The 57,671-nt window shown below is 57.2% G+C and carries 48 protein-coding genes and 1 riboswitch (1 of these 49 running past the window's edge); of the genes, 25 read left to right on the top strand and 23 right to left on the bottom strand.

Annotation, left to right across the window (positions count from 1 at the left end):
• Window positions 1–593: the 3' portion of a cytochrome b/b6 domain-containing protein gene (locus tag ACESMK_RS04045; protein WP_372995529.1), read on the top strand. The gene continues 100 nt to the left of window position 1, outside the view; the window shows 593 of its 693 coding nt (coding positions 101–693); the start codon falls outside the window, past its left edge; it ends in the stop codon at window positions 591–593.
• Between the two features lie 12 nt (window positions 594–605).
• Here the strand turns inward: ACESMK_RS04045 and ACESMK_RS04040 are convergent, their stop codons facing one another.
• Window positions 606–1,070, bottom strand: a complete 465-nt coding sequence (locus ACESMK_RS04040; protein WP_372995527.1) for a c-type cytochrome — start codon at window positions 1,068–1,070, stop codon at window positions 606–608.
• A 211-nt stretch (window positions 1,071–1,281) separates the two neighbouring features.
• Window positions 1,282–1,374: riboswitch (glycine riboswitch) on the top strand.
• A gap of 163 nt (window positions 1,375–1,537) precedes the next feature.
• On the opposite strand from ACESMK_RS04040, the gene ACESMK_RS04035 reads away from it, so the two are divergent.
• Window positions 1,538–2,752, top strand: coding sequence for a D-amino acid dehydrogenase (locus ACESMK_RS04035; RefSeq protein ID WP_372995525.1), 1,215 nt, complete (start codon window positions 1,538–1,540; stop codon window positions 2,750–2,752).
• On the opposite strand, the gene ACESMK_RS04030 is transcribed toward ACESMK_RS04035, so the two are convergent.
• The 6 genes from ACESMK_RS04030 to ACESMK_RS04005 all read right to left on the bottom strand — a co-directional run bounded on the left by ACESMK_RS04030 (window position 2,753) and on the right by ACESMK_RS04005 (window position 11,595).
• Window positions 2,753–5,308 carry an EAL domain-containing protein gene (locus ACESMK_RS04030; RefSeq protein ID WP_372995523.1) on the bottom strand — a complete coding sequence of 852 codons (2,556 nt, stop codon included), beginning with the start codon at window positions 5,306–5,308 and terminating at the stop codon, window positions 2,753–2,755. It abuts the gene before it with no gap.
• Between the two features lie 62 nt (window positions 5,309–5,370).
• Complete coding sequence (locus tag ACESMK_RS04025) at window positions 5,371–6,930, bottom strand: FGGY-family carbohydrate kinase (RefSeq protein ID WP_372995521.1); 1,560 nt, start codon at window positions 6,928–6,930, stop codon at window positions 5,371–5,373.
• Window positions 6,920–8,518: a glycerol-3-phosphate dehydrogenase/oxidase gene (locus ACESMK_RS04020; RefSeq protein ID WP_372995519.1), complete on the bottom strand. Its 1,599-nt coding sequence runs from the start codon at window positions 8,516–8,518 to the stop codon at window positions 6,920–6,922. Before ACESMK_RS04020 ends, ACESMK_RS04025 begins: the two co-directional genes overlap by 11 nt.
• A complete protein-coding gene (locus tag ACESMK_RS04015) occupies window positions 8,515–10,149 on the bottom strand; it encodes an FAD-binding oxidoreductase (protein ID WP_372995517.1) in 1,635 nt (544 codons plus the stop codon). The genes ACESMK_RS04020 and ACESMK_RS04015 overlap by 4 nt, the downstream gene beginning before the upstream one ends.
• A 124-nt stretch (window positions 10,150–10,273) precedes the next feature.
• A complete protein-coding gene (locus tag ACESMK_RS04010) occupies window positions 10,274–10,936 on the bottom strand; it encodes a transglutaminase-like cysteine peptidase (protein ID WP_372995515.1) in 663 nt (220 codons plus the stop codon).
• A gap of 8 nt (window positions 10,937–10,944) precedes the next feature.
• Window positions 10,945–11,595, bottom strand: a complete 651-nt coding sequence (locus ACESMK_RS04005; protein WP_372995513.1) for a type II secretion system protein N — start codon at window positions 11,593–11,595, stop codon at window positions 10,945–10,947.
• Between the two features lie 166 nt (window positions 11,596–11,761).
• Between ACESMK_RS04005 and gspE the strand changes: the two genes are divergently transcribed.
• The 11 genes from gspE (at window position 11,762) to gorA (ending at window position 21,650) form a co-directional block, all read left to right on the top strand.
• Window positions 11,762–13,270 carry a type II secretion system ATPase GspE gene (gene gspE / locus ACESMK_RS04000; protein ID WP_372995511.1) on the top strand — a complete coding sequence of 503 codons (1,509 nt, stop codon included), beginning with the start codon at window positions 11,762–11,764 and terminating at the stop codon, window positions 13,268–13,270.
• 3 nt (window positions 13,271–13,273) lie between these two features.
• Complete coding sequence (gene gspF / locus ACESMK_RS03995; RefSeq protein WP_372995509.1) at window positions 13,274–14,485, top strand: type II secretion system inner membrane protein GspF; 1,212 nt, start codon at window positions 13,274–13,276, stop codon at window positions 14,483–14,485.
• A gap of 68 nt (window positions 14,486–14,553) precedes the next feature.
• Window positions 14,554–15,006, top strand: coding sequence for a type II secretion system major pseudopilin GspG (gene gspG, locus ACESMK_RS03990; RefSeq protein WP_372996051.1), 453 nt, complete (start codon window positions 14,554–14,556; stop codon window positions 15,004–15,006).
• A 6-nt stretch (window positions 15,007–15,012) separates the two neighbouring features.
• Window positions 15,013–15,543, top strand: a complete 531-nt coding sequence (gspH, locus tag ACESMK_RS03985) for a type II secretion system minor pseudopilin GspH (RefSeq protein WP_372995507.1) — start codon at window positions 15,013–15,015, stop codon at window positions 15,541–15,543.
• Window positions 15,540–15,914 carry a type II secretion system minor pseudopilin GspI gene (gspI, locus tag ACESMK_RS03980; protein ID WP_372995505.1) on the top strand — a complete coding sequence of 125 codons (375 nt, stop codon included), beginning with the start codon at window positions 15,540–15,542 and terminating at the stop codon, window positions 15,912–15,914. The genes gspH and gspI overlap by 4 nt, the downstream gene beginning before the upstream one ends.
• Window positions 15,914–16,687 (top strand): type II secretion system minor pseudopilin GspJ, encoded by a 774-nt coding sequence (gene gspJ, locus ACESMK_RS03975; protein ID WP_372995503.1) that lies wholly within the window; start codon window positions 15,914–15,916, stop codon window positions 16,685–16,687. Before gspI ends, gspJ begins: the two co-directional genes overlap by 1 nt.
• Window position 16,688: 1 nt before the next feature.
• Window positions 16,689–17,693 carry a type II secretion system minor pseudopilin GspK gene (gene gspK, locus ACESMK_RS03970; protein WP_372995501.1) on the top strand — a complete coding sequence of 335 codons (1,005 nt, stop codon included), beginning with the start codon at window positions 16,689–16,691 and terminating at the stop codon, window positions 17,691–17,693.
• Between the two features lie 2 nt (window positions 17,694–17,695).
• On the top strand, window positions 17,696–19,000 hold the full coding sequence (gene gspL / locus ACESMK_RS03965; RefSeq protein WP_372995499.1) for a type II secretion system protein GspL: 1,305 nt from the start codon (window positions 17,696–17,698) through the stop codon (window positions 18,998–19,000).
• A 4-nt stretch (window positions 19,001–19,004) separates the two neighbouring features.
• A complete protein-coding gene (gene gspM, locus ACESMK_RS03960) occupies window positions 19,005–19,535 on the top strand; it encodes a type II secretion system protein GspM (RefSeq protein WP_372995497.1) in 531 nt (176 codons plus the stop codon).
• A gap of 56 nt (window positions 19,536–19,591) precedes the next feature.
• The gene (locus tag ACESMK_RS03955; protein WP_372995495.1) at window positions 19,592–20,263 is read left to right on the top strand and encodes a GNAT family N-acetyltransferase; all 672 of its coding nucleotides are present in this window, start codon (window positions 19,592–19,594) and stop codon (window positions 20,261–20,263) included.
• A gap of 25 nt (window positions 20,264–20,288) precedes the next feature.
• Window positions 20,289–21,650 carry a glutathione-disulfide reductase gene (gene gorA / locus ACESMK_RS03950; RefSeq protein WP_372995493.1) on the top strand — a complete coding sequence of 454 codons (1,362 nt, stop codon included), beginning with the start codon at window positions 20,289–20,291 and terminating at the stop codon, window positions 21,648–21,650.
• Window positions 21,651–21,687: 37 nt separating this feature from the next.
• On the opposite strand, the gene ACESMK_RS03945 is transcribed toward gorA, so the two are convergent.
• From ACESMK_RS03945 to ACESMK_RS03935, 3 genes are all read right to left on the bottom strand, one after another.
• Complete coding sequence (locus tag ACESMK_RS03945; RefSeq protein ID WP_372995491.1) at window positions 21,688–23,637, bottom strand: ATP-binding protein; 1,950 nt, start codon at window positions 23,635–23,637, stop codon at window positions 21,688–21,690.
• The gene (locus tag ACESMK_RS03940) at window positions 23,630–24,505 is read right to left on the bottom strand and encodes an ABC transporter substrate-binding protein (protein ID WP_372995489.1); all 876 of its coding nucleotides are present in this window, start codon (window positions 24,503–24,505) and stop codon (window positions 23,630–23,632) included. Before ACESMK_RS03940 ends, ACESMK_RS03945 begins: the two co-directional genes overlap by 8 nt.
• Window positions 24,506–24,639: 134 nt before the next feature.
• Window positions 24,640–26,790, bottom strand: a complete 2,151-nt coding sequence (locus ACESMK_RS03935) for a TonB-dependent receptor plug domain-containing protein (RefSeq protein ID WP_372995487.1) — start codon at window positions 26,788–26,790, stop codon at window positions 24,640–24,642.
• Between the two features lie 131 nt (window positions 26,791–26,921).
• On the opposite strand from ACESMK_RS03935, the gene ACESMK_RS03930 reads away from it, so the two are divergent.
• Window positions 26,922–27,566, top strand: a complete 645-nt coding sequence (locus tag ACESMK_RS03930; protein WP_372995485.1) for a J domain-containing protein — start codon at window positions 26,922–26,924, stop codon at window positions 27,564–27,566.
• A gap of 10 nt (window positions 27,567–27,576) precedes the next feature.
• Here ACESMK_RS03930 and ACESMK_RS03925 read toward each other — a convergent pair whose 3' ends face one another.
• The 4 genes from ACESMK_RS03925 to ACESMK_RS03910 form a co-directional block, all read right to left on the bottom strand.
• Window positions 27,577–28,572 carry a bile acid:sodium symporter family protein gene (locus ACESMK_RS03925; RefSeq protein ID WP_372995483.1) on the bottom strand — a complete coding sequence of 332 codons (996 nt, stop codon included), beginning with the start codon at window positions 28,570–28,572 and terminating at the stop codon, window positions 27,577–27,579.
• Between the two features lie 3 nt (window positions 28,573–28,575).
• Entirely contained in the window at window positions 28,576–29,253 is a 678-nt protein-coding gene (locus ACESMK_RS03920) for a FadR/GntR family transcriptional regulator (RefSeq protein WP_372995481.1), read from the bottom strand.
• Window positions 29,254–29,334: 81 nt separating this feature from the next.
• Complete coding sequence (locus ACESMK_RS03915) at window positions 29,335–30,825, bottom strand: flavin-containing monooxygenase (protein WP_372995479.1); 1,491 nt, start codon at window positions 30,823–30,825, stop codon at window positions 29,335–29,337.
• 91 nt (window positions 30,826–30,916) lie between these two features.
• The gene (locus ACESMK_RS03910) at window positions 30,917–31,828 is read right to left on the bottom strand and encodes a LysR family transcriptional regulator (RefSeq protein WP_372996049.1); all 912 of its coding nucleotides are present in this window, start codon (window positions 31,826–31,828) and stop codon (window positions 30,917–30,919) included.
• 100 nt (window positions 31,829–31,928) lie between these two features.
• On the opposite strand from ACESMK_RS03910, the gene ACESMK_RS03905 reads away from it, so the two are divergent.
• Both ACESMK_RS03905 and ACESMK_RS03900 read left to right on the top strand, forming a co-directional pair.
• On the top strand, window positions 31,929–33,548 hold the full coding sequence (locus ACESMK_RS03905; protein WP_372995477.1) for an NADH-quinone oxidoreductase subunit L: 1,620 nt from the start codon (window positions 31,929–31,931) through the stop codon (window positions 33,546–33,548).
• Entirely contained in the window at window positions 33,545–36,001 is a 2,457-nt protein-coding gene (locus ACESMK_RS03900) for a YbcC family protein (RefSeq protein WP_372995475.1), read from the top strand. Before ACESMK_RS03905 ends, ACESMK_RS03900 begins: the two co-directional genes overlap by 4 nt.
• Window positions 36,002–36,039: 38 nt before the next feature.
• Here ACESMK_RS03900 and ACESMK_RS03895 read toward each other — a convergent pair whose 3' ends face one another.
• Window positions 36,040–36,312, bottom strand: coding sequence for a YebG family protein (locus ACESMK_RS03895; protein ID WP_008171158.1), 273 nt, complete (start codon window positions 36,310–36,312; stop codon window positions 36,040–36,042).
• Between the two features lie 149 nt (window positions 36,313–36,461).
• Window positions 36,462–37,430 (bottom strand): beta-ketoacyl-ACP synthase III, encoded by a 969-nt coding sequence (locus tag ACESMK_RS03890; protein ID WP_372995473.1) that lies wholly within the window; start codon window positions 37,428–37,430, stop codon window positions 36,462–36,464.
• A gap of 167 nt (window positions 37,431–37,597) precedes the next feature.
• On the opposite strand from ACESMK_RS03890, the gene ACESMK_RS03885 reads away from it, so the two are divergent.
• From ACESMK_RS03885 to ACESMK_RS03875, 3 genes are all read left to right on the top strand, one after another.
• On the top strand, window positions 37,598–37,849 hold the full coding sequence (locus tag ACESMK_RS03885) for a YdcH family protein (RefSeq protein ID WP_372995471.1): 252 nt from the start codon (window positions 37,598–37,600) through the stop codon (window positions 37,847–37,849).
• A 170-nt stretch (window positions 37,850–38,019) separates the two neighbouring features.
• Window positions 38,020–38,172, top strand: a complete 153-nt coding sequence (locus tag ACESMK_RS03880) for a hypothetical protein (RefSeq protein ID WP_372995469.1) — start codon at window positions 38,020–38,022, stop codon at window positions 38,170–38,172.
• A gap of 231 nt (window positions 38,173–38,403) precedes the next feature.
• Complete coding sequence (locus ACESMK_RS03875) at window positions 38,404–38,658, top strand: hypothetical protein (protein ID WP_372995467.1); 255 nt, start codon at window positions 38,404–38,406, stop codon at window positions 38,656–38,658.
• A 3-nt stretch (window positions 38,659–38,661) separates the two neighbouring features.
• Here ACESMK_RS03875 and ACESMK_RS03870 read toward each other — a convergent pair whose 3' ends face one another.
• The 6 genes from ACESMK_RS03870 to ACESMK_RS03845 form a co-directional block, all read right to left on the bottom strand.
• Window positions 38,662–39,540, bottom strand: a complete 879-nt coding sequence (locus tag ACESMK_RS03870; protein ID WP_372995465.1) for a peptidoglycan-binding domain-containing protein — start codon at window positions 39,538–39,540, stop codon at window positions 38,662–38,664.
• Window positions 39,541–39,659: 119 nt separating this feature from the next.
• Window positions 39,660–41,663: a methyl-accepting chemotaxis protein gene (locus ACESMK_RS03865; RefSeq protein WP_372995463.1), complete on the bottom strand. Its 2,004-nt coding sequence runs from the start codon at window positions 41,661–41,663 to the stop codon at window positions 39,660–39,662.
• A 78-nt stretch (window positions 41,664–41,741) separates the two neighbouring features.
• Window positions 41,742–43,580 (bottom strand): protein kinase domain-containing protein, encoded by a 1,839-nt coding sequence (locus tag ACESMK_RS03860; protein ID WP_372995461.1) that lies wholly within the window; start codon window positions 43,578–43,580, stop codon window positions 41,742–41,744.
• Between the two features lie 8 nt (window positions 43,581–43,588).
• Window positions 43,589–45,187, bottom strand: a complete 1,599-nt coding sequence (locus ACESMK_RS03855; RefSeq protein ID WP_372995459.1) for a dihydrolipoyllysine-residue acetyltransferase — start codon at window positions 45,185–45,187, stop codon at window positions 43,589–43,591.
• Between the two features lie 26 nt (window positions 45,188–45,213).
• Window positions 45,214–46,191, bottom strand: a complete 978-nt coding sequence (locus tag ACESMK_RS03850) for an alpha-ketoacid dehydrogenase subunit beta (RefSeq protein WP_372995457.1) — start codon at window positions 46,189–46,191, stop codon at window positions 45,214–45,216.
• 1 nt (window position 46,192) lies between these two features.
• Window positions 46,193–47,377 carry a thiamine pyrophosphate-dependent dehydrogenase E1 component subunit alpha gene (locus ACESMK_RS03845; protein ID WP_372995455.1) on the bottom strand — a complete coding sequence of 395 codons (1,185 nt, stop codon included), beginning with the start codon at window positions 47,375–47,377 and terminating at the stop codon, window positions 46,193–46,195.
• A 277-nt stretch (window positions 47,378–47,654) separates the two neighbouring features.
• On the opposite strand from ACESMK_RS03845, the gene ACESMK_RS03840 reads away from it, so the two are divergent.
• From ACESMK_RS03840 to ACESMK_RS03820, 5 genes are all read left to right on the top strand, one after another.
• A complete protein-coding gene (locus tag ACESMK_RS03840) occupies window positions 47,655–49,124 on the top strand; it encodes a malate:quinone oxidoreductase (RefSeq protein ID WP_372995453.1) in 1,470 nt (489 codons plus the stop codon).
• Window positions 49,125–49,153: 29 nt separating this feature from the next.
• Window positions 49,154–50,890: an isocitrate/isopropylmalate family dehydrogenase gene (locus ACESMK_RS03835; RefSeq protein ID WP_372995451.1), complete on the top strand. Its 1,737-nt coding sequence runs from the start codon at window positions 49,154–49,156 to the stop codon at window positions 50,888–50,890.
• Window positions 50,891–50,945: 55 nt separating this feature from the next.
• Window positions 50,946–51,356, top strand: coding sequence for an ACT domain-containing protein (locus tag ACESMK_RS03830; RefSeq protein WP_372988162.1), 411 nt, complete (start codon window positions 50,946–50,948; stop codon window positions 51,354–51,356).
• Window positions 51,357–52,108: 752 nt separating this feature from the next.
• Window positions 52,109–53,419 (top strand): serine hydrolase domain-containing protein, encoded by a 1,311-nt coding sequence (locus ACESMK_RS03825; protein WP_372988163.1) that lies wholly within the window; start codon window positions 52,109–52,111, stop codon window positions 53,417–53,419.
• 324 nt (window positions 53,420–53,743) lie between these two features.
• Window positions 53,744–55,714 (top strand): hypothetical protein, encoded by a 1,971-nt coding sequence (locus ACESMK_RS03820; RefSeq protein ID WP_372995449.1) that lies wholly within the window; start codon window positions 53,744–53,746, stop codon window positions 55,712–55,714.
• A 189-nt stretch (window positions 55,715–55,903) separates the two neighbouring features.
• On the opposite strand, the gene zapE is transcribed toward ACESMK_RS03820, so the two are convergent.
• Window positions 55,904–57,373, bottom strand: coding sequence for a cell division protein ZapE (gene zapE, locus ACESMK_RS03815; protein WP_372995447.1), 1,470 nt, complete (start codon window positions 57,371–57,373; stop codon window positions 55,904–55,906).
• Window positions 57,374–57,474: 101 nt separating this feature from the next.
• Between zapE and ACESMK_RS03810 the strand changes: the two genes are divergently transcribed.
• The coding region (locus tag ACESMK_RS03810) for an MBL fold metallo-hydrolase RNA specificity domain-containing protein (RefSeq protein ID WP_372995445.1) at window positions 57,475–57,671 on the top strand (197 nt) is incomplete at its 3' end.

Raw genomic sequence — 57,671 nt, 5'->3', positions numbered from 1 at the left:
ACTGGATGGTCTGGCACGAGCGGTTCGGGCTTGCAACGGTCGGGTTGCTCGGTTTTCGCCTGACTTGGGGATTTATTGGCTCAACCTATGCCCGGTTCTCGGTTTTTGTACCGGGCCCGAGAGCGCTGAAATCCTACATACAGGGCCAATGGCAGGGCATCGGGCACAATCCACTGGGCGCTCTGTCTGTTTTGGCGATGATCGGTCTGTTCGGGTTCCAGGCGGTCACGGGGTTATTTGCGAATGATGAGGTTTCTTTTAACGGACCCCTCTATCCCCTGATTTCATCGGATCTGAGCGATACCCTCAGCGGCTGGCACAGACGGTCTGAATGGTACCTTTATGGCTTGATTGTCCTGCACATCGGGGCAGTGATGTTCTACACGCTGGCGCGAAAGAACAATCTGATCAAGCCGATGGTTACGGGGAAAGTGTCAACCAGCGACCATCGTGGCAAAAGCGCGGAAGGGGGTGGGATCGGAGCCTTCGTTCTAGCGCTCTGTCTCAGTGCTGTTTTGGTTGCGTTTGCCAGCGGCGAGTTGATTCCCCCGCCGCCGGCGCCTGAGGCTGCACCTCAGGATCTTGGTTGGTAATCGCTGGCTGGATCAGTCTGCGCGGAAGTTATCATGGCAGGCCTTGCAGCTCTTGCCGACCGCCGCAAACTGCTGGGCGATGGCTGCTTTGTCTCCGCTGGCCGCAACTTCCTGCAGTTTGTTCGCTTCACGAACGAAGTTACCGCCGACTTCCCGTGCTTTTTCAGGCTGCTCGAAGAATTCGGGCTTCAAACGGGTATCCTCAGCCTTGTCCATTGCAGAGTCGGGGCTGTAAAGGGCGCCAAGGCCTGAGTTTGCTGCCGCGGCGATGGCGTTGGCTGCCGCTACGATTTGTTGCGGGTTGAACTCCACTTCCTCGTCTACTGCCTGTGCCTTGATCTTACCCATATTCCAGGACATGAACTGATACGCCGCCTGGCGCGCCTCGATCTGATCTTCTACGCTCATCTGGGCGACACTGGTGCCGGCGAACGCCAAGCCGATAATTGTGGTGGCCAGAATTCCTGTCTTCTTCATTTGTCATCCCTCATCGTCTTCGGTTAATCAATCCTATCTCAAAATAGCATAACCAAATTTCATTTAAATATAGCCATTGATTGGGTTGATGGACCAAAATCGCTGGTCTCTTTTGTTCCCTGATCCTGCCGGGGCTGTGCAGCGGCCTGGTTCCATGCCCCCCGGTTATTTGCTATGTTTATTTCCGTTGATTGGCGTTTATTACCAATCAGACATGTCTGCGGGAGAGACTGAATCGCTTGCGATCAGCGCCGAAGGAGCAACTGCCCCGGAAACTCTCAGGCAAAAGGACCGCTGACATGAATACTTTCCGAAGAGCTGTCGACAATCGCGTCAGTCGGCACACCGAAGGAGCAAGCGACCGGTTTTTCTGAACCGGCCCGTGAATCTCTCAGGTCCCGTGACGGAAGGGGTGCTTTCTGCCATTTCGAGCAGAGAGGAAACCCTGGGCGCTCACGGAGACTGGAATGAAGCGAATCGCTGTAATCGGCGGTGGTATCACTGGTATTACCACGGCCTACACCCTTGCCAAGCGCGGGCTTGACGTCACGGTTTACGAGAAACATCGCTATGCGGCGATGGAAACCTCCTTCGCCAACGGTGGCCAGCTATCGGCCTCGAATGCGGAAGTCTGGAACAATTGGCAAACCGTCATGAAGGGCATCAAATGGATGTCCCGCCGGGACGCCCCTTTGCTGGTCAATCCCAAGCCTTCCTGGCACAAGCTGAGCTGGTTCGCCGAATTCATCGCCGCCATTCCCCAGTACGAGCAAAACACCACGGAAACCGCCCGTCTGGCCATTGCTGCCCGTGACCATCTGTTCGCCTGGGCACAGGAAGAGGGCATTGATTTCGATCTCAAGAAGCAGGGGATCCTGCATATCTATCGGGACAAGGCCGGGTTTGATCACGCTGCCAAAGTGTCACGCCTGCTGGCTGCCGGTGGCCTGGAGCGCCGTTCGGTTACCCCGGAGGAAATGAAATCCATCGAGCCCACGCTGGCCGGCACCTACTACGGGGGCTTTTTCACCGAGAGCGATTCCACCGGTGATATTCACAAGTTCACCAACGGGCTTGCCGATGCCATCCTGCGGCTTGGCGTTAAAACCTGCTACGGCCACACGGTGACCGAGCTGAGCGCCGATGCGCGTAATGCCTGGGTTACCGCTCACGACGGCACCGAGCAATCCCGGGATACCTTCGATGGTGTGGTGATCTGTGCCGGTGTTGGCAGTCGCGGGCTCGCGAAAAAGCTGGGCGACCGGGTGAACATCTATCCGGTGAAGGGCTATTCCATTACCGTTGAGTTGGACGACGAAGCCTCACAGAAAGCGGCACCAACGGTCAGTCTGCTGGATGATGCCACCAAGATCGTCACCAGTCGCTTGGGCGATGGTCGTTTCCGGGTTGCCGGTACCGCCGAGTTCAGCGGTTACAACCGCGATATCAAGGATGACCGGATCCGGCCTTTGACCCGCTGGGTCGAGCAGTGTTTCCCCGGTGTCTGTACGCGCAAGGTTGTTCCCTGGGCCGGATTACGACCCATGCTGCCCAACATGATGCCAAGGGTAGGGCCCGGGCGTTTGCCAACGGTGTTCTACAACACCGGTCACGGGCACCTTGGCTGGACGCTCTCGGCGATTACTGCCGAGCTGGTGGCAGAAAAAGTCTGCGGCCAGTAATCAGTCTGGTTCCTGGAGAACTTCCCCTTTGATAAAGGCTGTGAAGTTCTCCGGGCTCATCGGTTTTCCGAAGTAGTAGCCTTGCACTTCATCGCAGGACAGGCGGTCGAGGTGCTCGGTTTGTTGTCGGGTTTCCACACCTTCGGCAATGACTTTAATGCCCAGGCTGTGGGCCAGTCTGATGATGGCAAGCACCAGAGACGCGCTGCCTTTGTCGGTTTCCATGTCACGAATGAAGGACTGATCGATTTTCAGTTTGTCCATCGCGAAACGGTTTAGGTACGAGAGACTGGAGTAGCCGGTACCGAAATCATCAATCGCGAGTTTTATGCCCTGGTCCTTCAGAAGCTGAACCGTCTCCACAACGCGTGCCTCGTCACCCACCAGCACGGATTCGGTGAGTTCAAGTTCAAGCAAAGACGGTGGCAGCCCTGTTTCATCAAGTATTGCCGCAACCTTCGGGCAGAGGTCTTCACGCTGGAACTGGATGGCCGAGAGGTTGACGGCAATCGTGATTGGCGTGCTGGAAACCTCCAGCCAGGTCCTTGCCTGTTTGCAGGCTTCCCGGATGACCCATTCCCCGATCTCCACGATCAGTCCACTTTCTTCTGCGATCGGAATAAACCTTGCCGGCGATACGTTTCCAAGCCTGGGGTGATTCCACCGGATCAGGGCTTCCGCACCGATAACCGTCCGGGTCGCGAGCTCCAGTTGCGGCTGGTAATGAATGTGCAGCTCGTTCCGCAGGAGTGCTCCCCGGAGCTCCATCAGCAAGTGCTGACGTTCAACGGCCTTTTCCTGCATGGAAATGTCGAAAAGACGGAACGTATTCCGACCGTCGGATTTGGCCACATACATGGCCGTGTCGGCGTTTCGGAAGAGAGTCGGAAAATCAGTTCCATCCTCGGGGGCTACCGAGATGCCCATGGAAACCGTGGTTTTTAGCTGATGCTCACCAACCTCAAAGGGCTCGGAGAACTGCTGGTGTATGGTCTCAGCTTCATCCCGGACCGAATGCTGCCCGGGATCAATCTCCACGAGCAGGAAGAACTCGTCACCACTGGACCTGCCCACCAGTCTGGAATTTCCGGCCATGGCCTGAAGGCGTTGCCCGATCTGTTTCAGCATCTCGTCGCCGACCAGGTGTCCGAGTGAGTCATTGATGTCTTTGAAATTGTCGAGGTCCAGATAGATCAGGAGGAAATGCCTGCCATCGGCTGAGCTGCCGTTCAGGCGTTTTCTGGCAACTTCCTCGAAGTGGCTCCGATTGAATAACCCGGTGAGCGGGTCGTAATGGGCAAGGTATTCGATTCTGGCGAGATCGGCGTTTCGTTCGGTGACGTCAGTCGCGATAGCACCGCTACCGGTGATGTCGCCCTGTTCGTTGAGTAGCGGGAAATGAACCGTTTCAAAGAGGTGCCTGCGAACCCCCGTGTCGACTTCCTCGGTCACCGTTACCGGGCGTTTTTCCCGGCATGCCTGCTCCGCATTGTTGTCCAGGGTCCGGGCAATGTGTTCAGGGAAAAGGTCGAAAACGGTATGGCCAAGTATCCGGGCCGAATTGCGTTTGAGTAAACGCTCGAAGGCCGGGTTCACAAGGGTGTACCGACGGTCATTATCGAGCAGAAAGATGACCGCCGGGGAATGGTCGACAAAGGTATTCTTGAGGCTTTCGCTTTCCAGCAGGCGTGCGCTTTTTTCCTCGAGTAACCGGTCTAACGCCAATTTCTGGGTTTGCAGGTCCCGGAACAGCAGATTGAAAGGATCCACAAGTCCGGTTACCAGCACCGCCCGGTAGATCAGGTACGCAGAGAGGAACAAAAGGTAGTGGCCCAGCTCATTGCTGAACCCATAGACGCTGACATATTGCGTGAAGGCGACGGAACACAGGGCATTGAAGAGCAGGGAAGCAAGCAGTAACCGAAGTACTCGAGGGTCGAAATGGTCGGATTTACGATAGATGAGCCCGGCTGAGAACAGCAGGCAGGAAATGACCACGTATTCGGATGCTATCTTGAAGCGGGTAAGCCCTTCACCCTCAATGAAGGCGTCCGGGAAGGAGCCTGTGAAGATAGCGGCAATCAGCAATGCTGTCGCGGAGCTGAAGAAGGCGAACACTGCAAACAGATTGATCTGCCGGCCTATGGAAAACGCCGCCAGGAGGAACGCCGTACCTTCCAGGTATCGGAATGAAACCCAGAGCTGTGTCGGAAGGTTCGCATTATCTGCCGGGAAGATGCCCATGCCCTTGTAGCTCAGGGTATGCAAGAGTTCCAGGCCGGCAATGAAAATGGCTGCGGTTCCGATGACTCCGAGGAAATTGTTCGTTGCCCAGTGGCGGGTATGCCAGGCCAGGGCAAAGATCCCGACCAGGACCACGATCCGGAGCATTTCGGCGAGGGAATGAAAGAGCAGAAAGTTCTCGCCGGCAATGAGGTTGAGCACACCAAGCGTCAGAACGATGCCTAACAGTTGGGGTGCAGCGACCAATGTTCCGGCGCCGGTGCTTTTATCGGCCAGAGAGTCGGATGTCGGGCTGTTGGGGATAGATCTCATGGCTATTTGTATAGCACAATCTTCTATGTAGCGACTATATACAGCCTGGAATTTGACATTGGTCAAGCGGGGTAGCCGGTAATCTCCCGAATCTTCCGATACAGCGGTTGCAGCTGGGGGTACATCCTCAGGTAAACCTCAGAGTAGAGCCGCTGGTAAAGGGCCCGGGTTTCTTCGTTGGGATGGAAAACGTCGCCAACCCGGGTCATGTTTGCCACGGCTGTGTCAAAGTCCGGGTGAAGGCCAAGACCCACTGCAGCGTCGATGGCAGCACCCAGCCCGGAGGTCTCGTACGTGTGGGGCCGTTCGGCCGGCAGTCCGAACACATCGGCGGTCAGTTGCATGGCGGCATCACTCTGGGAGCCGCCACCGGCAACCCGGAGCCTTCTGATTCTCACGCCGCTGCGCTTTTCTATTTTTTCTTTTCCCTCACGCAGCGCGTACGCCAGCCCTTCAAGAATGGCCCGGTAGATGTGCGACCGGGTGTGTACATCTCCGAACCCGATGATAGAGCCCTTTGCTTCTGGTCCCGGCTGGCGTACGCCCGGCGACCAGTAGGGTTGCAGCATCAGGCCCATGGAGCCCGGCGGCACGGCTTTTACCAACTCATCGAACAGCATTTCAGGTTCGATACCGCGCTGTTCGGCGATTTTCTGTTCCCGCAGGCCAAATTCGCGTTTGAACCAGCTCACCATCCAGAAGCCCCGGTAGATCATGACCTCCGTGGAATAATGGCCTGGCAGCGCCGAGGGGTAGGGTGGCATGAACCGGATTGGCTCAACGTATCGTTGGCTCGTGGTGTTGATGGTGGCGGTGGTACCGTAGCTCATGCAACCGATGTCCGGTGTCAGTCCGCCGGAGCCGAGAATCTCGCAGGCCTTGTCAGAGGCCGCAGCGATCACGGGCAGGCTTTGAGGCAGGCCCAGATGCCGGCAGGCTTCGTCGGTCAGATGACCCAGGGTTTCCCCGGGTGCCACCAGCTCCGGAAGCATGGCGGGTTTGACCGGCATGGTCTGCCACTTGAAATCCCTCGGGCCGGCCCAGGCGTGTTTTTTATAGTCGAAGGGCAAATAACCGACCTGGCTGCCCGTGGAGTCCTTGAACTCACCGGTCAGTCGGTAATTGAGGTAACCGGAGAGCAGAACGAAATGCCGGGTTCTGGCCCAGATCTCGGGTTGGTTCTGGGCGATCCAGTTGGCCTGGGTTTTCTCGCGGAACCGGTTGATAGTGTCCTCAAGCCGCGCCAGCTTGAACAGCCATCCCCATGGTCCTTTGACCGGCCCCTCAACCCTGGCATGGCGCTGGTCTAGCCAGATGATGGCCGGTCGCAGAGGCTGGCCGTTTTCATCCAGGTTTATGACAGTGCCCCGCTGGGTGGTAACCGTGACGCCTGCAACCAGGTCCGGTGTTGCCGTGGTGGAACCCCAAAGCAATTTGCAGGCTTCGCCCAGCTGTGTCCAGAAGTAGTCCGGATGCTGTTCGGCCCAGCCCGGTTCCCTGGAAAAATAGGGGTCGATATCCTGCTTGCCTTTACCCACCAGGTTGCCCCGGGTATCGAAGAGCAGGGCACGGACACTCTGGGTGCCGTTGTCGATGGCCAGGATCAGTGGCTCAGTTGCCATCCGAGGCCTCCCTGGCCGGTAGTGAATAGGCGCTGCGGTAGATTCCGAGGTAACGGGTTTCTTCCTGTTCCCACCGCTGGTCGTCCCAGCCAAGCAAGGGCTGGCAATGCTGCCGGATCCCGGGCAGCAGGGCCCTGGCTCCCTCCGGCAGAGTCAGGCCAAGCCGGGTGCGTCGCAGCAGAAGGTCGTCGAGATGCACCACATCTTCCTTCTGGCAGGCCCAGCAGAGTTCGGCCCAGAGCAGGTCGGTGGCCGAACCTGGCGTCACCGGCTCCATGGGGCCTGATGCGATCACCTTGTCCAGCTCCGGGCCATGGAACCCTTGCAGTCTTCGCCAGGTCTGGTGGCTAACCCCTGTCGGTCGTTTCAATGCTCCGATTGGCTGAAAAACCGGCTCGGCCCCGGGCCGGAGAAGGTTCTCTGCCCGGGTGCCGAGGCCTCTGGCCAGGGCTTCCCTGGCGATTACCCTGAACGTGGTGAGTTTGCCGCCGGCAATACTGATCAGCCCCCGGTCTGCACGTAGTTCGTGTTCCCGGTTCTCTTTGGAAGGTGCCTTGCCCGTTCCGTCCGTCACCACCGGTCGAACGCCGGCCCAGGTTGAGAGAATATCGCCATGGGAGATGCCGTTGCCGGGAAACAGCCGTGAGGCAATTTCAAGCAGGTAGGACGTTTCGGCTTCAGAGATCACAGGTTCCTGATCAAGGCTTCCGTGATGATCAAGATCGGTGGTGCCCAGCACCGTTGTTCCCAGCCAGGGAAACGCAAAAACCGGGCGACCGTCCTCCGGGTGGAACAGCGAGACCGAACAGGACACCGGCAGGCAGGACCAGGGCAACACCAGGTGGCTTCCCCTCAGGGGCCGGATGTTCATGGTGTTATCGGACTGGTCCCCCGATTGCAGCCGATCGGCCCAGGCTCCGGTGGCATTGATGACCAGCGGCGCGAAGACTTCAATGGGCGTGTCGCTTTCTTCTGGCTGCACCAGCAATCCGGAGACCTGACCGGCGGTGCGTTTTATCTCAAGCGCAGGGGTGTAGTTCAGGCACAGGGCGCCGTCCCGGCGAGCTTCCGCAATCAGGCGCAGAACCAGCCGTGAGTCGTCCGTTACCGCGTCGGTAAAGCCACTGGCGCCGGACAGGTTTTCAGCGGTCAGGCCGGGCACCCAGAGCATGGCCTCGCTTGGGCTCAAAAAATGCCGGCTGTGGTTGCGGGCAATGAAATCGTAGACCCGGAGCAAGGTCTGGAACAGCCGGGGGCCCGGAAACTGGCCTTTGAAATGGGGCATGATAAAACGCAGTGGGTCGATCAGCCCCGGCGCCTCGGCCATCAGGCGTTGCCGTTCACGAACGGCGTCCCGGGTCAGGCCATAGTGACCACTGCCCAGGTACCGCAGGCCGCCGTGAACCATTTTTGAGGAGCGGCTGGACGTGCCCCAGGAAAAATCTTTCTGTTCAACCAGAAGCGTGCGAAGACCGCTTCCTGCGGCCTCCCTGGCAACGCCAGCGCCAGTGATGCCGCCTCCGACGACCACTACATCGAATTCGGTGCTGCCGGTGCCCAGGGCGTCAAGGATTTCCGAGCGGTTCATGTCTGGCCTCCTTCGCACCTCTGCTCCTGTTCGATCAGCGTGCCGGGATTCAGGATGGCGTTCGGGTCAAAGGTGTTGCACAGGGATCTGATGGCGAGCATGCCCAGTTCCCCTTTCTCGACGGGCAAATAGGGCGCGTGGTCTTTGCCAACCCCGTGCTGGTGGCTGATGGTGCCGCGGTTGTTCACGATCAATTCGGATGTGCTGGTCTTGAGCCTTTGCCAGCGGGCGAGGGTCTCGTCATAGCTGTCCCCCACACGGAACACATAGGTGGTATAGATGCTGCAGCCCTGGCTGTAGAAGTGGGACAGGTGAGTGAAGACATGGGTGTTCTCCTGCTGGTCTTTCAGACCCTCACGAAGATTGGCCTCAATCAGCCCAAGCAGATTGTCGACGTTGTCCCAGTCGGTAGCGGTTTCCAGGGTGTCGACAGCATAGCCCATCTGCCAGAGGGCCTCTCGAAGGTAGGGCATGGTAAACCGCTTGGCCGCCCATTTGTCTCCCAGCCGGGTGCCAGTGTAGACCCCGTTGTGGCTCTTGCAGATGCTGCGGGCTTCTCTCAGGGCGTTTCTGGTCTGCCGCCGGCTTCCGGTAACGCCGAAGGTCATCATGCATTTGCCTTCACCCGCGCCCCGAAGCGAGAGGAAACGCTCGAGAATGCCTATGAGCGCGGGATGGCCTGCCAGCGCGAGTTGTGTTTCGGTCTCGATGGCGTTGCTCAACCGGAGCATGGACAACTGGGTGCGGTTCTGAACCAGCAAACGGCTGGCGGTGTGGGCACTGTCCCAGTCCGGGAAGAACACCACGTGAAAGCTTTCATGCTCTGGAAGGGGGGTCACACGCACCTTTACCTCGGTAATCAGGCCGATGCGACCCTCGGAACCGAGAATTATCTCGCGGATATCCGGGCCAGCGCTGGAAGCGGGAATCGTTGGCAGGTTGAGGGTGCCCTGAAGGGTTTCAACGCGGCCACCGGCAAAGAGCTGTTCAATGCGGCCATAGCGTAAAGACTGTTGTCCGCTGGAACGGGATGCCACCCAGCCTCCAATGGTGGAAAGCTCGAAGGACTGCGGGAAATGCCCGAGGGTATAGCCGTGGGCGCGAAGCTGGGATTCCACCAGGGGACCGGGTGTGCCGGCTCCGAAAGTGGCAATCTGGCTGTCCGGGTCCAGATCCAGCAGGCGATTCATTCTGCCCATATCCACGGTCAGCACGGGCTCGCCGGTATCCACGGGATTGATATGGCCGGCGACGCTGGTGCCGCCGCCGTAGGGGATCAGTTTGATATCGTGCTCCGCTGCCCAGCAAAGCAGTGTTCGGACATCGTCACTGTCAGAGGGAGAGGCAACGCCGTCCGGAAATACACCAAACTCGCCACTGCGCATGGCCAGCCAGTCAGCCAGGCTCTGGCCACGGGCATGCCGAACACGGGCTTCCGGGCTGGTGTCCATCAGGGCTGCCAGCTCTGCTGGCGGGTTCAGGCGCGTTTCCGGAACTTTGGCGCAGACCGATTCGAGGGTGGCGTCGGTTAACGGCTGGCCGTTACCGATTCGGGATGCCAGAAAATCCTGGCCCTGTTCCGGCATTGCCAGATTGAATCCTTCGTCGCCCCAGCCGTTCCAGCGTCGCATATCGTGAGTTCTCCAGATTGAATCGAATGTCGCGCATTCTAGCGGGTCTGTGCCTTTGGCTGTTGTCGGTTAGCGCCAGGGTCGCTGTCATTTGCCGCCAGCGGGCGTCCTTGGAGGTGCGGTGTCAGGGCCGAAGGGATTCGGTCAGCCGGCTGTTCAGGTCCTGCCAGCGGGACAGTTTGCCTGCTTCGCCGATTCTGGTCCGCTCCCCGCCGGACTGATTGAGCCAGAGGCCTTCACCGTTAAAGCTGTAAACCGGTTCAAGATCAGTGCGTTGAGAAGCAGGCTTAATCTCGTTTATAAGGTTGTCGAGAATCAGCGGATCCGCGTCCGGTTCCGGATACCAGGCCAACACCATGTGGGCCTGATTCAGCTCCAGGGCTTTGACATAGACGATACGCAGCTGTTCGTCGGGTACCCCCATGGATTTCAGGGTCAGGTATTTGGCGATGGAGAAATCCTCGCAATCGCCTCCGTTGGTGGTGAGCAGTTCCACCGGTGTGGCCCAGTAGTCCTCTTCGCCCCAATGGCGGATATCACTGACAAAATTGACCCGATTGAAGAACGAGTTGACCAGCCGGAGTTGCCGGTCAACGGGTGCGTTCGACGCGAGCGCGTGAAGGCGTTGCCAGTTTTCCAGGCGTTGGTGGGCTTCGCTGCCGAACTCTTCCTGGACGTAGTTCATCAGCCGGGAGCCCAGTTCAAACGCCCCGACAACAGAAACGAGAAGTAGTAGCGCAGGCAGCAGGCTGGAACGGCGGCGGATGTGGAGAGCGGCCGTTTCCATGGGGCGCCTCAGTTATTATTCCGTAGGCGTTCCCTGAGCTGCTCAAGGCGCCGGCGGATTTCCTCCCGACGCTGCTCATCGCTGGTGGCGGTGGCTGGCGCTCTTGAGGGCGATGTAGACGAAGCCGGCTGTGCGGCAGGGGCCGGTTCATCCTCCTCGTCAGCGGTGAAGGAGATACCGCTGCGGTCTTCCGATTCGGGGAAATAGAGGTTTTCGAGTTTTCCGGAGCGTTCGATAATCACCCGATTCGGGTGCACCGAACGCAAGGAAGCGTTACCGGGCAGTTCATCACCCACCAGATAGGCTTCGGTCTTGCTTTTGTCGTCTTCAATCAGCGCACTCCCCGGAAACTCCCCATCGGCGGCGAGAACGCCCCGAAGAAACAGCCTGAGGTTGGTTTCGGGCAGGTTTTCGGTATCGATCTCCACGGGCTCGCTGTCTGCAGAGGCGGCCCCGAACAGATCGAGGGATGACAGGTTCACGTCGGGTTGCTCCATGGAGGCCATCGATTCGGAGGCCAGTGGCTGGACCGTGCCATAATGACCTTGCTGGCTTTCCATCTGCCAGAAACGGTAACCCTGCCAGGCCGTCACGGCCACCATGGCAGCCCCTGCCAGAAGCGCAAGGATCAGGGGGAGCCGTTCATTGTGTAGGAGCATTGATCATCCTGAATGCAAGTTTGTGGGCCGCGAAAAAGCTCACAGGTTATCAGACTGCAACGTTTTATTGGCAGTATAGTGTATAGAGTTATTCAGCGGGTCCATATCCTGTGGTAGCCTTTCTGAATTGATTGAATCAAAAAGGGTTTCACGAACGAGGACGACCTTGACCACAGACACTGAACTTCAGCCGCAGGATGCTCCGCTGGGCCGTCTTCCCTTTACTTTTGCCAAGCGCAACGGAGTAATCCTGACCCGTTCGGACGCTGGCGAGCCGGTCATTCTGGTTCGGCCCGGTGCGTCTCACTCGGCGCTGGCTGAAGCCAACCGAATCAGTGGTGGGCGAGCCCGTTTTGCCACCATTGATCCGGACCGGTTCGATCAGGCCCTGAATTCTGCCTACCAGAACGACTCCGCCGAAGCCATGCAGATGGTGGAAGGTATCGGTGACGACATGGATCTGGCCTCGCTGGCGGATTCTGTGCCCGAAACCGAGGACCTGCTCGAGCAGGAAGATGACGCTCCAATCATTCGTCTGATCAACGCGATCCTGACCGAGGCGGTAAAAACCAGTGCCTCGGATGTTCACATTGAGACCTATGAAAAGCGGCTGGTGGTTCGTTTCCGGGTGGATGGTGTGCTGCGGGAAGTGGTTGAGCCAAAGCGGGCGCTGGCCCCGTTGCTGGTGTCACGGATCAAGGTTATGGCCAAGCTGGATATCGCCGAGAAACGGGTTCCCCAGGACGGCCGGATTGCGCTGCGGGTTGCCGGGCGCGAGGTGGATATCCGGGTGTCTACCATGCCGTCTTCGAGCGGCGAGCGGGTGGTGTTGCGTTTGCTGGACAAGCAGGCCGGCGCCATTCGCCTGGAATCCCTGGGAATGGCGGGGCGGGACCTGAAAGTCCTTCGCAAGCTGATTTACCGGCCCTACGGAATTCTGCTGGTGACCGGCCCGACCGGTTCCGGTAAGTCCACCACGCTGTATGCCTCCCTGCAGGAAATCAATGACCGAAGCCGGAACATTCTGACGGTTGAGGACCCCATCGAATACAACCTGCCTGGGATTGGCCAGACCCAGGTCAACACCAAAGTGGACATGACCTTTGCCCGGGGCCTTCGTGCCATTCTGCGTCAGGATCCCGACGTTGTGATGATCGGTGAGATCCGTGACCTGGAAACGGCAGAGATCGCGGTACAGGCGAGCTTGACAGGCCACCTTGTGCTTTCCACGTTGCACACCAATACCGCGGTGGGTGCCATCACCCGGCTTATGGATATGGGTATCGAGCCGTTCCTGATTTCTTCAAGCCTGGTGGGTATTGTTGCCCAGCGCCTCGTGCGCGTTCTGTGCAAGGAATGCCGCGAACCTTACACGCCTACGGAAGAGCATTGCGAGTTCCTGCAGCAGGATCCTGCCAATCCGCCGACCATTTACCGGGCCACAGGCTGCACCCATTGCAACCAGCTCGGCTATCGCGGGCGTATTGGCATCTACGAGGTGGTGGAGATCTCCGAGGAAATCAGTTCGCTGATTCACAAACGGGCCGGCGAGCTGGACCTGGAAAAGGTCGCCCGCCAGCACGGCCCGAGCATTCACGCAGACGGTGTACAGAAAATACTGGACGGTGTCACCACGGTGGAAGAAGTGCTCCGCGTTACGCACCGGGGTCAGTAAACCATGCCAGCATACGAATACAAGGCGCTGGATGCGCGGGGCAAACAGAAACATGGCGTTGTTGAAGCCGACGCCCCCAGGGCGGTACGTCAGCAGCTTCGTGAACGGGGTCTGACCCCGCTGGCGGTGGAACCGGCGGCCGAGAAGCAGTCCCGCAGCAACCCCCTGAGCAGTCGGGGTTCACTGGCCGCCGCGGACCTGGCCCTGGTTACCCGCCAGTTGGCAACGCTCATCCAGTCCGGGATTCCCATCGAGCAGGCGCTCTCGGCCGCAGCGCAGCAGTCTCCGAAACCCCGAATTCGCAGCATGCTGATTGCGATTCGTGCCAAGGTCATGGAGGGCTACACGCTGGCAGACAGCCTCGGGGAGTTTCCGCGCGCGTTTCCGCGGCTCTACCGGTCGACGGTTGCCGCCGGTGAGCATGCCGGCCATCTGGACCTGGTGCTGAACCGTCTGGCGGATTACACCGAGAGCCGGCAGGAAGCCCGTCAGAAAATTCAGCTGGCAGCCATCTATCCCATCATTCTCAGTATTGTCGCCATCGCGATCGTGGTGTTCCTGCTGACCTACGTGGTGCCGGACATTATCGATGTGTTTCTGAAGCAGGGGCAGGAACTGCCAACGCTGACCATGGTGATGCTGGCGGTATCGGAATTTCTGGCGGATTACGGTGTCTACCTGTTGATACTGCTGGTTGGAGCGCTGATGGTGTTCCGGTTCTTCCTGACCAAGCCCGGGTTCCGGCTCAGGTTTCACAAGCGCTTGTTACATCTGCCGTTGTTTTCCGGGATGGTGCGCGGTGTTAATACCGCCCGGTATGCCAGCACCCTTAGCATCCTGACGACCAGTGGTGTGCCGCTGGTGGAAGCCATGCGCATTGCCGGTGAGGTTCTTTCCAACGATTATCTGAGGCAGGAACTCCGGGATGCGGCGAGAAAAGTCAGTGAAGGTGGCTCGCTTCACCGTTCACTGGACCAGACCGGTTATTTTCCGCCGATGATGCTGCACATGATTGCCAGCGGGGAGGCCAGTGGTGAGCTGGACAGCATGTTGGAGCGCACGGCGCGCATGCAGGAAAACACCCTGCAGTCCAAGATTGCAGCCATTGTCGGGTTGTTCGAGCCGATGATGCTACTGGTAATGGGGGTGGTGGTGCTGATCATTGTTCTGGCCATCATGCTTCCGATATTGAATATGAGTAACCTCGTGGGATGATACCCGCGCCGGATTGTCAGGAGACGCATCCGAACCGAAAGGAATCCATGCCAATGACGAGTGAGACAATGACGATCAAGAACCTGAATACACAAAACCGCAACCGGGGCTTTACCCTGATTGAAATCATGGTGGTTATGGTCATCCTCGGCCTGCTGGTCGCCATCGTGGCGCCCAACATCATGGGCCGGAGCGATCAGGCAAAAGTCACCGTAGCGGAAACCCAGTTGAGGAACATTGCGAACTCACTGGATCTCTATCGCCTGGATAACAGTCATTATCCGTCCACCCAGCAGGGCCTCGAAGCGCTGGTGTCAAAGCCCAGCGGCAGCCCGGAACCCAAGAACTGGAACTCTGACGGTTACATGAAGAGTGTGCCGGAAGATCCCTGGGGCGCGGAATACCAATACGTAAGCCCGGGTACTGAAGGCCCTTATGACCTTTACTCCTACGGCTCTGATGGCCAGGAAGGTGGCGACGGCGACGCAGCCGACATCAGTGTCTGGGACATCGAGGGCTAAAACACAGTGCAGGTCAGCTCCCGACAGACCGGTTTCACCCTGATTGAAATACTGGTGGTCCTGGTGGTTGTGGGGCTGCTGGCCGCCCTTGCTGTGTTTACCATGGGCGGAAGCTCCCAGCAGCGCGAGCTGGAAAACGAAGTCAGGGAACTGTATCTGTTGATGCAGACGGCTTCCGAGCAGGCGGTGCTCAATAATCTTGAGCTCGGGCTGCGGATTCAGGAGGACGGCTATCAGTTTGTCGCCTTCCAGGACCAGACTGGCGACTGGAAGGCTTCCGGCGAACGAATGTTCCGGGCCCGGAGCCTTCCGGAGTGGCTGACGGTGACCGAGTTCATTGAAAGTGATGCGCCAAGACTGGCGTCGGCCGAGGACACTCTGCTCCCGGACGTGGTGTTCTTCTCCAGTGGCGAAACAACACCGTTTGAACTGGAATTTACCGTTGGAAGCGGTTCAGACACCCTGCACGTACTGGCCTCCGACGGTGTGTCGCCCATGGAGTGGCGGAAACCGGGCGATGACGGGGGCAGCGGGTGAAAACGCAGAAAGGCTTTACGCTGATCGAGGTGCTCGTTGCGCTGCTTGTTTTCGGCCTGATCGCGACGGCGGCGGCTGAGGTGGGCAGCCAGTATATCTCCAGTTATGAACGGGTACGGGACAAGACCCTGGCCAGTTGGCTGGCGGACAACCGTATCAACGAGATCCGCCTCGAGGAGAACCTTCCGGGAATCGCCGAGAACTCCAGGGATACCGACTTCGGACCCTATCGATGGCGGGTGACCACAGCGGTACTGGCCACCGCCGAGGCAAAGATGCGCCGGGTGGAGGTAACGGTCGCCCGTTACCGTGAAGACCGCACCGAGCCGGTCCCGATTCACACCCTGTCAGCATTTGTTGGAGCACAGTGATGGTTGCGCCCGGATGCTCCCGCAACCATCAGCAGAGCGGCTTCACCCTGCTGGAGGTCTTGATCGCGGTGACGATTACCGCCGTTATCGGTCTGGGGGTGTGGCAGGTGATCAGCGGGGTGGTGAATTCCCGCGACCGGGTGAATGAACTGGCTGAACAGTTCGATGGGTTGCAGCGGGCCATGCTTTTGCTGGAGCGGGATATCATGCAGGTGGTCAACCGACCGGCAAGGGATATTTACGGCGATTTCCAGCCTGCGCTTTCCAGCCGCGAGGATGACTTTTCCCTGCTACTGACACGCCAGGGCTGGCGTAACCCCCTTGGTATTCGCCGCAGCGGTCTGCAGCGCGTTGGTTGGGAGTACACGGGCACCGAACTGCGCCGCAGGTACTGGCCAATGGTGGATCAGGGCCAGGAGGATGACAGCCGGGATGTGCTGCTTCTGGAAGGGGTCAAGCGACTGGAGGTGCGATTCCTGGATTCGAATCGCAGTTGGCAGAGCCAATGGCCAACGGATGAGGTGATGGCCGGATTGACGCCCGGCAGCCGACCCGAGGCTCCGCTGCCCCTGGGCCTGGAAGTGACTCTGGAACATGAGCGGTTCGGAACCCTGGTGAGAACGTTCGCACTGCCGGATTTTGATCCCTCCGTTGCCCAGGGTGCCCTCAACCAGGCGAACCAGGCGGCGAGTGAGAACGAGAACCAGAACGAAGAAGAGAATACGGAAGAACCATCGGGGCAAAACACCGGCTCGCCGGGGCAGGGAGGTTAATATGGCGTGTCTTCCTGCCCCGGCTGATCGCCAGCGTGGCGTTGCCCTGATCATGGTGTTGCTGGCCATGGCTCTGGTGGTCATGCTCGCCTCGGGCATGACCCAGCAGCAAAGTCTCCGGGTCTTCAAGGCGAGCCACTATCTCGCCCAGCAGCAGGGCCAGAGTATTGCCCTGGGTGCTGAAGCCTTTGCCCGTCAGATCCTGCGCAGGGATTTTGACGAGGACAAAGAGGCAAACCTGATGGTCGATAGTCTGGACGAGTTCTGGGCCGCCAATGCGGCGGTATTGCCGCTGGATGACAATGGCGTGGCAGAGATCCAGGTCGACGATCTTGGTGGCCGGTTGAATCTGAATGATCTGGTGGGTAGCAATGGCCAGGTAGACCCGGTGGCCAGGGATCGTTTTGTGCAACTGTTTGCGGCACTGGGCATCACGGCCGTTTCTGTCGACTCCCTGATCGACTGGATCGACCCGGATGACCAGACAGTGAGCGCCTATGGTGCCGAGGATGGCCAGTACCTGATGGCAGATCCCGGTTATCGTGCCGGCAACCAGCCTTTTACCACCGTGACCGAATTACGGCTGATCGAGGGCATGACCGAGGAAATCTATGAGGCGCTGCGGCCCCACGTGGCAGCACTGCCGGTCAATGGCGCGGGGATCAATGTAAACACCGCCACGGCCATGGTGATCCGCTCCCTCCATGAAGAGCTGACGGACGCCCAGGCTGCGTCTATTCTTGAGAAGCGGGAAGAGGAACGGTTCGAGAACATTCAGGACTTCATGGCCCTGCCGGAGTTTGCCGGTCTCGGACTCAAGTCAGCCGGTTTGGGACTGCAAACACGGTTCTTTGAAGTTGCTTCGCGGATTACCTACGATAACCGGGTCGTCAATATGGTCAGTACCGTGTTCCGGACTCCGGAAGGCGAAGTCCGGACGGTGCACAGGGATACCGGGCAAAAGAACCGAATTACCAAAGAGCCGTTTACCATTTCAGAAGGATAATCATGTCTTATCGCCTTTACGTCCGCCCCATACCGCCGTTCGCGGACGCTGATCAGGACCCGGGTGCCCAGATGTACAACTGGGTCCTTCATGATGCCAGTGGCGATGCACAGGCCCGCGGTACCGGGGACAGTCGGGATACCATCGAGCAGACCCTGGGCCAGAATGCGCTCGATAACGTTCTGTTGATCGGCCTTATCCCCGGCGAGGAAGCCATATACTGTCTGGCAGATATTCCCGCAAAGCAAAGCCGCTTTATCAACCAGGCATTGCCCTACGCGGTTGAGGAACAGATCGCCCAGGACATCGATTCCGTTCATCTGGCGCTGGGAACCCATACCGAGCATGGCTACCGGGTGGCGGCCATAGACCGTGAGCGCATGGGCCAGTGGGTAACCCTGTTCAGCGGCTGGGATCACCTGCGCCTGGATGCTATTTATCCGGATGCCTCGTTGTTGCCGCGCACCGAAGGCGGTTGGTCGGTTTGTCTGGATGGCGAGACGGCCATGATGGTCAGCGAACGGGGCGAATGGCTGAGCATGCAGTCTGCCAACCTTGGCATGTTTGCCCACACTCTGGCGGCACCCTCTGAGGATGAGGTGCTGGCGGAAATACCGGTAACCCTCTACGGCACCGAAGACGAGTTCGATATTCAGCAATCGGCCATCGCCGAGTTGAGTGGCTCCGGCCGTCTTGCCGTTCGCAAGGAAACCCTGGAGCTCATGCCCCTTGAACTGCTGGCCTATGCTCACCATCACCACCTGTGTCAGCCGGTCAATCTGTGCCAGGGAATGTTCTCCTCGAAGTCCGGCAAGACAAGCCCCCTGAAGCCATGGAAGCCTTTGATCGCGGTGGCGGCAGTCTGGTTCGGGATTCAGGTGGCGTTGAATGCGGGGATGGGGTTTTACTACCAGAAGCAGGCCGAAGAATTGCGAACCGAGGCCATGGCCATCTACCGCGATGCCTTTCCCGGTGATCGCCGGACCCATGCGGGCAACGTGAGGCGCGTGATCGAAGGGCAACTACGGGTTGCCGGGTCGAGCGGGCCGGAAGTGGACTTTATCACGCTGATGAAATACACCGGCCAGCAATACGCCCGTCTGCCAGGGAGTCAGGCCGTGAATTTCAACTCGGTGAATTACAGTCGTTCCCGGGGTGAGCTGGTCGTGGATGTAAGGGCAGACAGCTATGATCGCCTGAGCGCCTTGCGAAACGGGTTGGCAAACCAGGGGCTGGAAGCGCAGATCGGTTCTGTGGTTAATGAAGCCAGCGGTGCACGTGGCCGCCTGACGGTCTCTGGAGGTTAACGGTATGATTTCCCGAATCAAAGATCAGCCGGCGGTCGAAAAACTTATCGCACAATACGACCAGTTGCCGCGGCGTGACCAGCAGGCTCTGATGGTACTCGCAATCGCGGTGTTTCTGGGTATTCTGTACTTTGCGATCTGGCGCCCGGCCGCAGACTTTAATGATCAGTCAGTGGCCGCGCGAGACAATGCCGGTGAGCTGCTGGCCTGGATGCAGGCGAACGAACCGACCATCCAGCGCCTGGGCGATGCCGGTGGCGATAGCGGGGCGGCAACCGCCGACAAACCCGAGGACGGTCGTGCTCTGATGGCACTGGTGACCCGTTCCGCGGGTGAGGCCGGCCTGTCGCTCCAACGGTTTGAGCCCAGTGGCGAAGCTGCCATTCGGGTCTGGCTCGAGAACGCACCCTTTGCAGAGGTGGCGTCCTGGCTGGAGCGGCTGAATGGTGACCATGGGGTGGTTATCGATCAGGCCGCCATGGACAGGTCCGGTGAGCCAGGGCGGGTGTCTGTTCGTTTAACACTGGCCATCTGATTCGGAAAAACAGATTCCGGGCCTGTTGTCCGGAACTGATTCAGGAGAGGGAAGCGATGAGTAACGGCAGCGAAAACAAGAACAAATCCGAGCCAGCCATTGTTCGCCTGGACGAAACGGCGCGTAATGAAGCCAGATCCATTCTGTACCACGCCTACCGGAATGAGCCCACGTTCCAGTACCTTTTTGACCACCGGCGCCCCGGTTACGATCAGCGGGTGCGGGCGACCATACGGGAACTGATTGATCTGTATTTCGAGCTCGACCAGGATGCTATTGGCGTGATGGTGAACGACACGCTCGTTGCCGTTGCGTTCATCGGGGACCCGGAACTGCGGATGAACCTGGCTGACCAGATCAGTTGGCGGATCCGCATGGTGCTGACGACCGGTTTTGCCTCCACCCGCCGGTATCTGGATTACCACGAGAAAATTCGTGACATGTTGCCTCAGCCACTGGCGCATCAGTTGCCCATGATGGGGGTCAATCCCAAGTACCAGCATCGGGGTTATGGCCGTTTGTTGCTGAAAACGGTTGAAAAGCTCTGTGCCGAGAATCCCCGGGGCAGTGGGTTGGTGCTGGATACCGGCAACAGTCGTTATCTGCCCTTTTACGAATCCGAGGGTTTCCGGAGCCTTGGCAGAATACAGCTCGGCGATTTTGAGGATCACGTGCTGTTCAGGGAAGTGCATCCGGAAAGCAAAGCGGCCGTGCATGGCCAAACCTGATATTTAACGTTCAACGGGAGAAGCTGTGTCTGACCAGCAGGATTTTGATCTGATTGTTATCGGAGCCGGTTCCGGCGGTGTACGCCTTGCCCGAATGTCTGCCCAGCGGGGCGCAAAGGTAGCGGTGGTGGAATCCCGGTACCTGGGCGGAACCTGTGTCAATGTCGGCTGCGTACCCAAGAAATTGTTTGTTTATGGCGCTCATGTCCACGATGAGCTGGAAGACGCGGCCGGATATGGCTGGCAGGTGCCCCTTGATGATGTCAGTTTCGACTGGCCGAAACTGGTGGCCAACAAGAACGCCGAGATCGAGCGTCTTAACGGCATTTATGGCCGCTTGCTTGAAAACGCCGGCGTAACCATTATTGAAGGGACGGCCACACTGTCTGATGCCAATACCGTGGTCGTCGGCAACAAGTCCTACCGGGCAAAACACATTACCGTGGCTACCGGCAGCTGGCCGGTTGTCCCGGACGTACCGGGCAAGGAATGTATCCTTACCTCCAACGAGATGTTCTATCTGCCCCAATTGCCGAAACAGGCTGTGGTGTGGGGTGGCGGCTACATTGCTGTTGAGTTTGCAGGCATCCTGGCAGGTTTGGGGGTGGATACAACACTGCTGTATCGCGGAGACCTGTTTCTGCGTGGGTTTGACGGTGATGTTCGTCGATTTACCGAACAGGAAATGCGCAAGAAAGGCGTTAACCTGCGCTTTGGTGTAACCATTGAATCGGTCGAGGCCGAAAATGCCCATTACCGGGTACAGCTGAACAATGGCGAAACCCTGGAAACCGGTCTTGTGATGGCGGCAACCGGGCGGCGGGCCCTTGTTGACGGGCTCGGCCTGACGGATCTGGGCGTTCAGCTCAGCGCCTCGGGCCACGTGGTGGTCGACGATCATTTCCAGACCGCCGTGCCCTCAATCACCGCCCTCGGTGATGTCATTGGTACGCCACAGCTCACACCCGTTGCCCTCGCACAGGGGATGGTTTTGTCCCGCCGGCTGTTTGGCGATGGCAAAGGTGAGATGGACTATTCCGCGATACCCACCGCCGTCTTCTGTCAGCCCAACATCGGTACCGTGGGACTGACTGAGGAGGAGGCCAGGGAAGCCGGGCACCGCCTGCGCATTTATCGCTCCGAGTTCCGTCCGATGAAGTACACCCTCAGCGGTCGGGATGAGAGAAGCCTGATGAAGCTGGTGGTGGACGACGAGACGGACAAGGTTCTGGGCGCCCACATGGTTGGCCCGGACGCGGGCGAGATTACCCAGGGGCTTGCCGTTGCCATCAAAGCCGGCGCCACCAAGGCCCAATTTGACTCGACTCTGGGTATTCACCCAACCTCTGCGGAAGAGTTTGTCACCATGCGGGAACCGGTGGCCTGATATCCGTTTCCGGTGCCCGGCAGGGCGCCGGAGCGCTCTACAGCTGAATCCAGCGGCTGAGCACCTCTCGCAGCATTTCTTTCCGAACCGGTTTGGCCAGATAGTCGTTCATGCCGCAGTCGAGGCAGCTCTTCTCGGTTCCGGGCAGCACATCGGCGGTCAGGGCAATGATGGGTGTGCCGGTCTGCCCGTTACTCTGTTCCCATTCCCGGATATAACGCGTGGCTTCGTAACCGTCCATTACCGGCATCTGGCAGTCCATCAGGATGATGTCGTAGCCGGTATGGTTGCTGGTGACTTTCTCCAGCGCTTCCTTGCCATTGTTGGCGGAGTCGGTCTGGAAGCCGAGCCGTTTGAGCATGGCGGTGGCTACCCGCTGATTCACGGGGTTGTCTTCTACCACCAGCGCGTGACTGGTTCCGTTGATGGCTTCCCGGGGTGGTAGGCCGACCGGATCCGGTTGGCTGGTAACGTTGGCCAGCTCAAAGGGCAGCTCGAACCGGAATGAGGAGCCTTTGCCCAGATCGGTTTCCACCTGAATGTGCCCGCCCATCAATTCCACAAGGCGCTGGACCAGAGACAGGCCCAGCCCCGTGCCGCCGTAAAGACGGCTGTTTCCGCCATCGAGCTGCTCGAACGAATTGAAGATGTCCTGCAGGCGATCCAGGGGGATGCCGGAGCCGGAGTCGCTGACCGAGCAGTTCAGAATGACGCAGTTATCCTCCAGGGCGAAGCAACCGGCCTGGACATTGATAAAACCGTCTCCGGTAAACTTGATGGCATTATCCGCCAGACCGGCGAGTACCTGCCGAAAACGGGCCGGATCGCCGATCACCACGGGATTGGACGGCCAGTCGCCGTAGAACTTCAGGCTCAGTGCCAGGCCCTGTTGCTCGGCCATGTGACGGTAGGTGGCGATACAGTTGGAAATCAGTTCGCGGAGGTCAAACTCCTGGCTCTCGAGTTGCAGGGTTCCGCTGTCCATCCGTGAATAATCCAGGATGTCTGCGATCACCGTGAGCAGATCTTCTGTGGATTGCCGGGCGGTTTTGAGATAGTCCCGCTGGCGAGGGGTGAGCGGATCTTCCTGAACCAGATCCACCATGCCGAGTACGCCGTTCAGTGGCGTGCGCAACTCATGGCTCATGGTGGCCAGAAATTCGGATTTCGCCTGGTTCGCCAATTCGGCCTTTTCGCGCGCACCTTCCGAGGCGGCCAGGGTCTGGTCCCGGGCCGTTCTCAGGCCCGCCAGGTGGTTGGCGAGCTGATTGAGCTGCTCTTCGATGGCGACGATTTCCCGTGAACTCTGGTGGGTGTTCAGCGGACGCTCCTGATAGTCACCGGCGGTCAGTTTGCTGATCCGTCCGGCCAGATCGCGGATCGGCGCGAGTATGGTGCTCAGGAAATGATTGATAATCAGAATCGTGAACAGAAGCAGGGCCACGCCTACAGCGAGGGAGGTCCAGAGGATATCCTGCCGGCGATCGGCCAGGACATCGTGGGCAACACCCACCTGGACGGTGCCCACTCTCAGGGAGCCCGAACCGGATCCGAAGCCATAGTCCGGTTCAAACCATTCTGCAGTCCGCTCAGAGCCGAATTCCAGGGGTTGCTGGAGAATTTCAGCCTCAAAGATCTGATAGCGTGTCGGATCTTCAGACGGAGTGATCGGTCGATGGGAAGCAAAGCCGATCTGCTCGCCCATGACATCGGATACCCGAATCCAGTCAGCCCTGCTGCGTCGCAGGGATTGGGACAGAATCTGTTCCATCGCCAGGGTGTTGCCGGAGACAACGGCATACTCGAGAGCGGGAGCCAGGCTGTCCGCAAACATCTGACTGCTGTCGGACAGATCGCGGCGGGCATCCTCCAGCCGGGCCGAGGTGAAAAACACCATGAGGACAATGAACATCACTACCGCAGGAAGTGCCCCAAGGAGCAGGAGTTTCCGTGACAGGGGGCGCTGCTGCCGGGGGGTATTACTCATCAGACACCTCCCCATTAACCGTTAGCTGCCGGTTTACCCGCGTGGCAATGTCCTCTCGGCTTGGCAGCGGGATATTCAGGGAGCGGGCGACCTGGGTGTTGACTTCAATCCGGAACTCTTCCGGGTAGGAGGGCGGCGGCATATCACCGCTCTCAAAGTAGTCCTCCAGAAAATCACCGGCCATCCGGACCATCTCCGGGAAAGGTGCGTAACTGGACGCCAGTGCCCCCGCTTTTACATAAGCCTGGGTTGGTCCGATGACGATCTGATTACGGCGATAGGCGGTTAACAGAATATGTTTGATGGTTCTGGGGTTGTATACAGCGCTGTCCGGTGCGGCCAGCAGAAAGTCACCATAGCCGAGGGCGCGGACCAGTGTCGGGATCAGTTTGTCGCTGCTCTCGACCAGAAAAATCCTGGCGGACATGCCATAGGCGGGCAGCTCATCGATCAGCGGCTCATACAGTTCAACGGAGTCTGCGGTTGCCAGCAGGGCAATCTTGGTCGCCTGGGGCAGGATGGACTTGCCGGTTAGCGCCTGACGAATCAGCGGTACATCGTACAGAACTGCCGTGATGCGGCCCGGGGAGCGCTCCGCAAAGCCCGAGATGAAGGCTTTGTCGACGAGCATGGCCAGTATTGGGGCCTGGCGGTTCGCCTGGCGAACACGGGAAAACGCTGCAGGGCCGACACTGATGATCGGACCATTGTCGAGCGTGGCCAGCTGGTCGTCGGACACCTTGATGAGGGACGTCTCAGACTCCAGCTCTTCCTGCAGGAGCTGGAACAGGTGTTGGTCAAGGGGTGCGTTACCCGACCCCGCAAAATAAACCGTTTTCCCTGCTGGTTCCTGCGCTCCGGACACCATGGAAAACAGGGCCAGAAGCAGAATGGACAGGATTTTGGGTAAAGGTTTCCCGAACCCGCATCCGGACCGTTCTCGGTGTATCGTGCCTGTCCTTCGCCTCATACCGTCCAGGGCTCGCGCTTTCCTTGTTAAATTCAGAAACGAATACCAGCCTCAACGAAGAACTGGTTATGGTCCTCAATCCGGTTGTCAGGGCTCATCCATGGTTTCGGGTTGAGATAATGCTGAACCGTCAAGGCCAGCATATAACTGTAACTGGATTTGTCCACCCGGCGTGCCAACCGGAAATCGGCACGCTCGAACCGGGTACCCCGTACTTCATTGGTCCAGTACCCTGCCGCTGACGTCATGAAACCCATCGGGAGATCCTGAATCCAGGCGAAACTTCCGGATTCGTGGGCAGACAGGCGCCCCAGAAGGTCAACTGCCCGTTGCTTTCTGTTTTCTGACAGTGCGTTGGGATCTCCGGTATATCGACTATCCTGCTCGAGATACGCGTACGTAGCCCTGAGTCTCGTGCCTGAAAAATCCAGTGAAGCTTCCACCTCGGCGCCTTGTTGGTCCAGGGCAACGTTGTTGGCGATGAACCACTGCTCTTCGTTGATAATCCCACTGATCATGTCGCGGAAATAATCGTTAAAGTATCGAACTTCAACGGAGAGCAGAGCCTGCTCAAGGCGGAACTGGCCGAAATAACTGATCTCCCGGGAGGTAATCCATTCTTCCTCGAGTTCTTGACCGTAAGTGGACGAGGTCGGGTCCAGAATGTCTGCAACTTCAATTCTTTGACCTTCTAATGCTTCAAAGGGTGGCTGAACATTGCGAGGTGTGTAGGACCAATCGGGGTTTTGTTCAAAGGCATCTGGTGTCCTGACTGCACGGGAAAAGACAAACCGCAGGGCGTGGTTGTTGTTCAGGATGAAGTTCGCCGCGGCTCGGGGGGAGAAATAGTCTTCATTAGTGGTAGTGGTCCGCTCCCAGTTTCCGCCTGCGTTGAAAGTCAACCAACGGAACGGCGAGTACTCCGCATTGGCAAATACCCGGGATTGGTGATTGTTCCCCTTTCCGTTAAAAAAGGTTTCGGAATTGAACGAGTCCTTACGATAACCCACACCGGAAACCAGCTTGAATTGATCGCTGAAAATCACGGTGTCCTGAAATTCAATTTCCTGACGGGATTCTTCCAGGTCTTCATTCAGGTCAGCGATGAACGGGCCCTGATCCTCGGGGAAGGGAGGAAATCCGGTCGGTAAAATTGCATTGATCTCAGCCGGAGGTGCAGACACAGACCACCGCTGGCGCTGCCGCTGGTTCTGATAACTTGCCTGAATATGGTAGAAATGATTCGGCGAGGTTGCTCCATCAAACCGAACATGGAGGTAGTAGTCATCCATGATGACATCCGGATTGGTAGTCGCCCCCAGTTTGCCGGATTTTTCAAGATCTTCTTCATTTACACCATCCAGCACGCCTGCCCGGACATCAACGGAATGCTGGTGGTCAATTCTGAATACGCTGTCGAAATTGAAATTGTTGACGTCATGTCCATCATGGAAAGGGAGAAGCTTTCCGTCATCAATCTGGTTGTCAAAACCGTTGGATTTGCGCTTTTCATAGGACAGGCGCCAACTCTTGTCGGCATCTGTATCACCCACGGAAGTAAACGTGCGAAGGTGCCCACGAGAACCAACCGAGGTATAGGCTTCGACGCCTGCCGTGTCCTGTGGTGAGCGGGTAATGATATTGATGCTTCCGAGAAACGCGTTGATGCCATAAGCGGCAGAATTTGGTCCACGGCTCACTTCAATGCGTTCGATGTTTTCCAATGCCACCGGCATGCTTAGCCAGTCTACGTCCGCCAGGCTGATCCGGTAGGCGGTTCGCCCGTCGATCTGAACCTGCAGTCGGCGCTGTTCGTACTGGGAGGTGCCGTGGTAGCTTGCTACCGGGTTGGTGCTGCCCCAATGGCCAACCACCATGCCGGGAACCAGCCGCAGCGCCTCTTCCAGGTTCATGATGCCAAGGTCGCGAATCATGTCGCCGGTAATAATGGTGGTGGTCCCGGGAACCCGGAGTTTGGACTGGCGCAACCGGGTTGTCGTCAGTACTTCCGGTATTTCGCTGTTTTCGCCATCAAGGGCAAGTAATCCGGGCGTAAAATCGGGTGAGGTTGCCTGCCCGAGCGCGGTTGCCGGTAGCAGTGCGGAAAGGGCGATGCTGACGCCGAGGCAGGTTGCGAGGGGGCGGTCGTTACGCACCACTGCCGTTTTTGTCGATTGATGCATGGTTGACGTTCTATAATCTGCCGAGAAAAAAGGTAATGTCGATTTTATTATGATTGGTTCCTATCGTAAGGGACTACAGACATTTTGTCTCTCAGAAATGTAATGAATCTCGGCCCGGGAGTTACAGCTGTATGAATTGTTGGGAAATCCTTGGAATTGAGCCAACCGGTGATCGCCGGAAAATCCAGGATGCGTATGAGCAACAGCTCAAGTTCGCCTCTGAAGACGAGGCGAGAAGCCTGGAACAGGCCTTTCGGGAAGCGGTTGGCGATAACCCGGCGCCGGTTACGCGGGAAACCGGGCCAGCTCAGCCCGAGCAGAGAACTCATGAACAATTGGCAGAGCCGGAACGGCCGCTGGATGCCAATGAGGGCCAGATAGCCCGTGAAGTGGTGATTCAGATCAAGGCGCTGCTGAACGATGCCTCTCGTAGCAAGGATGCCGGCATCTGGAAAGCCATCCTGTGCGAGCCACCTGCTGATCAGCCGCTACTGCGACAGGAGATTGGCCGCCAGCTGGAACCTCAATTGCGCCCGATGGCGGAAAATGGCAGCTTTCCCCCGCCCGTTGCCCAGTTCCTTGGAGAATGGTTCGGTTGGTTCAGTGTTGAACAGGCACCGGACATGGCGGACGAGCGGAATTACCCAGAGCCCGGCATGTCGGAAGAGCAGGGCGAGCAGCCACCCCAGATGGCCAACTTCTGGCCGGCGGTGATCGGCTGGATTATCGGGCTGGTGATTCTTGCCACTTTATTTGGCGGAATGGGTGGCGGCTAGGCCGCCCCCATCAGCTCACCTGCTTCGCATTCGCCTGCTCAATCTTTTCCCGGTACTTCTGGGCGAGGATCGCCCCGACAATCACTTGTATCTGGTTGTAGCACATGATCGGGAGCACGATCATGCCAAAGCCGGGGTGCCCCGAAAACAGAACCTTGGCCATGGGCAGGCCTGACGCCAGACTCTTCTTTGACCCGCAAAACACCACGGCGGCTTCATCTTCCAGGCTGAAGCCGAATCGGCGTACCAGAAATTTGGCAAACACCATGAATAACAGCAACAAGCCCACGCAAAGCCCGATGGCGAACAGAATCGCCTGTAGCGGCAGGTTCTCCCACAAGCCGCTTTCCACCGAGTGTGAGAAGGCGGAGTAGACGATCAGCCAGATCACGCACTGGTCATAGCGCGCCATCAGGGATTCGTTTCGTCCGAGGAAGCCGCCGAGCCAGGGTCTGAGAGCGTGGCCTACGGCAAAGGGCAGCAGCAGTTGCAGGATGATGTCTTGCAATGCTTCGGCCACCGAGAAGTCGCCACCGCCAGAGGTGCTGACCAGCAACAAAAGCAGAAACGGCGTGAGCATCATGCCGAATACATTGGAGGCGGCAGCACTGCAGATGGCCGCCGGTACATTGCCTCGCGCCATCGCGGTATAGGCAATGGAAGATGAGACCGCCGAGGGCAGAACCCCCAGGTACAGGAAACCCAGCCCAAGATCCTTTGGCATCCAGGAGGGGGCAATGTCGCTGAGCGCGTTTATGGGCAGCACCGCCAGCGGGAAGAAGACGAAGGTAAGCGATGTGATCAGGATATGCAGTCGCCAGTGAGTGGCTCCGGCAATGATCTGCTCACGGGAAAGTGCCGCACCGTGGAAGAAGAAGAGCAGGGCGACGGCTACCGTTCCGGCTGTGGCCAGCGCATCCCCGGCCTTGCCGGTGGCGGGCAGGAACGTGGCCAGTACGATAGCGCCGAGTAGCAGTAGGGTGAAGGTATCGATCCTGAATTTCATGGATCAGGACTCCCGGCTCTTGAGTGCGTGAAGGCTCGGTTTTAACAGTTCCCTGGCCAGTTTTTCCGCCTTGGCCTCATCCTGCCGTCTAACGGCGGCGAGCAGCAGTTCATGGTCTTCCTGGGAAGGCTCCGGCAGGTCAGTGTCGGTTTCGGTGCGCTCGATCGTCTGGCTGACGGCATGGGAGAAGTAATCGTAAAGTTCCACCAGCGCCGAGTTATGGGAGGCCGCCACCAGGGCATGATGGAATGCCTCATCGTGGCGGATCCTGGCCTGAAGATCTTCTGAGGCTCTGGCGCGGGCATCCAGTGCGCTGGTCATCTGGCGCAGATCCTGGTCTGTGCGCCTTGAAGCCGCCAGTTTTGCCGCCTCGGTTTCCAGCATGATTCGCACCTCCAGCTGGTCCGCCAGCTGCGTGCGGGCAATTCTCCGAAGTGTTTCCCCGGCGTCGCGCGTGGCCCGCACATAGGTGCCGTCCCCCTGACGGGTTTCAAGCATTCCCACGTGCACCAGCACCCGGACCGCCTCCCGCACCGTATTGCGGCTAACCCCCAGGGAGTCAGACAGTTCGGATTCCACGGGCAGGCGATCGCCAACGGACCAGTCACCTTTTTCGATGGCGTTTCTGAGGCTCTCGATGGCAGTCTCCACCAGAGACCCCTTGCGAATACGTTCCAGCATGGTGTTTATCATCCTTCCAACCGATAACCCAATCATCCTATGAATTCAGGTGAGCTTCAAGTCTGGTTGGACCAAATTCACCTAGCCTGTGGCCTGGCCCGGGTACAGGAACTGATAATCGGCGGTATCCACACGACGGGTGGCAAACCGGTAGGTGAAGGTAAACCCCGGCCAGTTGATGGTATTGCGACCATTGGCATCCAGGTACCAGGAGGTACATCCCGAGCTCCAGACGGTGTCCTCTAGGCCCTGTTGCACCACATGGGTAAAGCGGTCCTGTCGATCCTGACGGACATCCATGGCGGAGCCCGGGTACTTCTCAAGGGCTTCCAGGCAGTCCAGAACGTACCGGAACTGGGATTCCAGCATATACAGAATGGAGTTGTGGGCCAGGTTGGTGTTCGGCCCATAGAGCATGAACAGGTTGGGGAAGCCGCTGACGGTGATGCCCTTGAACGCGGTGGCGCCGTTCTGCCATGCGTCGTTCAGGGTCTTCCCGCCCCGCCCGGTTATCCGGATGGGTGAGAGGAATTCCGAGGCCCGGAATCCGGTCCCGCAAATGATGGCATCTACCGGATGGTGGTGACCCTCCCGGGTAATGACACCGGTTTCGTCAATCTGATCGATCGGATCGGTAATAAGATTCACGTTGGGCCGGTTAATGGCCGGATACCAGTCATTGGAAATCAGAATGCGTTTACAGCCGATTTTATAGTCGGGAATGATGTGTTTCAGTTTTGCGGGATCGGTGACCTGTTTGCTCGCTTCCCGTTTCGCCTGGTTGGCGTAGATTTCCAGAAGGCCACTGAATTTGGTAAACGCCAGGGCCCGGCTCTCGTTTTTCCAGTAGATCAGGTAACGGTAGATTCGATCCCAGGCCGGAACCTTCTGGAACAGTGCCTGCTCCCAGGGTTTGAAGGGCCGATCCGGCTTGGGTAGCACCCAGGCCGCCGAGCGCTGGAACAGATCCAGCTGTTTTACCTTTGCTGCGATTTCCGGGACAAACTGGATGGCACTGGCGCCGGTACCGATGACGGCCACCCGTTTGCCGGAGAGGTCGTAGTCATGATCCCAGCGGGCCGAATGGAACATGGTGCCCTGGAAGCGATCCAGGCCGTTGAGTTTTGGCCAGGCAGGTTGATTGAGCTGCCCGGTGGCGGTAATCAGTACGTCAGTGGTCAGTTGCTCGCCGCTGGTCAGGGTAACGGTCCACTGGTTGGACTGATAGCTGAAGGCGGCATCCTGAACCTCCGAATGGAACCGGATGTGATCGCCAAGCTGGTGCTTTTCGACGCAGTGCTCCATGTAGCCCAGTATTTCCCGCTGCAATCCGAATTTTCGGGACCAGTCGTGCTTGGGCTCAAACGAATAGGAATAGAAGTGGGACTGGACATCGCAGGCAGCGCCGGGGTAGGTGTTATCGCGCCAGGTGCCTCCGACCCGGTCGGCTTTTTCCAGCAGCGTCAGGTTCGTGAAGCCCGCCAGCTTCAGTTTGATGGCCATGCCCAGACCACCGAAACCGGTACCGATAATCAGGATAGACGGGCGCTCACGCTTGCTGTGTTGGGTCATGATCAGGTGTCCGGTGTTATTATTTTGGTCTTTCGAACATCAGTATACGGATGTAACCCGCCCGGATGGATGACATTTTTCGCCACACGGGCTAGTCAGAATGACCAATCGGTGTCCGGGTCAGAAAATTATCCGAGCTTTGGGACAGCAGTTCCCGTAATGCCGGAGACTCGAACTGGCGCCGGATGCTGATTGCGTAAAACTCTTCGAATACACCGGGCAGGGCGCCATAATCTGCCAGGACCCCGTTTTTCATTTCGTCCCGCACCACGACCGGCGGCATGATGGCAAAATGCCCCGTGTCCCTGGTCAGTAGTCGCATCATGGCCATGTCGTCCACTTCCGCCGCGATGGTTGGCCGAAGCCTGTGGTATTCGCAGAGCTGATCAAAGGCCTGTCGTATGTTGTTGTCCGGCCCGGGAACAATCAGGCTTCTGCCACGAAGCACCTCGGCAAAGTCGCCCTGAACCTCCATTCCCCTGGGCCCGATGATGCTGACGGGTTGTTTTGCGATCATGCGGGAGCGCCATGGATTCTGGTCATCTCCCTGCACAGCCTGGTTGGCGAGAATCAGGTCCAGCCGATGGGCTGAAAGCCGTCGAAGCAATTCGTCAATGTGACTGCTCTGGAGACTGAGCTCCAGATCCTCCCGATTGAGCAGGGGCTGTAGAAAGCCCTCCTGGAAGTTCCGGGACAGGGTTGCAACGGCTCCAATTCGCAGGATTTCGCGATTGGGTTGAGCGCCGGATGTAAACAGCGCTGTCAGTTCCTCGCCCTGTCGGAAGATCTCCTCTGCATAGGAAAACGCCATTCTGCCGGCCTCAGACAGCTTCAGCCGGCGCCCCTCCCGGATAAAGAGATCATGGCCCAGGCTTTCCTCCAGCTTCCGGATCTGTCCTGAAAGGGCCGATTGGGAAATATGCAGCGAATCCGCGGCGCGGGTCAGGTGGCCGGTTCGGGCGACTTTCCAGAAGTAATAGAGATGGTGGTAATTGAGCTTCATGGCCATTTGTTCTCAAAAAGAGAATGAAGTGATCAGTATAAACCATTTTTTATATGTGAAGAATGTGTGCAAAGTACATGCAAACGGGAGGTTTGCAGATATGAATCCAATCGCTGAATTGTCATCGCAATTGATCCTCGCACTATGGTTGCTGCTACCGGTGGGCCTTTTTCTGTTGGCCGGGCTGAGCGGCTGGCTGAAAAGTCCCCTGAAGCTGAATCACTGCTGGCGAATCGCCGGATGGATGATGGTGGCCTCCATGGCGGCGTCGCTGATGGTGGCGGTTTTACTTCTGATCGAGTCGCGAGTCATTGGGGATGGAAACACGCTGGCGGCCCTTGGCGGCCAATTCGGGCTCTACCCGGACGGCATTGCGGTCTGGATGGCCCTGATGGTGGCCTTCATCGGTTGGGTAATTCTGCGGTTTGCGGATAACTACCTGAGTCAGGACCCAGGCAGGGACCGGTTCCTTCCCTGGTTTCTTGTAACCGTTGCCTCGGTGCTGGTTCTGGTGTTCACCAACCATCTGTTGATACTGGCGGGCGCCTGGATTGGCGTCAGCCTGGCTTTGCACCATCTGCTCACTCTCTACCAGGACCGGCCCCAGGCGCGAATGGCAGCGGTTCAGAAGTTCATTGTCAGCCGGGTCGGTGATGCCCTGGTCGTGTCAGGTGTGGTGGCGTTGTATCTCCACTACGGAACCTTCTATTTGCCGGACATGGTCCAGAATGAGCCCGCCCGTGCAGGCGGATCAACGGCCCTGACGGTTGCCTCGGTTGTTCTGGCATTGGCTGCGGTTCTCAAGTGTGCCCAGATTCCGTTCCATGGCTGGCTCATTCGGGTGATGGAAGCGCCGACTCCGGTATCCGCGCTGCTTCACGCCGGGGTTATCAACCTGGGTGGGTTCCTGTGGTTACGCCTGTTCCCGGTATTTGATGGCTTTACGGCCGGACACATGATTCTTCTGGTGATCGGAGGCATGACGGCTGTCGTTGCTGTACTGACCATGATGACCCAATACTCGGTAAAGCATGCTCTGGCCTGGTCAACCTGCGCCCAGATGGGCTTCATGCTGTTCGAAATCGGTATGGGCGCCTACACCCTGGCTCTGCTGCATCTGCTGGCTCACTCTCTGTACAAGGCGCACTCTTTCCTGGCCTCCGGTCGTACCGTCGCTGTGTCCGCTGCCAGCGGTTTTCCGGAGTCGCGGCTTGCGAGCCGTGTGTTCTGGGCAGGCTCTGCCGGGCTGGTGGCAGCTGCGATCCTGTTCCTGGCGCCGTGGATCGTCGAGGGTAATCCGGTCTTTGGAGCGCTGCTGGTGCTGGCGGTGTCTGCTGCTGCCATGGGTATTCCGGCCGGCGCCACCGCGATCATGAAACTTCGGCTTGCAGGCCTGGCTGTGCTGCTGGTCCCGGTGTACTCGCTGTTGCACTTCCTGGTAGGCCCGGCCGTGCCGGCGCATGAAGGCTTTTCCATTCCCACGATGGCCTGGGCGGCTGGCTCCGCGATGGTTGCCCTGCTGGCAGCCTGTTCTCTCCTGATCGTGTTCGGAGCCCATTTCCCGGTTACCCGGGCGCTCTGTGCACACTTCCGTCAGGGGCTTTACCTGGAGTTGCCATTTGACCGGCTGACACGCTTCCTGGCGGCAGAAGCCCTGAAAGTACCGACTATGTTTCGCAGGATTCCCCATCATCCGTTCAGACTGGAGGAGAGATCATGACCAACGTGTGTGTGTCTGTGCCGGAACTTCAGGTGATGAACGACGGCTGGCGAAAGCCCTTCCGGCAGGCCTGTGATCTGATGGCTCCGGTCTGGCCCCTGGACCAGTGGATAGCGGTGAATCCCTTCTGGGGCCTGCGCCACCTTCCGGCCTCAAGGGCCGATCAGGTTCTCGGTGAACGTGGCGGATTCAGCATGCTGATGCCGGCCGAATACTACCGCGAAGCCTGGGACGGCGGCCGGATCCGGAAAGAGGATCTCATGGCCAGCATCGCAGAGCGTGGCGATGGGCGGGATATGGCCTGGTACCTTGACTGGCTTGGTCGGAAACCATCAGGATCCGCACCCCTGCGGGGCTCCATTCTCGATACCTTCCCGGCGGCAGCGGGGAGCCATAATGCCAGCGGTTTGACGGAGACAGTCTGTGACCAGGTGTCCCATGTTTGCGGGGCCTTCTTTGATCAGCGTCAGGGCCGTTGGTCTGCCTCCGGTCACGACGCCGGGGGAGGCCTGTTTGGTTTCTGGCTGTCGTTGGTTCGAAAGGACCTGGCCCTGGATTTTACCACTGGGCTCAAGGGCCTCAGAGCCTATTTCGAAACCGTGCCGGACAACATGGACGATGCCATCCTGGCGGCCATCAAGTCGATCAGGGTGTCTGGTGAAGAGCTGGAAGCGCTCTGTCACAGCTTGTTGCTCAGAGTGAACGGCTGGGCCTCCTGGTGCCGGGGAGAGGATTGGCGTGCCGGCCTCGAGGGCCGGTCTTCCGACCGGTGTGCGGAGATTCTGGCCATTATGCTGGTCTGGGAATCCGCGGGCATCTCCTTCGCCTCGACTGCTCAGAAGGCCGAGTGGCAGCGGCAGCGGGCCCGAGCCCGTCGCAATGGTGATCATGAGGATCGCAGCAGGCTGTGGGTCTGGCAGCGGGCCCTGGAGATCGGTTACCAGCGTACCCTGTGGCGGGCACTGGAATCTGCTCCAACCACAGCGCCGGCCTTAAATCCGGAAACGGACACACCAAAAGTTCAGGCGGTGTTCTGCATTGATGTTCGCTCCGAGGTGATGCGTCGTCACCTTGAGGAGGTTTATCCGGAGGTGCAGACGCTCGGTTTTGCCGGTTTCTTCGGAATGCCGATTGATCACCAGCGGCACGGACCTTTTGCTCCGGCCCGCCGCTTGCCGGGCCTGCTGCCGGCGTCGTACCGCTTGATTGATACCAAAGGCAGCCTGCGAGAGGACCTGGCGGAGAACCGGTCGCTGGATCAGCGGGAGATTGCCCGTGAATCGGTGAGGAAAGCGAAGTACACCAGCCTGTCTACCTTCACACTGGTGGAGACAACGGGGCTGGCATGGGCCTGGAAGCTGGTGAAGGATTCGCTGAAGAAAGGTCACAAAGCCAGCAGGGACGATCGTGTTGAGGGCCGGCTGGTTCACAGCCATGGCGGCGACCCGCTTTCCGATGCGGAAAAGGTCAGCTTGGTTGCAAACATGCTCCGTGGCATGTCGTTAACCCATGGGTTTGCCCCATTGCTCGTGCTGGTGGGCCATGGCAGCCACACGGATAACAACCCGAACCAGGCTGGTCTGGATTGTGGTGCCTGCGGCGGACAGAGTGGCGGCGTGAATGCGCGCCTGGCGGCACGGCTGGTGAATGATCCTCAGGTTCGCTCTGGATTGGTAGCCGAGGGCATCAGGATTCCTGACTTTACCTGGGCCGTTGCAGCAGAGCACTGTACCGCAACGGATAAAGTGTCCATCGCCAATCGCCATCTGATCCCCGATTCCCACGTGCAGCAGCTGGCTGACCTGGAAGCCGGGTTTGAGGAGGCTGGCATTCGCGTGCGCAAGGAGCGGGCAACGCCGTTGAAGTTGAACGGTCTGGACGATGATGACCTGAAAAAGGCCATGGAAACCCGAACCCGGGACTGGTCCGAGGTACGGCCGGAATGGGGCCTGGCCAACAACGCCGCCATCATCTTTGCCAAACGGAACAAGACCCGGGGCTGTCATCTGTCGGGCCGCGTGTTTCTTCACGATTACGACCCGGCCCTGGATGACGACGGCAGTCTTCTCGAGGCCTTGCTGGCCGCTCCGATGATTGTCGCCAACTGGATCAACCTCCAGTACTTTGCATCGGTGACTGTTCCGGAGGTGTATGGCTCCGGCAACAAGCTGCTTCATTCGGTGGTTGGCGGTAACGTCGGTGTTGTGGAGGGCAACGGTACGCGCCTGAGAATCGGTCTGCCGCTTCAGTCAGTTCACGACGGCACCTACTGGCGCCACGAACCACTGCGTTTGACGGTACTCATCGATGCGCCGGGGGAGCGGATTGAATCTGTCCTCCATCGGCAGCCGGATGTTGCGGCGCTGGTGGAAAACCAGTGGGTCAGTCTGCACCGGATGTCCGGTGGGGGTGTGGAACGTTATGACAGTGGGGCGTGGGTAGCCGTGTCCTGAGGGCAGGGCGGCCAAACCAGGCCGCCCTTGTTTCTTCCTTATTCCTGCTCAGCGTTCAGCAGTTCAGGCTTCTTGAGAGCCTTCTGGAACAGATCCTTGTCTTCGGCGATGGCCATGGCACAGCGTTCGGCCAGGTCGTCACCGAGCCCCTCGACTTTGCGGCCCAGGAATACCTGAATTTCTTCTGCCAGCTCGAGCACCTTGTCACGGGCGTCGGCTTCGGCTTTCGAAGTGAACAGCATCGTCTCAGGATTTTTCAGTGCCATATCCAGGCCGTCCCTATCAGAAAAGTAGACTGCTTGTACTGCCATGGTTATTCCTCGCAGTGAGCGTTGGTTGTACTGTATAAAAATACAGTCTATCTGACAGAGTGCGGTGAACACAATGAAAAACGGGCTTCAACAGAGGATGTTGAAGCCCGTTTTTCATTCAAGGTTGCCAGAAATCGGAAAGGCAGCAATCAGTACCTGAGCAGTGCTGAGCCCCAGGTGAAGCCGCCGCCAAAGGCCTCCAGCAGTAGCACTTCGTTGCGTTTGATTCGTCCGTCGCGTACGGCGACATCGAGAGCCAGGGGAATGGACGCGGCAGACGTGTTGCCGTGCTCATTGACCGTTACAACAACCTGGTCCATGGACATGTTCAGTTTCTTTGCCGTGGCGGAAATGATGCGAAGATTCGCCTGGTGCGGAACCAGCCAGTCAATGTCAGACTTCTGCATCTGATTGGCTTCAAGAGTTTCATCGACAATCTTGCCGAGCGTGTTCACCGCTACCTTGAACACTTCGTTGCCTTTCATTTCTACAAATGCACGCCCGGCCTTGACCTGGTCATAGCCATCGGCAATGCCGCAAGGAACGTGAAGCAGATCGGCGTACTGACCATCAGCGTGAATATGGGTAGAAAGGATGCCGGTTTCTTCATCGGCTTCCAGGATCACCGCACCGGCCCCATCGCCGAACAGGACACAGGTCCCCCGGTCTTCCCAGTTGATGATGCGGGAAAACACCTCGGCACCGACAACCAGGGCTTTCTTGCTGCTGCCTGTCTTGATGAACTTTTCAGCGGTTGCGAGAGCGTACACAAATCCGCTGCAGACGGCCTGAATATCGAAGGCAGGGCAGCCATGGATGCCAAGGCGCGCCTGAAGAAGGCAGGCCGAGCTGGGAAAGATCTTGTCCGGGGTAGAGGTGGCAAACACGATCAGATCAATGTCTTCCGCGTTGATGCCGGCCGCGTCGATGGCGTTTTTTGCGGCCTGCTCGGCAAGATCCACCGTCGTCTGGCCTTCGATAGCAATGTGACGTCTTTCGATTCCCGTGCGCTCGCGAATCCATTGGTCGGTGGTGTCGACCATTTTCTCAAGGTCTTTGTTGGTAACAATATTGTCAGGCAGGTAAGAACCGGTGCCGGTAATTCGTGCAAAGGTCATTCGCAAGTGTCCCGAGGCGTAACTGGATAACGTACCTCCATGCTATACCCATGCAACATCGTGCGTAATTAGCGATTTGTCAAAGACGCCCAGAAACTGGCACGCTCGTCTATGCTGAAGGTGATCGGCCTTGATCAACACTTTGCAATGAAGAGGAGAGCAACACGATGGGCATTTCCAGCCATGAGCTTCACCTAGAATTCCCCCAGTACAAAGACCTTATTCAAGAACTCAGGAACAATGATCTGAGGTTCAATGAAAAGCTCCAGGAGTACACGGAGCTTGATTACGAAATTGAAGGGCTGGAAAAGAGAGACTCTCCCGTTGGCGACGACAAACTCCACCGCATGAAGCAGAAGCGTGCGCAACTCAAGGACGACCTTTACCAGATGCTGATTTCAAACGCCAAAGCATCATGAAACTGCAATAGAAATGACACCGTAATTTCACCGGAAAATGCTGGAAGCCCCTGTTTATAGGGGTTTCCAAGTATTCAGAAAACTCCTCGTCAAGCCTAGAATAGGATCCTAATTAAACAAGGTCCCGGTTTCTAAGACCGACACTTTCAGGTTGACTAAGGAGTTTTGAAATGAAAAGAGCAGCTTCGCTTTACAAAGGCTGGCGGATGAAGCGCAACTTTATCCACCTGGTAATGACCATGGATCGTCGGTTGCTGAACGACGTGGGATTTTCCCCGGAAATGGTTGAACAGAAACTAAGCACACCGTTCTGGAAATTCTGATCGGCGTCAGCGATCGGCAGTGGCTCCGGTAACCACCTGAACTGGTGAGAGATTCACCAGATCTGGTGGTTACATACTGTCACAAGAATGAAATATGCCATTGTTCTTAAAGCGTTTTTATCTCGAAATAATCTAAGAAAATTGATCTGAATCTGTATTCTCCCTGAACGGATCGGCCTATAGTTGGTCACACGCTTGATTGTGAACCGTTCGCCATTTACGGAGAGCTTGATGATGATCCAGGAATTCCTTCAAAGCACCTTGCCCTTAGATTCCTCTGTAAGACTCAAACGTTCAGACATCGAACCCGACCAGGAAATCGTCAACGCCCACAGTGAAGCTTTCGAGATAGTCTCCGATGCCGGTGAGACCGTTGGCTATGTGAAAGCCTGGGAAGACAACCCCAGTTTCCGCGGTTACGTGCACTTTGATTCCGATGGCAACGTGGTTGACTGGAAGGTGTTCAAAGATCGGCTGCAGAGCTGACGTTCACACCAGCCAACCGAAAAAGAAATCGAACAGCGTGCTGAAAAAGCCTCCGCCAGTACTCTGCGGTCTCTTGGCCGCTGTCTGATTTTCCGGGACCGGGGCTTCGAGCTGCTCGGGCTTTGAGGCCTCGGGTTCCGGTTCAACGGGTTGTTCTGCCTCTTGGTTACCCGCACCCGTTGGTTCGGTAGGTAGCTGGGCCAGAACAGGGTCTGGCTTTGCAGGCTCTTCCTGCGGTGCCTTATCGACCACTTTGGTGTCGGATTCCGGGGTTGGTGTAGCCGGCTCGGAAATCTCGGGCTCCTTTGTTTCCGCGACCGTCACCGTTTCTTTAATGGCGATATCTTCGGATGGTTTTGAAGTTTCCTGCGTAACTGTCTGAGATTCCTGCTTTTCAACTTTTGAAACAGCGGTTGTCTCGATGGGTTCCGGTGGTTGTTGGACCGGTTCCGGCGCTACCTCTGGCCGGGGCTCCGGTTCCGCTTCTGCCTCTGCAACGGCCGGGGAGGCCGGTGTGGGATCCGGGTAGGACAAACCCAGCACGGCGGCGGATTTTTCGGGGCTGGATACGGAATTGGCGGTGATGGTTGTCGCTGATTCCGAATTTACGCCGAGCGCCTTGAGCGTTTCCGTGTCGAGATTGCCATTGGCCTGAAGCCCGTTTGCATTTTGATAGGTGCGAATAGCGGCCCGGAGCTCATCATCAAACCAGCCATCGGCACGCCCGATATCGTGGCCGGCGCCATAGAGCGCGTTTTCGGCGGCAAAGATGGTTTTCTCGGGTTCGGCGGCGTGGGCTGTGCCCAGGCAAGTGGCCGCTGCCAGCAAAACAATGGCGCGGCCACGGAAACCTGAATTACTGGTCTGTTGAGAACGGGTCATGGCGGGATCCCTCCGGGGCGGTCCGTTTCCGGTTACATTATGTAACTTGAAGCCCCAAAGTATCAGTAAATCCAAGACCCGCCCATGACGTGGTTAACATCTACACTTATTAGCTTCGGTTACTCCCTTGCCCGGAAACGCCTGACGAGCGTATTCAGGTCATCGGCCATGTCGGCCAGAGACCTGCTTGACTGGTTCACCTGAGAAATGTCCCCGGCCAGCTCTTCAATAGCGCCACTGCTGATTTCCACGTTCTGGGTCATTTCCGCGGCGGTTGCCCTCTGCTGTTCCGTGGCACTGGCAATCTGGGTGGTCATTTCGACGATTCGGTTAACGGCTGAAAGAATATCCGTCAAAGCCTCTCCGGATTTGGTGGCTTCGTCGCTGGCTTCCCCTGCCATCTGTTTCGCTTTGCTCATATCCACCACTGCGCCGGCTGCGCCACTCTGAAGCTGGGACACAATCCGCTCAATGTCCACCGTCGACTCCTGAACACGCTTCGCCAGGCCCCGAACCTCATCGGCGACCACCGCAAAACCCCGGCCGGCTTCGCCCGCGCGCGCGGCTTCAATGGCAGCGTTCAGGGCCAGAAGATTTGTCTGTTCGGCAATGCTCTGTATGACCGCCAACACATTGCCAATCTCAGCAGACTCGTTTTCCAGCTGCTGGATGCGTACGGACCCTTTTTCTACCTGATTGGCAAGGTTCGTAACCGCACGGATAGCCGTTCCAACCGTCTCCTGACCTGAATCCGCGAGAGAGGCCGCCTTGCGGGCGGATTCGTCAGTATCGGATGTATTCGAGGCGATCTCCTCGGAGGTCGATACCATCTCCTGCATCGCCGCAGATACCTGGGTGATCTGGTCGCGTTGTTGCTCGGAATTGGCCGTGGTGCGCTGGGTAATGCCAGAGAGCGATTCGGATTCGCCGGTCAGTCGGCGAGAAGCCGTCACGATTTGGGAAATGGTGTCCTCGAGGGTCTCCAGGAAGGTATTGACGGCACCGATGAAATCGCCGATCTCATCAGGCCGGCCGGGAGTAAGCCGGGAGGACAGGTCACCATTGTTGTTGGCAATGTCGTCGAGATAACCCAGAATTTCTGTTTTCGCCCGTTTCACGCTCGAGCCCATTAAACGGCTCATTACCACCGCAACAATCAGCCCGAGCACCGCGGATACCACGAACGCGGAGATGGTGAACTTGAGTGCAAGATCGGTTTCTGCCGTTGCTTCATCCGCTTCTTTTTCAAGGGAGGCGAAAATGCTGGCTTCGAGCTCACGGGCCATACCCGCGATTTCCGGGCCGAGGACGTCGAGTGTCCGGGACTTTACATCGACCAGAACACTTTGTTGCTCAAGCATTTCCTGGACAGCGGATCGGTAGTTCCCGAGTTCCTCGACGACAGTATTGAGATAGACCTGCACAAACTCAGGGCCGTTTTCGGCATCGATCAGGTCTAAGGCATCGGACAGATCTTCAATCGCCCAGCCCAGATCTTTCTTCGAATCCTCGTCACCATTTGCAAGATAGCGCTCTGCAGTCATCCGCATTATCAGGGCATCGTTGAGTAGCTGCTCCAACCCGGCTCTCAGTTCACTCTCCGGCTCCCTGTTGGCGACACCGTTCAAAGCAAGCCTCAGTGCCTGAGTGGCATTGGGGCCGTGTTCGTCCAGCCTTTCCGCAATAATCGCAAGGACCTTGCGTTTTGCCGGCACCAGTTTGTTTCTGAAGGCATCAATATAGCGGTTGGTGGTCTCTTCAATGCGGTCAACAAGCTCGGCCCGCTCAGGATCCTGAATGTTTTCCTGAGCTCTGGCCATCACGGCATTGAATTCTGCCTCCAACTCATCAAAACGGCCGAGAGATTCCTCATGGCCTGTCGAGAAATAGTCGAAAACCTGAAGGCGCATTCTGTACACACTGATGACCGACTCTGTACCAATCGCAGTATCCGGCGCCAGGTCTCTGGCGACTGTGTTCATGCGCTGGTCCAGTTGCTGGAATTCAGAGACACTGAAAAACGTTACAGACGCAAAAAGGAGAAGAACGAAAACCGGCGCAATCAGAAGCTTGCCCGGTACGCCCAATTTGCGCTCGACGGATTCAAAGAAAGAGGAAGCCAAAGCGTAGCCCTTCTATTAATTTGTTTAATCAGTTATCGGCCCGGACTTTCAGAACTGAAGTTCTGTTTCTGCTTGGGTTTAAACGTGTTCAGTCCTTGGATTCCGCGGGTAGTAACGCTCCGGAAGGCGTTCGATATGCGGAAAAAAGCGGGTGTCTTTATAGGGCATTTTCATAAAACCTGACACGCCCAGGCCGGTGATCTGTTCCACTGCGGACAGGATCTCATCCAGCAGTCGGCTGAACTCTGGTTCCTGGTCCGGATCCAGTAGCCGATAGTGGCTGTGGATTTTGAGATGGCGGGGCAGGGCCTCGAAGATGATCATGCCGGTGTGGTGAATATTGTTCAGGGCCTCCAGCGATCGGATGATGGTTTCAGGCAGTACGAGAAACTCCTCCGGATCGGGGCCATCCTCGAAGTAGGAATGCACGCGGCTCTCGTCTTCCACTTCCGGTGCGGCGCTCACCTCGTAGTGCAGCTTCATGTCCGGCGACACCAGGAATGGCTGGTCGGGTTCGTCGCGGTCAATGTGAAGGGTGTTGCGGGCATTGAACAGGCAACTCTTGAATATGCCTTTCCGGTAAATTGCCTGGGCCAGATACACCATGTTGTTGACCGCCTGAACGAACGCCGACTTCAATGCCGGATCGTGCAGATTCAGGGAAGTGTCAATGTAGATGCCATCGGTTTCCCAGCGCACGGCCAGCCCGCCTTCCACCGGGTAACGTCCGAGCCGGCTGACAGCAGCCAGGAAGGCTTTCTCGGTTTCGCCCATACCCTGCATGAAGTTCTTGTAGTAGCGGTCCAGTTGCACGTCGTTTACATCGTTCAGGGTTTCCGGTGCGCCTTCCTCACGCAGGAAGGACTTGCGGGAACTGTAAACCACGGTGTCGATTTCCTGGTCTGAGGTTCGCACCCAAACCGGTACCTGCGCTGCCACGGGTTGCTCCGGCAGATCAATCATCACTGTTCGGGCCATCCGCGGCATTTCTTTCAGGTAGTAATCGCCGGCCCTGCGGCGGGTGTCTGGATCCGGGGACAGCATGCCATCCAGCATGCGGGCAAACTCCATCGGCAGACCGAGGGAGGTGGCAGGGATTGCACGGTGACCAAAACGGCAGGATTGCGCCGACGCCAGTGCGTAGAGCGTGCCCGCGGCGCCCTGTTCGTCAAACCGGGGAGACGACAGCCCACCGTTGAGCTGTTCATCGCCAATAAAATAGACATCCCCGAGCCGGGCGTTGGTTTGCTGCAGGTTATCGGACATCAGTTCCATCACGTTTGCGGTGATGAACTGCTGGTTGGCGTCCAGCTGGGCAAATACAGAGGAGCCCCAGTCAATCAGGGCAATATTTTCCGTTCTGGCATCGAAAACCAGATTGGACGGTTTGATATCGCCGTGCACGATGGGACGGCCAGCCGGCCCGTTCTCACGGCGCAGGTTGCGCAGGATGTCGGCCAGTTGGTCCGCGATGCGCATGATCAGGCGTGGTTTCAGACGGCCCTCACGAAGGGAAACTTCCTCCAGGTTGAGGCCGGCGGCCCGCTCCATCACCAGTATCGGCTGGTTGTTGGCACGCTGGTAGGAAATCAGCCGGGGCACCCTGGGGTGCCGGACCTGCTCAAGAATGTAGGCTTCATCTTCAAGCCGGTCCTGAAGATGTCGGGGCAGGTTGATGCGGGTGAACTTGAAGACGTGTTCCGGGCCTCCGATTCCGGTGCCGGGCAGGCGGCCCGCGAACACAAAGCCGTAGGCACCCTTGCCAATCAGCTCGATGTCCTGGTAGCCGAGTTGGCGGAGCTGGGCAGCGCAGAGCGCCACCCAATCCTTGAGCTTCTTGGCATCATCATGGCTGAGCAGATAGATCGACTGCTCTTCGGGGATGTAGAACTGCTGCAGTTGAGTCTTCTGCGCCATGATGAACGTCAGCCCATATGCAGGAGCATGGTTTGGGGCGATTCCAGAAAGCCTTTCCAGCGATTGCAGAACCGGGCGATGGTGCCGCCGTCGATAATGCGATGATCGCCGGCCCAGCTCACGGTCATGATGGCGCGTTCCACCACCTGACCATTGGCGTCAAACCGGGGCAGTTTCTGGGTGCGGCCCAGGGCGACAATGGCCACCTCCGGCGCATTGATAATGGGCGCAGCGTAGGTGCCGCCCAGTGCGCCAATGTTAGAGATGGTAATGGTGCCGCCCTTGAGGTCTTCCTGGCTGACGCGACCGGATCGCGCCGCTTCGGTCAGGCGGGCCACCTCGTCGGCAATGCCCAGCAATGACAGGCTTTCAACGCCCTTGATGTTCGGCACCATAAGCCCTGCCTTGCCATCCACCGCCATACCGATATTGCACTGGGGCAGGTAGCGAATCTCCGTGACCTCATCGTTGAGCTGGCTGTTGAGCACCGGGTATTCCTGAACGGCGAGCGCAATCGCCTTCATGACGAAGGGCATGAGCGTCAATCTTGAGCCCCGTGCCTCTGCCTCTGGTTTCAGTTGCTCCCGCAGTTTGAGCAGGTCGGTAACGTCGATATCCTCGCTGTAGATAAAGTGAGGAATGGTGGTGGCCGATTTCACCATGCTTTTCGCCATGGCGGCTTTCATGCCCCGGATAGGCTCGACCCGAACTTCCTGCTCGCGCGCAGGCTGCCGGCGGGCACCGCCAGTGGTGCTGGCTTGCGTATCGTCGGCGGGCGTCTGAGCCTGAGCCGGTTTGGAGCCACCCTCAAGGTGGGCCAGCACATCGGCTTTCAGCACACGGCCATCCTTGCCGGAGCCGGTGATGTCACCGAGGTTGAGCTCGTGCTCCCGAACCAGGCGACGAACGGCCGGGCTGGCCGGAATGCGCTGTCGACTGGCCGTAGCTACAGGTGAGGCCGTTGCCGTTGAAAGTTGAGCAGCGGGCTCCGGTTTGGCTTTGGGTTCGTCCGGTTCTTCCCGATCCCGGGGAATAAACGCGAACAGCGGCGCATGCACCCTGGCCATGGCCTGCTGCTGATGATAAAGCTTGGTGACGCGTCCGGCCTTGGGTGCGGTAATCTCGACCATGGCCTTATCGGTCATGACGTCCACAACGGGCTGGTCCTCCTCGATTTCGTCACCTTCGGCGACTCGCCACTCCACCACTTCGCACTCAACAATGCCCTCGCCGATATCCGGCAGGATAAAGTCCTCGGTAGCGTTATCGCCGGAGGCCACGCTTGAGGAGGCTTGTGCGTTGCTCTCGGGCGCCTGTTCCGCCTCTGCAGGCTCTAGAGAGCGGGCCACGGCCTGCTCGCCATCACTTTCGCTTTCATCCACCAGTTCAAACAGCGGGGCATGGACCTTGGCGATATCGCCTTCCTTGTAGTAAAGACGAGTCACCCGGCCTTTGTATGGCGCCGGAATTTCCACCAGGGCCTTGTCGGTCATCACCTCGGCTACCGGCTGGTCTTCTTCTATGACATCGCCTTCGCTGACCAGCCATTTGACCAGTTCACATTCCACGATACCTTCGCCGATATCGGGCAGTATAAAATCACTCATGCTTGCTCTCCTGTCCTGATATCAGCCTAGAATTCCACGCTCGCCCTGATGGCCTCGTAGACCTTCAGGTGGTTGGGCAGGTGCTCTTTCTCCAGCACCAGCGGGAAGGGCGTGTCCATCCCGGTTACCCGAGCGATCGGAGACTCCAGATACAGGAAACAGCGCTCCTGAATCGTGGCGGCGATTTCACCGGCGAATCCGCCGGTCAGGGGAGCTTCGTGGGTGACCACCAGCCTTCCGGTTTTGAACACGGAGTTGGCGACTGTTTCCACATCCCACGGCAAAATGGTCCTGAGGTCGATGACTTCGCAGGAAACGCCATCTTTCTCCGCCCGTTCCACGGCCTGTTCGATTACGTCCATCTGGGCGCCCCAGCCCAGAACCGTCACGTCCGTGCCTTCCTTGGTGACTTCGGCCTCGCCCAGAGGCAGGCGGTAGTCTTCGTCTGGCACCTCACCCACCGAGGCCCGGTACAGACGCTTGGGCTCGAAGAACAGGGTAGGGTTGGGGTCATGGATAGCAGCGAGCAACAACCCTTTGGCCTGATGCGGGTTGCGCGGCACCACGATTTTCAAACCCGGAGTGTGGGCAAAGTAGGCTTCCGGTGACTGGGAATGGTACAGGCCGCCGGCAATACCGCCGCCGTATGGCGCGCGAATGGTCAGCCCGCCCACGTTGAACAGGTTGCCTGAGCGATACCGGAACTTCGCTGACTCGTTTACGATCTGGTCAAATGCCGGGAATATGTAATCGGCAAACTGAATCTCTGCGACCGGCACCGAACCCTGGGCCGCGAGGCCATTGGCAAACCCGATGATGCCTTGCTCTACCAGAGGCGTGTTAAAGCAACGGGCCTTGCCGTATTTCTGTTGCAGGTTACTGGTGGCACGGAAAACGCCGCCAAAGACCCCCACATCCTCACCGAAACACAGCACTCGCTCGTCTTCTGCCATGGCGGTGTCGAGGGCGTTGTTGATGGCCTGAAGCATATTCATCTTGGTCATCTCAGGCCCCTCCCTTGGCGTGTTCGGCACTCTTTGGATATTCGTCCGGATACCGGCGGATATGCGCTTTCAACTTGTCGAACTGCTCAGCCAGCGCCGGCGGGACCTCGTCGTAGACATCACTCACCAGGGTTTCAAGCGCCGGTGGTGGCCGTTTCTGGGCCCGCTTCATGGTTTCAAGCACTTCCCGGCGCATGGTTTCCTGAAGCTGCTTTTCGTCGTCCTCGCTCCACCATTTCTTGCTTTCCAACCACAGACGCATACGCAGGATGGGGTCCTTCTCGCGCCAGACGGCTTCTTCATCCTTGCTGCGGTAGCCAGACGGGTCGTCGGATGAGGAATGGGCAGCCAGGCGATAACTCATGGCCTCAATCAGAACCGGCCGATTGTGTTCCACAGCCAGCTTTCGCGCTTCCTGGGTGGCCTGATACATCGCAAGGATGTCGTTACCATCCACCCGGATGACGTCCATCTTGTAGCCGTAGGCCCGTGGCGCAACGCCATCGGCAGCAAACTGTTCGGCGGCCGGCGTGGAAATGGCGTAACCGTTATTGCGGCAAAGGAAGATTACCGGCACACGATGAACCGCAGCCATGTTCAGGGCTGCATGAAAATCGCCTTCGGATGCGGCGCCTTCACCAAAATAGGTAATCGTGCAGAGGCCTTCGCCCCGCAGTTTCTGGCCATAGGCATAGCCGGTGGCCTGGGGAATCTGGGTGGCCAGCGGCGAGGAGATGGTCATGTAGTTCAGCTTCTTGGAACCATAGTGCACCGGCATCTGGCGGCCCTTGCCGTAGTCCATCTCGTTGCCGAACAACTGGTTCATGAATTCATCGATGGTAAAGCCCCGATAGGCGAGGGCACCTTGCTCCCGATACTGCGCCATGATCATGTCGCCATCATCCAGCGCCGCCGCACTGCCGATCACAGCAGCTTCTTCGCCGGTGCACTGCATGTAAAAGCTCAGGCGGCCCTGTCGCTGGGCGGCCAGCATGCGCTCGTCGAGTATTCGGGTGGTGACCATGGCCCGGTAGATACGAAGGGCCTTGTCTTTGTCGAGATCAGGAGCCTTGGCGCTCTTGTAGAGCTTGCCGTCCTGTTTCAGAAGCTTGAACGTGGGAATCCGAAATTCCGCACCGTCGGTAAACACTGGGGAATACACAACTTTGGACTTTGTTGTTGTCATAATCCTCTTCCTGGGGTAATGGCCTGAGGAACAAACACTCCTTGTGGGAGTGTAGTTAATGTCATTGTAGACAGCCTGGCGAAATCTGGTGTGATTCGTGCCAAGTAACGTTTACCTTAACGTAAACTGCGATTTAGGGGTAGACCCTCGTATCGAGATTTTCCGGTTATGAGGGATTGCTCGCCATGCGTTTTCCGTGCATTGCGAAGCGTGCTACCGTCAAGGTATACACTTTTTTGACCTGATTCAGACATTTGACTCACGTGGGTAGGTTTTAATGAATGTAATAATCATTGGCGCAGGAATAATGGGAACCACCTTCGCCACCCTGGCGAAAGAGCTGGCACCGGAACTCGATATCACGATTCTTGAACGACTGGACGGTCCCGGGGCTGGAAACTCCTGGGTATTCAATAACGCCGGCACAGGGCACGAGGCGAATTGTGAGCTGAACTACACGCCGGTGGACGAAGAGGTCATTTCGGTCGAAAAGGCCGTGAAGATTCATGCCCAGTTCAATGTGGCCAAGCAGTTCTGGGCCTATCTGATCCAGAAGGGGGCGATCAAAGACCCCAAATCGTTTATCAACCAGACCAAGCATTGCACCATTGTCTCCGAACCGTCGATTCAGGAACTGAAACTTCGTTTCAACGAGATGTCCTCTCACCATTTCTTCGAACAGATGCGCTATTCGGAAGATTTCGACGAGATCAAGAGCTGGATTCCTTACACCATGGAGGAGCGGCCTCGCCATGAAAAAATGGCGGCAACTGTTATTGAAACGGGTACGGACGTCAACTTCGGTGCGTTGACCGAGCAAATGGCTGAACATGCGGTGAATGACCTGGGCGTAAAGATTGAATACGGCACCCACGTTAAACGCGTGCATCGAAGCCCCGCCGGCAGTTGGCTTGTGGAAACACAGCGCAGGGGGGGTGATCGTCAATACAAGGCGGACGTCTTGTTTGTCGGTGCCGGAGGCGGTGCATTCCCGATCCTGAAAAAGAGCCATCTGCCTTTCGCCCGTCGGTTCACCGGCTTTCCGGTCGGCGGTCGCTTCCTGCAGGCGCCGATCAGTGCCGAACAGGCTGAGCAATATCGGGCCAAGACCTACGGCAAGGCCAAGGTGGGCGCGCCTCCGATGTCCGTGCCGCACCTGGACCTGCGAGTTGCAGATGGCCAGTACTACCTGCTGTTCGGCCCCTTTGCCTCGTTCAAACCGGTGCTTGAGAGAGGCCGTGGCTTCCTGGATTACGTGCGCGCCATGCGCCTGCACGATATTCCAGGGCTTCTCAATGTGGCTCTTGAGCACTTTCCCCTGGTCAAGTACCTGGTGTCGGAAACCTTCAAGGGTGAAAAGAGCATGTTCGAGGAACTGGACAGCTTTGCTCCGGGCATGAGTAAAAAGTTCAACTGGAAAGCGGTCGAGGCGGGCCAACGCGTGCAGATCATCCGGGATGGCGACCTGCAGATGGGTACCGAGATCCTGGTATCGAACGACAAGACCTACGGCACATTGCTGGGTGCGTCACCCGGGGCTTCGGTATCACCGGAAGTCATGTTGCGTTGCCTGGAACAGCTTTTGCCGTCTATTTTTAACAGTGAGGAAGCCGGCAAGAAGAAAAAAGAGATATTCCCTGAGGACAATCTGGATACCCTGGCCAAGAATCCAGAGCGTTACCGGGAAATCCGGGATACCGTCAACGAGCGGTTAGGCATCAAGAAGTCGGCATCGCAGCAGGACTGAAACGGCCAACAACCAGCAGGGAGACATCCATGGACAGCAGAATCAGTGTGACCTCGCCTCTCGTGATCCTTCACGGCGACGAAATGGCTCAGGTTGCGTTCGAGCATATTCTCAAGAAGTTTGTAAGCTCACGGCTTGATATTCAGCTTGAGGAAATCGATCTGTCCGCGGAAAACCGGCTGCTGACCAATGGCCAGGTGGTTATCGATGCCATCGATGCGCTTCAGCGTCATGGTGTGGGTGTGAAAAATGCCGGCATGACCGTAAACCGGCAGCAGCTGGAGGACTTGCTCAGCAAGCACCCGGATGTGGACGGCAACAACCTGAACCCTCTGGCGATCAAGTCGCCGAACGGCGCTATTCGCAAGGGCATCAGCGGTAATATTACCCGGGAAGACATCCAGTTCCGCAACCTCAATATCCGCCGGCCGGAGTGGGTAGGGCGCGATATTGAGGTGGATACCATGGAATTCGGTGGCATCAAGGACAGTTTCAATCAGCTGTCGCTGGCGACCGGTGTGGTCAAACTGATGTTCGTGGGGAGCAGTGGTGACCCCGTGGAGCTGCATCGCCGTGAGATCCGCAAGGGTGATCCCTGGCTCTTGGCAACCAACGACATCGAAGACGTCAAAGCCTGGGCCCACCGTTTCTTCCAGCGGGCCATGGCAGAGAGGCGGGATGTGTACCTGGGCCTGAAAGACACCGTGATCCCCGGCTACGATGGCGCCATGCGTTCGGTGATCGAGGACATCTATCACAGCGACTATAAGAAGCAGATCGAAGATCTGGGACTGAGTTATTACTACGAGCTGATCGATGCCCAGGCGGCACGCATTGTCTCCAATCCACCAGAGCGCGCACTCTGGGGTGTGCCGGACAACACCACCGGGCGCAAACTGCTCAAGCTGGTAAATCAGCTTCGCGAGTTTGGCATTCCGGGCCGGGGTGCACACGTGTCCATCTCCCGCATGAGCGCCGGTGGTGGCGACCAGTACGGTAGCTTCAACATGGCGGCCAGGGAAGACGGCATTCTCAAGGTGATTGTCGACGGTGACGAGAAGCATGCCCGCCGGGTCAGGAAAGGCGACCCCATGCTGCTTATGTCCAATGACCGTGAAGCCATCAAGGACTGGGTTCTGCAAGTCTTCCGGGATGCCTCCCGCAAGGATAAGGAGGTGTATTTTGGTCTCAAGCGCGAGTACATGGAGTACGACGAAGTCTACAGCGACGTGATTACCGAAGTGCGCCGGGAACTGGCCAGCGAGCACACGCCTCCGCCTTCATTTATGATCATGCGGCCCTCGAGCCAGCTCAAAAAGATGATCACGGACCCACCCAGGAACGCGCTTTATCCCTCCCAGAACCTGGATGGCGATATCTTCTCTGATATTTCAGCGGCGCTCGGTGGCAGCCTGGCGACCGCCAGTTCGATCATCGAGAGCAAGGACGGCACCATGCTGTTCGAGGCGCCCCATGGCACAGCTCATGATCTGTACCTGAAGTACCTGGAGAGCGACGGAAAAGTCGCGCATTTCAATCCCTCGGCCCTGATTTTCGCGCTGGCCAACGCCCTGGAGACCCTCGGTGAGAGAGAGGGTAACGAGCCCCTGAGCCAATACGCCGTTCAATTGAAGGCCGCACTGACAGACACGGTGGACCGTGGCATTGTTACTGCCGATCTGAAGGGTAAAACCGTTGATCCGGGTTCGGAACAGGTGGTTGATATGATTGGATTTCTCGAGGCTGTGGAGAAGGCCCTCGAGTAGTTGGTTTGAAATTTCTCCCCAAAACCCCGCAACACTCGGCTCGAGGAAGTAAGACATGATGCGTTCACAGTTTCTTCAGGATTTGATCAAGCAGCTCTCGCCAACACTGGATTCAACGACCTATGTCTACTGCACGGTGCCCAAGGCAAAGTACGGTGAACTGGAACACCTAAAGCCCATCGTCAGCATTGCCGAACTCGAAGGCCTTACTCTGGTTATTCCTCTTGAGCAGGCTAAAGCCGAGGGCCTGGACTACTACAGAGTCTTCCGTCGCATCACCCTTGAGGGCCACTCCAGCCTTGAAGCTCTGGGCCTGACATCCGTGGTAACAAGCCTGCTGGCCGAACGGGGCATTACCACAAACGTCATCGCCGGGTTCTATCACGACCACATGTTTGTGCCCAGCGATCGCACCGATGAGGCAATGAGGGCGCTTAAGGAACTCGCAAGCAATCCGGGTGGCTGACCACCGCTGACCTTTATGAGCCAGTGAGTTGGTTGTCGTTCTGCTTCCCAATCATTTGGGTTTTACCGGCGGCATATCTGAGCGTAATAGCCAAAGTGAAGAATGCCGCCAAACCGCCAAACCGCCAAACAGAGTAATCACGGGGAAAATGTTCATACGTTCTAAAACCTCCAGTAGCGAGGACATAACCTCGGCCGCTTCAATGTGTAACAAGCTCATCATTAGTGTACGAGGTGGAAGCTCTAAAAGCGTATGCAGAAACCGTTACTGGGCGTATGGAAATACGCGTATACGAACAAGACTTGATCTGCCGGCTTCCAGAACTATGACGAACCTGCTGGCAATCAAGAGCTTGAAGGAGATCGGTTGGGAAGGATCAAACTTGATGCCGAACCTCCCCTTTAAAATCAATTTCCAAGCACATCGGTCTCGTTTTTCTTTGCCTTTTTCTCCTTTTTCTTTTCCTTGGCAGTTAATAGCGGTTTCTTTTTAGTGTCTTTTTTTCTGTCCTGGCCTTTACTCATGGTATCTGTCGACCTCTGGCCGCAGGTGCGTCGGTATTAACGCTCTGCCTGATGCCAATGCTTTCAACATCCAGTATGAACCCATTTATGAGTAACCGATAGACAGGTTATCTATGGCGTGGCTCGCTATCTCGGTAAATTTGGCCTCTTAGTAGCGAGGGCAGGTCATTGGAGCCTGCTAAACTCATTTCAAACCATTGTGGAACTTCCGTAGGAGTGTTCTGGCTAATGCACATAGCACAGCTTGGGTTTTCACTGCTTCTCCTGTTTACCTCAGTCGGCGTGGCCGCGAAAAACGACACTCTGGACGCAGCGGCATCGGATCCGAAAAAATTGGGTTTGATGCAAGGTTTTCCACCACCACCAGATAAACTGGTAACGCAGCCAGACTCCAATTTTTTCAGTTTTCCGAAGCTCCGTTGGACCGTGTGCCATTTTCGCGAGCTTTTGCCGACGGAGCAGGTTAGCCGTGGAATTGGCCAACCGGTGCCCCTTGAGTACAACCTCGATGAGGCTGCAATCGATTCGCTGACGTTCACACCTATGGGCAGCAGCAAAACGATGACATGGGAAGAGTCGCTGGCAGCAAACTATACGGACGGCATGCTCATCCTCCATGAAGGAAAGGTTGTCTACGAGCGTTACTTCGGCTGCCTCGACGAGGATGGCAAGCACGGAGCTATGTCTATGACCAAGTCAATGACGGGCTTGCTTGCCGAAATACTCGTGGTTGAAGGCAAACTGAACGACAGCGCGCTTGTTTCCTCCATCGTTCCCGAGCTTGCGGACAGTGCATTCGGATCCGCAACTGTCCGACAGGTGATGGATATGACTACCGGCCTTGCCTACAGTGAAGACTACTCCGATCCCGACGCCGACATCTGGATCTACTCCAGGGCGGCCAGTCCGTTACCGAAGCCTCCAGGCTATGAGGGTCCCGATGGCTACTTCGAGTACCTTCAGACTGTTCAACCCGAAGGCGATCATGGTGATGCGTTCCACTACAAAACCATCAACACAGATGCGCTTGGCTGGGTAATCTCCCGTGTGTCCGGTCTGGAAGTAACCAAGCTGCTGTCAGAGCGACTATGGCGCCGGATGGGGGCCGAGCAGGACGCCTACATGACGGTAGACGGCAAAGGCACACCGTTTGCCGGCGGCGGCTTGAGTGCAGGCTTGCGTGATCTGGGGCGCATCGGCTTGCTGATGCTCAACGAAGGCGAGATTAACGGCCAGCGACTGTTTCCATCAAAGGTGGTTGCCAGCATTCGTGAGGGTGGGAGCAAGAATGCTTTTGCAAAGGCTGGCTATACAACACTTGAAGGCGGCAGCTATCGCAGCATGTGGTGGCTGCTTCACAACGAGCACGGTGCGTATGCGGCCAGAGGCGTTCATGGCCAGACGATCTACGTCGACCCTAAGGCAAACATGGTGATCGTCCGGTTTGCTTCGTATCCAACGGCGAAGAATGGAAAGATAGATCCGACTTCCTTGCCGGCTTACCAGGTGGTAGCTGAATATCTGATGTCGGGGCGGTAGTGGACGACCACAGAAAGTACTAAACCCTTCCCAAACATCACTCGAAGAATTGCTGTTGTTTCTTATTGGTCCTGGCCACGCTGGTATCCAGCGTGGCCGCTGAGCCCGTCGGGCCTGATCTTTCGCCAAAGCTGCGTGGCTCGTTTATCAAGGAAATGATTCAGGGATAAACCCCGTCTTAGTTGGGTATCGAACATACCCAGGCAACTAATTTGGGCATGTTTGTCATAATCAAAATCAAGGGACGCTCAGATGCGCATTGTCGGTACGCCGACCCCGATGTTCTACCAGGTTGATGCATTCTGAGTAGGTGAGGAGGGTATTTTGACGATTACCAGTTCTGACGCAGATACCAATGCTGCCGTTGCAAACTTCGACGAGGCACTGGACCAGCTCGGGCTTGCTCTCATGAACGACGCCGTTGCTTACAATACAGAGGTCCTGGAAGCAGCACTTCATGTTATGGAAGCTCCTGACGGATTGAACGCCTTGTACGCTCGTGTTCCGGAGATGGAAGCCAAGGGTGTATTTACAAACAGTGACTGGGACCGGCCCGCCATTCTACGACCTGCATTAGCCGTGCGAATGTTGCGGCAGGGGGCTCCGCCCTACACCTGCATCGAAGCCCTGAGTGAGCTGCGCCTCCTAGCCGTGGCCATGGGTGATTATCTCCATCCCGGAATATCTGCGGAGCAGGCCAGACACTTTCTGACCCAGGTGACGGCACTAAATCTGGACCTGCTGTCAGGCCAAATGAGCGAAGCAGATCGCGAACGGCCCCAGGGGCTCGGCGAGATCGTTAATTCGCTTTACCAGTTCTTACTTAGCCGGCTGGGCTATGAAAGTATTCTCGACAGCCTGGTGGATGAGGTGCAACGTTTGCTGGCGCAGCGCCCGATACAAATGGACAGCATCAAGCAGATGGTCAGCCAGATTGCCAAATGCCTGTTTGACCCGGCAATAGAAACCACAGGCATGCACAAAGCAGCTCGTCTTGTCAGCGCTCTGTTCGGGCCAACGCCAGGCTGCCGCGATGATCCGGGCCTTGCAGTCTACGGTGAACGCCTGGCCGCCATGGACGAGGTTGCACTGTTTGAAGAGGCAAAAGACTTTGCCAGCGGGATGCAGGAGACCGGCATGGTTTCTCCCTATCATCCCATGCTGTTACGACGCCTGCGGGGGCACCGGGATGACCTGATACCCATGGCGTTGGGCCTGAGCATCACCGGCAACGATGTGCTCCAATGCTATCGCCAGATTGTGCTCCAGCTGCTCGATGAAGTGGCTCATCCGGAAACCAGCCAGGCTGTTTATGGCCTGGCGATGTTTCTTGAACGCGGAACTCTCTTCACCCCTGCAGTTGCTGCGGGCCTGTGGCGGCAACTTGAACTGAAATTGTGCCAGACGGCATCCGACAGACTCAGCGCAGTTTTCGGCGATGCGCACACTCCAAGGGTGTATTTGCTGGCCGGTGTACTGAACCTTCTGGGGCAGCCGTTGGGTATTGGTCAGGGTAATAATCCGACCTGTCAGTCGGTTATTGGTCTCTCCATGTGGGCCTCCTACGACGCCTATTACCTGCTGCAGTTGGTGGCCTGGGCGGCCCGTGATGACGACGTCGTCATGCGTTTCGAGGGCCAGGATATTAACTCCCAGCACCTGGAAGAAGGCCTTGCGAAGGAGCCACCAACGGATGTGGATCCGGTTTCATTGATTCTTATAGCCCACCTTGACCGAATTTATGGCGAAATGGGGCGCCTTTGCGGGGTACGCGATGACGACCTTCACCGCTGGATAAACCCGGAAATGTATGGCCCGTGGGTCGGGCATGGCTTTCTCAGTGTTATTAGCCGGGAAACAGGCAAGATCCATGAGTATGAGAACTTCATACGCCAGTTTTATGCCTGTTACCACCCATATTACAACGGCAACATACCCGTCATTCATTCGCAACCAGCCGGTATCGCTGTCACCGACAGCGGAGGGCGCCTGGTTGGGCGCCATGCCATAACCATTATCAGGGTAAACGTTGATCTCGATGGCGAGATACGTCTCTACTTCTTCAACCCCAATAACGACAGCGGACAGGACTGGGGGCAGGGTGTAAATTGCTCAACAGAAAGTCATGGTGAGCGCCCAGGCGAAGCATCGCTGCCGTTCGCAGAGTTCGCTTCACGTTTGTGCGTATTTCACTATGACCCGAGGGAAGTCGGTAACACATCGCTGATTCCTGAAACTGACGTTGCCCGCGCCATAGAGCTTGGTCGTACCAGTTGGGCAGCGAGTTATGAGTAAAATGGACGACCATACAAAGCACTAAACTTCCGCCACCGTATGTCAGTGACTTATCCTCCAAAATCCACGCAAAGTGCTAAATTCGGCGTCCGACTCGGAGTTCGGAATCGTCTCACTGGAACGGAAAGATCGGAGGCAAGCAACAAGCCTTGTTAGCAGGGGACGCAATTAAACAAAAAAGACCTTTAGTCATTGCCGTCCCCATTCATTTCCTCCCATTTCAACCAACCGAGAAGCGGCTCGTCGAAAGGAAAAAGCGAGATCATTGGCGGACGATAGTTGTGCCAGTGACACGCCAATTCGACCCGTCGCCGACCACTCATAATATTCTCCCTCTTTGGTGCGAATCATGGTGGTCGCAAAGGAACTTGAGTTTCCTCCCTTTTCATTGACAATCAATTCTTCATCTCCATCGCTGCTTTCGACTTGCGCTTCAAAATCAACAAACAACTCGTCGAGCGGGACTTGTGCCGCCAGCACCAAGCGGGTGCGAGATTCATAACACGCGTCAATGAGGGTCACGAATCGTCGTGCTTCGTTGAGGTGATTGGCGTCCAGTTGGGGGACGCGCTCCATGATGATGACCGGAAATCGGCGGCAGAGAGAAATATAATCGGCGGCCCCGAGCGGTTGGTAGCACAACTCGGAAAAGTCAAACCAGGCGCACCGGTCATTCAATCGGGTCACCTGGACGGTGCGACCAAAGAGGACGGGAATGACCTCGGCCTCAGTTCCGGATGCAGTGCTACCAAATATTTTTTCCAACTGCGCCTGCATGTTGTTTTTACTATGATTATCACTATGAACTTTCTTGTTTGACCAAAAATAGGATTGACCATCCGCTCGATTTTCAAGTCGATAATCCTTGCTGGAATCCTCCATGGAAATAATGTCGAATGTGTGTTTTAACATGTCTATGAATGGCAAAAAGAGGGAGCGGTTAATGCCTCCCTCATACAAGGCATCGGGAGAGCGATTCGAGGTAGCCACTACCACCACATTCAAATCCAATAATAATGAAAACAGTCGCTTCAAAATCATGGCATCGGCAACGTCTGTCACTTGAAATTCATCGAAACAGAGGAGTTGGGCTTCTTGTGCCAATTGTTGCGCGACGATGGGAATCGCATCACCTCGTGGGTACTCCTGTTTGTAGGCAAAGATGCGATGATGGACGTCTAGCATGAACTCATGAAAGTGGACGCGGCGTTTGGTTATGTTTATGTGTTTGTGGCTGTCATTAGTACAGCAAGAATTATCATCAGGAACAGAAACCGACGCGTAAAAGAGATCCATTAGAAAGCTCTTGCCGACCCCGACCGGTCCATGAATGTACATGCCTCGCGGTGGTGGACCAAAAGACCACAAATGGAACTTCTTTCGAAGAAAAGACTGAGCGTGTGCCAAGGATCGCGCCAGTAACCGTAACAGTGGACTGCTGTTTTTAAAGCTGCCCTCTGTCGGTTCGTCGCTGCGTACTGATACTGGTGGGAGCGAGGTAAGAGACTCGTGCAGGGCATCAAATTTTGCCGCCAGAGCGACCTGCGCGTCATCTCGTCGCACCTCCCCCGCATCCACCATGCGTTTATACGCTGTTGTCACGGGGCCTGTCGGGAAGGACCGCCAAGCGACGCGATGTTGTGCTGTCATATTCTCCATCACAGTCTTCATCATGGAACTGATGAGTTTATTAACATGGGGTATGGTACGCTAGATTTCTGTATGGGTATCAAATTAACCCTGACACACTGTATCAGCGGGTGAAGCCCAGAATTGCGATCCCGGTTCACGGTGAAGAGCTGCACATGCAAACTCATGCCGAGGTTGCCCGGGACACCGGCGTGCCCAAACGCCTTGTGGACAGGAACGGCGATCTGTTCGTGTCTTGCCCGGTACCCGCCCGGGATGCGGCGATAAGTTGTGGAAACTGGCCGACTGGGGGTGGAAGAAAAAGGAA

Origin of the sequence: Marinobacter sp. (genome assembly GCF_041687235.1) — a bacterium.
GTDB lineage: Bacteria > Pseudomonadota > Gammaproteobacteria > Pseudomonadales > Oleiphilaceae > Marinobacter.
This window is presented reverse-complemented; position numbering and strand designations above follow the sequence as displayed.

Bases quoted from the DNA above. Each gene is read 5' to 3' on its own strand.
- ACESMK_RS04040 (WP_372995527.1), bottom strand. From the start codon at position 1,070: ATGAAGAAGACAGGAATTCTGGCCACCACAATTATCGGCTTGGCGTTC.
- ACESMK_RS04035 (WP_372995525.1), top strand. From the start codon at position 1,538: ATGAAGCGAATCGCTGTAATCGGCGGTGGTATCACTGGTATTACCACG.
- ACESMK_RS04030 (WP_372995523.1), bottom strand. From the start codon at position 5,308: ATGAGATCTATCCCCAACAGCCCGACATCCGACTCTCTGGCCGATAAA.
- ACESMK_RS04025 (WP_372995521.1), bottom strand. From the start codon at position 6,930: ATGGCAACTGAGCCACTGATCCTGGCCATCGACAACGGCACCCAGAGT.
- ACESMK_RS04020 (WP_372995519.1), bottom strand. From the start codon at position 8,518: ATGAACCGCTCGGAAATCCTTGACGCCCTGGGCACCGGCAGCACCGAA.
- ACESMK_RS04015 (WP_372995517.1), bottom strand. From the start codon at position 10,149: ATGCGACGCTGGAACGGCTGGGGCGACGAAGGATTCAATCTGGCAATG.
- ACESMK_RS04010 (WP_372995515.1), bottom strand. From the start codon at position 10,936: ATGGAAACGGCCGCTCTCCACATCCGCCGCCGTTCCAGCCTGCTGCCT.
- ACESMK_RS04005 (WP_372995513.1), bottom strand. From the start codon at position 11,595: ATGCTCCTACACAATGAACGGCTCCCCCTGATCCTTGCGCTTCTGGCA.
- gspF (WP_372995509.1), top strand. From the start codon at position 13,274: ATGCCAGCATACGAATACAAGGCGCTGGATGCGCGGGGCAAACAGAAA.
- gspG (WP_372996051.1), top strand. From the start codon at position 14,554: ATGACGATCAAGAACCTGAATACACAAAACCGCAACCGGGGCTTTACC.
- gspJ (WP_372995503.1), top strand. From the start codon at position 15,914: ATGGTTGCGCCCGGATGCTCCCGCAACCATCAGCAGAGCGGCTTCACC.
- gspK (WP_372995501.1), top strand. From the start codon at position 16,689: ATGGCGTGTCTTCCTGCCCCGGCTGATCGCCAGCGTGGCGTTGCCCTG.
- gspL (WP_372995499.1), top strand. From the start codon at position 17,696: ATGTCTTATCGCCTTTACGTCCGCCCCATACCGCCGTTCGCGGACGCT.
- gspM (WP_372995497.1), top strand. From the start codon at position 19,005: ATGATTTCCCGAATCAAAGATCAGCCGGCGGTCGAAAAACTTATCGCA.
- ACESMK_RS03955 (WP_372995495.1), top strand. From the start codon at position 19,592: ATGAGTAACGGCAGCGAAAACAAGAACAAATCCGAGCCAGCCATTGTT.
- ACESMK_RS03945 (WP_372995491.1), bottom strand. From the start codon at position 23,637: ATGAGTAATACCCCCCGGCAGCAGCGCCCCCTGTCACGGAAACTCCTG.
- ACESMK_RS03940 (WP_372995489.1), bottom strand. From the start codon at position 24,505: ATGGTGTCCGGAGCGCAGGAACCAGCAGGGAAAACGGTTTATTTTGCG.
- ACESMK_RS03935 (WP_372995487.1), bottom strand. From the start codon at position 26,790: ATGCATCAATCGACAAAAACGGCAGTGGTGCGTAACGACCGCCCCCTC.
- ACESMK_RS03930 (WP_372995485.1), top strand. From the start codon at position 26,922: ATGAATTGTTGGGAAATCCTTGGAATTGAGCCAACCGGTGATCGCCGG.
- ACESMK_RS03925 (WP_372995483.1), bottom strand. From the start codon at position 28,572: ATGAAATTCAGGATCGATACCTTCACCCTACTGCTACTCGGCGCTATC.
- ACESMK_RS03920 (WP_372995481.1), bottom strand. From the start codon at position 29,253: ATGCTGGAACGTATTCGCAAGGGGTCTCTGGTGGAGACTGCCATCGAG.
- ACESMK_RS03915 (WP_372995479.1), bottom strand. From the start codon at position 30,825: ATGACCCAACACAGCAAGCGTGAGCGCCCGTCTATCCTGATTATCGGT.
- ACESMK_RS03910 (WP_372996049.1), bottom strand. From the start codon at position 31,828: ATGAAGCTCAATTACCACCATCTCTATTACTTCTGGAAAGTCGCCCGA.
- ACESMK_RS03905 (WP_372995477.1), top strand. From the start codon at position 31,929: ATGAATCCAATCGCTGAATTGTCATCGCAATTGATCCTCGCACTATGG.
- ACESMK_RS03900 (WP_372995475.1), top strand. From the start codon at position 33,545: ATGACCAACGTGTGTGTGTCTGTGCCGGAACTTCAGGTGATGAACGAC.
- ACESMK_RS03895 (WP_008171158.1), bottom strand. From the start codon at position 36,312: ATGGCAGTACAAGCAGTCTACTTTTCTGATAGGGACGGCCTGGATATG.
- ACESMK_RS03890 (WP_372995473.1), bottom strand. From the start codon at position 37,430: ATGACCTTTGCACGAATTACCGGCACCGGTTCTTACCTGCCTGACAAT.
- ACESMK_RS03885 (WP_372995471.1), top strand. From the start codon at position 37,598: ATGGGCATTTCCAGCCATGAGCTTCACCTAGAATTCCCCCAGTACAAA.
- ACESMK_RS03880 (WP_372995469.1), top strand. From the start codon at position 38,020: ATGAAAAGAGCAGCTTCGCTTTACAAAGGCTGGCGGATGAAGCGCAAC.
- ACESMK_RS03875 (WP_372995467.1), top strand. From the start codon at position 38,404: ATGATGATCCAGGAATTCCTTCAAAGCACCTTGCCCTTAGATTCCTCT.
- ACESMK_RS03870 (WP_372995465.1), bottom strand. From the start codon at position 39,540: ATGACCCGTTCTCAACAGACCAGTAATTCAGGTTTCCGTGGCCGCGCC.
- ACESMK_RS03860 (WP_372995461.1), bottom strand. From the start codon at position 43,580: ATGGCGCAGAAGACTCAACTGCAGCAGTTCTACATCCCCGAAGAGCAG.
- ACESMK_RS03855 (WP_372995459.1), bottom strand. From the start codon at position 45,187: ATGAGTGATTTTATACTGCCCGATATCGGCGAAGGTATCGTGGAATGT.
- ACESMK_RS03850 (WP_372995457.1), bottom strand. From the start codon at position 46,191: ATGACCAAGATGAATATGCTTCAGGCCATCAACAACGCCCTCGACACC.
- ACESMK_RS03845 (WP_372995455.1), bottom strand. From the start codon at position 47,377: ATGACAACAACAAAGTCCAAAGTTGTGTATTCCCCAGTGTTTACCGAC.
- ACESMK_RS03840 (WP_372995453.1), top strand. From the start codon at position 47,655: ATGAATGTAATAATCATTGGCGCAGGAATAATGGGAACCACCTTCGCC.
- ACESMK_RS03835 (WP_372995451.1), top strand. From the start codon at position 49,154: ATGGACAGCAGAATCAGTGTGACCTCGCCTCTCGTGATCCTTCACGGC.
- ACESMK_RS03830 (WP_372988162.1), top strand. From the start codon at position 50,946: ATGATGCGTTCACAGTTTCTTCAGGATTTGATCAAGCAGCTCTCGCCA.
- ACESMK_RS03825 (WP_372988163.1), top strand. From the start codon at position 52,109: ATGCACATAGCACAGCTTGGGTTTTCACTGCTTCTCCTGTTTACCTCA.
- zapE (WP_372995447.1), bottom strand. From the start codon at position 57,373: ATGGAGAATATGACAGCACAACATCGCGTCGCTTGGCGGTCCTTCCCG.